This is a genomic window from Blastococcus sp. SYSU DS0552 (assembly GCF_054050815.1).
This window is the reverse complement of record NZ_JBJHAB010000022.1, coordinates 1-56531: the sequence shown is the minus strand read 5'-3', so window position 1 is coordinate 56531 and position 56531 is coordinate 1. Positions and strand designations below refer to the sequence as shown.

General features: G+C 74.6%; 57 protein-coding genes and 2 riboswitches (1 of these 59 running past the window's edge). Of the genes, 28 read left to right on the top strand and 29 right to left on the bottom strand.

Annotated features, from left to right (window positions below; genetic code table 11):
* Nucleotides 1–886, top strand: partial view of a globin domain-containing protein gene (locus tag ACI8AG_RS18205; RefSeq protein ID WP_456598128.1) — the 3' portion only. Its footprint begins 323 nt before the window's first position; only the last 886 of its 1209 coding nucleotides appear in the window; the start codon falls outside the window, past its left edge; the stop codon is at nt 884–886.
* A gap of 38 nt (nt 887–924) precedes the next feature.
* Here the strand turns inward: ACI8AG_RS18205 and ACI8AG_RS18200 are convergent, their stop codons facing one another.
* Nucleotides 925–2007: an alkene reductase gene (locus ACI8AG_RS18200; protein ID WP_456598127.1), complete on the bottom strand. Its 1083-nt coding sequence runs from the start codon at nt 2005–2007 to the stop codon at nt 925–927.
* Nucleotides 2008–2166: 159 nt separating this feature from the next.
* Nucleotides 2167–4017, bottom strand: coding sequence for an ABC transporter ATP-binding protein (locus ACI8AG_RS18195; RefSeq protein WP_456598126.1), 1851 nt, complete (start codon nt 4015–4017; stop codon nt 2167–2169).
* An 87-nt stretch (nt 4018–4104) separates the two neighbouring features.
* On the opposite strand from ACI8AG_RS18195, the gene ACI8AG_RS18190 reads away from it, so the two are divergent.
* On the top strand, nt 4105–4521 hold the full coding sequence (locus ACI8AG_RS18190; RefSeq protein ID WP_456598125.1) for a MarR family winged helix-turn-helix transcriptional regulator: 417 nt from the start codon (nt 4105–4107) through the stop codon (nt 4519–4521).
* A 64-nt stretch (nt 4522–4585) separates the two neighbouring features.
* The gene (locus tag ACI8AG_RS18185; RefSeq protein ID WP_456598124.1) at nt 4586–5137 is read left to right on the top strand and encodes a DUF421 domain-containing protein; all 552 of its coding nucleotides are present in this window, start codon (nt 4586–4588) and stop codon (nt 5135–5137) included.
* 349 nt (nt 5138–5486) lie between these two features.
* Here the strand turns inward: ACI8AG_RS18185 and ACI8AG_RS18180 are convergent, their stop codons facing one another.
* The 13 genes from ACI8AG_RS18180 to ACI8AG_RS18120 all read right to left on the bottom strand — a co-directional run bounded on the left by ACI8AG_RS18180 (nt 5487) and on the right by ACI8AG_RS18120 (nt 19735).
* Nucleotides 5487–6296, bottom strand: coding sequence for a cupin domain-containing protein (locus tag ACI8AG_RS18180; protein WP_456598123.1), 810 nt, complete (start codon nt 6294–6296; stop codon nt 5487–5489).
* Entirely contained in the window at nt 6293–7234 is a 942-nt protein-coding gene (locus ACI8AG_RS18175; protein ID WP_456598122.1) for a DUF6807 domain-containing protein, read from the bottom strand. The genes ACI8AG_RS18180 and ACI8AG_RS18175 overlap by 4 nt, the downstream gene beginning before the upstream one ends.
* A complete protein-coding gene (locus ACI8AG_RS18170; protein ID WP_456598121.1) occupies nt 7231–8337 on the bottom strand; it encodes a Gfo/Idh/MocA family protein in 1107 nt (368 codons plus the stop codon). Before ACI8AG_RS18170 ends, ACI8AG_RS18175 begins: the two co-directional genes overlap by 4 nt.
* Nucleotides 8338–8444: 107 nt before the next feature.
* Entirely contained in the window at nt 8445–9557 is a 1113-nt protein-coding gene (locus tag ACI8AG_RS18165) for an ABC transporter ATP-binding protein (RefSeq protein WP_456598120.1), read from the bottom strand.
* 134 nt (nt 9558–9691) lie between these two features.
* Nucleotides 9692–10783 (bottom strand): mandelate racemase/muconate lactonizing enzyme family protein, encoded by a 1092-nt coding sequence (locus ACI8AG_RS18160; protein WP_456598119.1) that lies wholly within the window; start codon nt 10781–10783, stop codon nt 9692–9694.
* A complete protein-coding gene (locus ACI8AG_RS18155; protein ID WP_456598118.1) occupies nt 10780–11664 on the bottom strand; it encodes an NAD-dependent epimerase/dehydratase family protein in 885 nt (294 codons plus the stop codon). Before ACI8AG_RS18155 ends, ACI8AG_RS18160 begins: the two co-directional genes overlap by 4 nt.
* The gene (locus tag ACI8AG_RS18150) at nt 11661–12542 is read right to left on the bottom strand and encodes a sugar phosphate isomerase/epimerase family protein (protein ID WP_456598117.1); all 882 of its coding nucleotides are present in this window, start codon (nt 12540–12542) and stop codon (nt 11661–11663) included. The genes ACI8AG_RS18155 and ACI8AG_RS18150 overlap by 4 nt, the downstream gene beginning before the upstream one ends.
* Nucleotides 12539–13705, bottom strand: coding sequence for a dihydrodipicolinate synthase family protein (locus ACI8AG_RS18145; protein WP_456598116.1), 1167 nt, complete (start codon nt 13703–13705; stop codon nt 12539–12541). The genes ACI8AG_RS18150 and ACI8AG_RS18145 overlap by 4 nt, the downstream gene beginning before the upstream one ends.
* Entirely contained in the window at nt 13702–14850 is a 1149-nt protein-coding gene (locus ACI8AG_RS18140; protein WP_456589786.1) for a Gfo/Idh/MocA family protein, read from the bottom strand. Before ACI8AG_RS18140 ends, ACI8AG_RS18145 begins: the two co-directional genes overlap by 4 nt.
* A gap of 29 nt (nt 14851–14879) precedes the next feature.
* Nucleotides 14880–16298 (bottom strand): Gfo/Idh/MocA family protein, encoded by a 1419-nt coding sequence (locus ACI8AG_RS18135; protein ID WP_456598115.1) that lies wholly within the window; start codon nt 16296–16298, stop codon nt 14880–14882.
* Nucleotides 16299–16480: 182 nt separating this feature from the next.
* Complete coding sequence (locus ACI8AG_RS18130) at nt 16481–17836, bottom strand: ABC transporter substrate-binding protein (protein ID WP_456598114.1); 1356 nt, start codon at nt 17834–17836, stop codon at nt 16481–16483.
* Nucleotides 17837–17880: 44 nt separating this feature from the next.
* Entirely contained in the window at nt 17881–18741 is an 861-nt protein-coding gene (locus tag ACI8AG_RS18125) for a carbohydrate ABC transporter permease (RefSeq protein ID WP_456589789.1), read from the bottom strand.
* Between the two features lie 19 nt (nt 18742–18760).
* On the bottom strand, nt 18761–19735 hold the full coding sequence (locus ACI8AG_RS18120; RefSeq protein WP_456598113.1) for a carbohydrate ABC transporter permease: 975 nt from the start codon (nt 19733–19735) through the stop codon (nt 18761–18763).
* Nucleotides 19736–20133: 398 nt separating this feature from the next.
* On the opposite strand from ACI8AG_RS18120, the gene ACI8AG_RS18115 reads away from it, so the two are divergent.
* Genes ACI8AG_RS18115 through ACI8AG_RS18100 form a run of 4 tightly spaced genes read left to right on the top strand, consistent with a single transcriptional unit; the run spans nt 20134 to nt 24421 of the window.
* Complete coding sequence (locus tag ACI8AG_RS18115) at nt 20134–21321, top strand: Gfo/Idh/MocA family protein (RefSeq protein ID WP_456598112.1); 1188 nt, start codon at nt 20134–20136, stop codon at nt 21319–21321.
* Between the two features lie 2 nt (nt 21322–21323).
* Nucleotides 21324–22235 carry a DUF6807 domain-containing protein gene (locus tag ACI8AG_RS18110; RefSeq protein ID WP_456598111.1) on the top strand — a complete coding sequence of 304 codons (912 nt, stop codon included), beginning with the start codon at nt 21324–21326 and terminating at the stop codon, nt 22233–22235.
* Nucleotides 22232–23326, top strand: a complete 1095-nt coding sequence (locus ACI8AG_RS18105; protein WP_456598110.1) for a LacI family DNA-binding transcriptional regulator — start codon at nt 22232–22234, stop codon at nt 23324–23326. Before ACI8AG_RS18110 ends, ACI8AG_RS18105 begins: the two co-directional genes overlap by 4 nt.
* Before the next feature lie 6 nt (nt 23327–23332).
* Entirely contained in the window at nt 23333–24421 is a 1089-nt protein-coding gene (locus tag ACI8AG_RS18100) for a M24 family metallopeptidase (protein WP_456589794.1), read from the top strand.
* 74 nt (nt 24422–24495) lie between these two features.
* On the opposite strand, the gene ACI8AG_RS18095 is transcribed toward ACI8AG_RS18100, so the two are convergent.
* Complete coding sequence (locus ACI8AG_RS18095) at nt 24496–25833, bottom strand: pectate lyase family protein (protein ID WP_456598109.1); 1338 nt, start codon at nt 25831–25833, stop codon at nt 24496–24498.
* A 91-nt stretch (nt 25834–25924) separates the two neighbouring features.
* Nucleotides 25925–27079 (bottom strand): glycerate kinase, encoded by a 1155-nt coding sequence (locus ACI8AG_RS18090; protein ID WP_456598108.1) that lies wholly within the window; start codon nt 27077–27079, stop codon nt 25925–25927.
* Nucleotides 27080–27167: 88 nt separating this feature from the next.
* On the opposite strand from ACI8AG_RS18090, the gene ACI8AG_RS18085 reads away from it, so the two are divergent.
* The 3 genes from ACI8AG_RS18085 to ACI8AG_RS18075 all read left to right on the top strand — a co-directional run bounded on the left by ACI8AG_RS18085 (nt 27168) and on the right by ACI8AG_RS18075 (nt 31359).
* Nucleotides 27168–29240: a hydantoinase/oxoprolinase family protein gene (locus tag ACI8AG_RS18085; RefSeq protein ID WP_456598107.1), complete on the top strand. Its 2073-nt coding sequence runs from the start codon at nt 27168–27170 to the stop codon at nt 29238–29240.
* Nucleotides 29237–31126: a hydantoinase B/oxoprolinase family protein gene (locus tag ACI8AG_RS18080; RefSeq protein WP_456589798.1), complete on the top strand. Its 1890-nt coding sequence runs from the start codon at nt 29237–29239 to the stop codon at nt 31124–31126. The genes ACI8AG_RS18085 and ACI8AG_RS18080 overlap by 4 nt, the downstream gene beginning before the upstream one ends.
* A gap of 101 nt (nt 31127–31227) precedes the next feature.
* Entirely contained in the window at nt 31228–31359 is a 132-nt protein-coding gene (locus ACI8AG_RS18075) for a hypothetical protein (RefSeq protein ID WP_456598106.1), read from the top strand.
* Between the two features lie 3 nt (nt 31360–31362).
* Here ACI8AG_RS18075 and ACI8AG_RS18070 read toward each other — a convergent pair whose 3' ends face one another.
* Nucleotides 31363–32142, bottom strand: coding sequence for a helix-turn-helix domain-containing protein (locus tag ACI8AG_RS18070; RefSeq protein WP_456598105.1), 780 nt, complete (start codon nt 32140–32142; stop codon nt 31363–31365).
* A gap of 87 nt (nt 32143–32229) precedes the next feature.
* Here ACI8AG_RS18070 and ACI8AG_RS18065 point away from each other — a divergent pair, with 87 nt between their 5' ends.
* Entirely contained in the window at nt 32230–32640 is a 411-nt protein-coding gene (locus tag ACI8AG_RS18065; RefSeq protein WP_456598104.1) for a hypothetical protein, read from the top strand.
* Between the two features lie 112 nt (nt 32641–32752).
* Here ACI8AG_RS18065 and ACI8AG_RS18060 read toward each other — a convergent pair whose 3' ends face one another.
* Nucleotides 32753–32920 carry a hypothetical protein gene (locus ACI8AG_RS18060; RefSeq protein ID WP_456589802.1) on the bottom strand — a complete coding sequence of 56 codons (168 nt, stop codon included), beginning with the start codon at nt 32918–32920 and terminating at the stop codon, nt 32753–32755.
* 103 nt (nt 32921–33023) lie between these two features.
* The gene (locus ACI8AG_RS18055; protein WP_456589803.1) at nt 33024–33497 is read right to left on the bottom strand and encodes a DnaJ family domain-containing protein; all 474 of its coding nucleotides are present in this window, start codon (nt 33495–33497) and stop codon (nt 33024–33026) included.
* A gap of 38 nt (nt 33498–33535) precedes the next feature.
* On the opposite strand from ACI8AG_RS18055, the gene ACI8AG_RS18050 reads away from it, so the two are divergent.
* From ACI8AG_RS18050 to ACI8AG_RS18040, 3 genes are all read left to right on the top strand, one after another.
* Complete coding sequence (locus tag ACI8AG_RS18050; RefSeq protein ID WP_456598103.1) at nt 33536–34069, top strand: NUDIX domain-containing protein; 534 nt, start codon at nt 33536–33538, stop codon at nt 34067–34069.
* A 127-nt stretch (nt 34070–34196) separates the two neighbouring features.
* Nucleotides 34197–35210, top strand: coding sequence for an ATP-dependent DNA ligase (locus ACI8AG_RS18045; RefSeq protein WP_456598102.1), 1014 nt, complete (start codon nt 34197–34199; stop codon nt 35208–35210).
* 66 nt (nt 35211–35276) lie between these two features.
* Nucleotides 35277–37118, top strand: coding sequence for a diguanylate cyclase domain-containing protein (locus ACI8AG_RS18040; protein WP_456598101.1), 1842 nt, complete (start codon nt 35277–35279; stop codon nt 37116–37118).
* Nucleotides 37119–37132: 14 nt separating this feature from the next.
* On the opposite strand, the gene ACI8AG_RS18035 is transcribed toward ACI8AG_RS18040, so the two are convergent.
* From ACI8AG_RS18035 to msrA, 6 genes are all read right to left on the bottom strand, one after another.
* Nucleotides 37133–37636 (bottom strand): MarR family winged helix-turn-helix transcriptional regulator, encoded by a 504-nt coding sequence (locus ACI8AG_RS18035; RefSeq protein WP_456598100.1) that lies wholly within the window; start codon nt 37634–37636, stop codon nt 37133–37135.
* Between the two features lie 46 nt (nt 37637–37682).
* Nucleotides 37683–38687: an anti-sigma factor RsbA family regulatory protein gene (locus ACI8AG_RS18030; RefSeq protein ID WP_456598099.1), complete on the bottom strand. Its 1005-nt coding sequence runs from the start codon at nt 38685–38687 to the stop codon at nt 37683–37685.
* Nucleotides 38688–38872: 185 nt separating this feature from the next.
* On the bottom strand, nt 38873–40456 hold the full coding sequence (locus tag ACI8AG_RS18025) for a methyl-accepting chemotaxis protein (protein WP_456598098.1): 1584 nt from the start codon (nt 40454–40456) through the stop codon (nt 38873–38875).
* 117 nt (nt 40457–40573) lie between these two features.
* Nucleotides 40574–41704, bottom strand: a complete 1131-nt coding sequence (locus tag ACI8AG_RS18020) for a methyltransferase (RefSeq protein WP_456598097.1) — start codon at nt 41702–41704, stop codon at nt 40574–40576.
* 7 nt (nt 41705–41711) lie between these two features.
* Nucleotides 41712–42629, bottom strand: coding sequence for a haloalkane dehalogenase (locus ACI8AG_RS18015; RefSeq protein ID WP_456598096.1), 918 nt, complete (start codon nt 42627–42629; stop codon nt 41712–41714).
* A 44-nt stretch (nt 42630–42673) separates the two neighbouring features.
* Nucleotides 42674–43339: a peptide-methionine (S)-S-oxide reductase MsrA gene (gene msrA, locus ACI8AG_RS18010; protein WP_456598095.1), complete on the bottom strand. Its 666-nt coding sequence runs from the start codon at nt 43337–43339 to the stop codon at nt 42674–42676.
* Nucleotides 43340–43477: 138 nt separating this feature from the next.
* Here msrA and ACI8AG_RS18005 point away from each other — a divergent pair, with 138 nt between their 5' ends.
* The 4 genes from ACI8AG_RS18005 (at nt 43478) to ACI8AG_RS17990 (ending at nt 45939) form a co-directional block, all read left to right on the top strand.
* Nucleotides 43478–44491, top strand: coding sequence for an NADP-dependent oxidoreductase (locus ACI8AG_RS18005; protein ID WP_456589815.1), 1014 nt, complete (start codon nt 43478–43480; stop codon nt 44489–44491).
* 42 nt (nt 44492–44533) lie between these two features.
* On the top strand, nt 44534–44743 hold the full coding sequence (locus tag ACI8AG_RS18000) for a hypothetical protein (protein WP_456598094.1): 210 nt from the start codon (nt 44534–44536) through the stop codon (nt 44741–44743).
* Nucleotides 44740–45426 carry an alpha/beta hydrolase gene (locus ACI8AG_RS17995; RefSeq protein WP_456598093.1) on the top strand — a complete coding sequence of 229 codons (687 nt, stop codon included), beginning with the start codon at nt 44740–44742 and terminating at the stop codon, nt 45424–45426. Before ACI8AG_RS18000 ends, ACI8AG_RS17995 begins: the two co-directional genes overlap by 4 nt.
* Before the next feature lie 228 nt (nt 45427–45654).
* Entirely contained in the window at nt 45655–45939 is a 285-nt protein-coding gene (locus ACI8AG_RS17990) for a rhodanese-like domain-containing protein (protein ID WP_456598092.1), read from the top strand.
* Between the two features lie 36 nt (nt 45940–45975).
* On the opposite strand, the gene ACI8AG_RS17985 is transcribed toward ACI8AG_RS17990, so the two are convergent.
* The gene (locus tag ACI8AG_RS17985; protein WP_456598091.1) at nt 45976–46743 is read right to left on the bottom strand and encodes an SDR family NAD(P)-dependent oxidoreductase; all 768 of its coding nucleotides are present in this window, start codon (nt 46741–46743) and stop codon (nt 45976–45978) included.
* Between the two features lie 139 nt (nt 46744–46882).
* On the opposite strand from ACI8AG_RS17985, the gene ACI8AG_RS17980 reads away from it, so the two are divergent.
* Together ACI8AG_RS17980 and ACI8AG_RS17975 are read left to right on the top strand one after the other, a co-directional pair.
* Nucleotides 46883–47602, top strand: coding sequence for a Mut7-C RNAse domain-containing protein (locus tag ACI8AG_RS17980; RefSeq protein ID WP_456598090.1), 720 nt, complete (start codon nt 46883–46885; stop codon nt 47600–47602).
* A gap of 98 nt (nt 47603–47700) precedes the next feature.
* Entirely contained in the window at nt 47701–48993 is a 1293-nt protein-coding gene (locus tag ACI8AG_RS17975) for an Nramp family divalent metal transporter (protein WP_456598089.1), read from the top strand.
* A gap of 45 nt (nt 48994–49038) precedes the next feature.
* On the opposite strand, the gene ACI8AG_RS17970 is transcribed toward ACI8AG_RS17975, so the two are convergent.
* The gene (locus ACI8AG_RS17970; RefSeq protein WP_456598088.1) at nt 49039–49656 is read right to left on the bottom strand and encodes a TenA family protein; all 618 of its coding nucleotides are present in this window, start codon (nt 49654–49656) and stop codon (nt 49039–49041) included.
* On the bottom strand, nt 49653–50246 hold the full coding sequence (locus ACI8AG_RS17965) for a thiaminase II/PqqC family protein (RefSeq protein ID WP_456598087.1): 594 nt from the start codon (nt 50244–50246) through the stop codon (nt 49653–49655). The genes ACI8AG_RS17970 and ACI8AG_RS17965 overlap by 4 nt, the downstream gene beginning before the upstream one ends.
* 46 nt (nt 50247–50292) lie before the next feature.
* Nucleotides 50293–50404: riboswitch (TPP riboswitch) on the top strand.
* Here ACI8AG_RS17965 and ACI8AG_RS17960 point away from each other — a divergent pair.
* The 8 genes from ACI8AG_RS17960 to ACI8AG_RS17925 all read left to right on the top strand — a co-directional run.
* Complete coding sequence (locus ACI8AG_RS17960; protein ID WP_456598086.1) at nt 50394–51740, top strand: purine-cytosine permease family protein; 1347 nt, start codon at nt 50394–50396, stop codon at nt 51738–51740. It overlaps the preceding riboswitch by 11 nt.
* On the top strand, nt 51737–52363 hold the full coding sequence (gene thiE, locus ACI8AG_RS17955; RefSeq protein ID WP_456598085.1) for a thiamine phosphate synthase: 627 nt from the start codon (nt 51737–51739) through the stop codon (nt 52361–52363). The genes ACI8AG_RS17960 and thiE overlap by 4 nt, the downstream gene beginning before the upstream one ends.
* Nucleotides 52360–53478 (top strand): glycine oxidase ThiO, encoded by a 1119-nt coding sequence (gene thiO, locus ACI8AG_RS17950; RefSeq protein WP_456598084.1) that lies wholly within the window; start codon nt 52360–52362, stop codon nt 53476–53478. Before thiE ends, thiO begins: the two co-directional genes overlap by 4 nt.
* A 5-nt stretch (nt 53479–53483) precedes the next feature.
* Nucleotides 53484–53684 (top strand): sulfur carrier protein ThiS, encoded by a 201-nt coding sequence (gene thiS, locus ACI8AG_RS17945; protein ID WP_456598083.1) that lies wholly within the window; start codon nt 53484–53486, stop codon nt 53682–53684.
* A gap of 4 nt (nt 53685–53688) precedes the next feature.
* Complete coding sequence (locus ACI8AG_RS17940) at nt 53689–54501, top strand: thiazole synthase (RefSeq protein ID WP_456598082.1); 813 nt, start codon at nt 53689–53691, stop codon at nt 54499–54501.
* Complete coding sequence (locus tag ACI8AG_RS17935; protein WP_456598081.1) at nt 54498–55130, top strand: thiamine phosphate synthase; 633 nt, start codon at nt 54498–54500, stop codon at nt 55128–55130. Before ACI8AG_RS17940 ends, ACI8AG_RS17935 begins: the two co-directional genes overlap by 4 nt.
* A gap of 24 nt (nt 55131–55154) precedes the next feature.
* Nucleotides 55155–55258: riboswitch (TPP riboswitch) on the top strand.
* Entirely contained in the window at nt 55257–55874 is a 618-nt protein-coding gene (locus ACI8AG_RS17930) for an ECF transporter S component (protein ID WP_456589830.1), read from the top strand. It overlaps the preceding riboswitch by 2 nt.
* 80 nt (nt 55875–55954) lie before the next feature.
* On the top strand, nt 55955–56531 hold a 577-nt coding region (locus ACI8AG_RS17925; protein ID WP_456598080.1), incomplete at its 3' end, for an ABC transporter ATP-binding protein.

Sequence of the window (56531 nt, the reverse complement as noted above, 5' to 3'; positions counted from 1 at the left end):
CATCGCCGATGTCCTGGGCGACGCCGTCACGCCCGAGGTGGCCGCCGCCTGGGACGAGGTCTACTGGCTGATGGCCAACGCGCTGATCAACCAGGAGCGCGGCCTCTACAGCGCCCGCGGGGTGCGGCCGGAGACCGTCTGGCGGCAGTGGGAGGTCGCGGAGAAGGCCCGCGAGACCGACGACGTCGTCACCTTCCGGGTGCGGCGGGTCGACGACCGGCTGGTGAAGAGCTCCCTGCCGGGCCAGTACGTGACGGTGCGGCCGGTCATGCCCGACGGCGTCCGCCAGCCCCGGCAGTACAGCCTGACCCGCGCCGACGACGGCGAGCACCGCCAGTTCTCCGTCAAGCGGGTGCACGGCGGCGACAAGCCCGACGGCGAGGTCTCCAACCTGCTGCACGACTCGATCGGCGTGGGCGACCGGCTGGAGCTGTCGGTGCCGTTCGGCGACGTCGTCCTCGACGACTCCGGGCGGCCGGTGGTCTTCGTCAGCGCCGGCATCGGCATCACCCCGATGGCCGGGATGCTCTCGCACCTGGCCCACGCCGGCTCCGGCCTGGACGTCCGGCTGTGGCACGCCGACGTGGACGAGGCCTCCTGGGCGCTGCGGCAGCAGGTGCTCGGCGACGTGGCGACGCTGCCCAACGCCTCGGCCCACGTCTGGTTCGAGCGGGGCGCCGAGTGCTCGCTGCCGGTCGACGGCGTGCACGCCGGGCAGATGGACCTGTCGCAGGTCGACCTGCCGTGGGGCGCCGTCTACTACCTGTGCGGACCGCTGCCGTTCATGCAGGCCGTGCGGAGCACGCTCCTCGACCGCGACATCCCGGCGCAGGACATCCAGTACGAGGTGTTCGGCCCCGACCTGTGGCAGGCCGACCTGGACTGAGGGGCACGGGCCGGGCGGCGCGCCGCCCGGCCCGGTGCTCAGCGCCCCGCGGCGGCCAGCGCCGGGTAGTCGGTGTACCCCTCCGGCCCGGAGGTGTAGAAGGTGCGCGGGTCGGCCTGGTTCTCCGGGTGCTCACCGGCCCAGCGCTCGACCAGGTCGGGGTTGGCGAGCACCGGCCGGCCGACGGCGACGGCCTCGGCGTGCGCCTCCTCGATCAGCCGCACGGCCTCCGCGCGGGTGGTCACCGTGCCGAAGCCGCTGTTGGCGATCAGCGGCCCACCGAAACGGCGGCGCAGCTCCTGCACGAGGTCACCGGCGGGCTCGACGTGCAGCACGCTGAGGTAGGCGAGGCCCAGCGGGCGCAGTCCGTCGACCAGCGCGCCGTAGGTGGCGAGCACGTCGGCGCGGTCGGTCTCCAGGGCGTCCTGGATGTTGTGCTCGGGGGAGATGCGCAGGCCGACCCGCCCCGCGCCGACCTCCTCGGCGACCGCGGCGGCGACCTCGTGCACGAAGCGGGCACGCTTCTCGGGGCTGCCACCGTAGGCGTCCTCGCGCCGGTTGGACGCCGGCGACAGGAACTCGTGCAGCAGGTAGCCGTTGGCCGCGTGCAGCTCCACGCCGTCCAGGCCGGCGTCGACGGCGCGGCGCGAGGCGGCGACGAAGTCGGCGATCGTGGCGCGCACCTCCTCGGTGGTGAGCGCGTGCGGCACCGGGAAGGGCTTCTTGACCCCGCCACCGACGTGCACCTCGCCCTCGATGGCGATCGCGCTGGGGGCGACGACGCGGGTGCCGGTCAGCTCCGGGTGGGAGACCCGGCCGCCGTGCATGACCTGCAGGACGATGCGGCCGCCGCGGGCGTGGACGGCGTCGGCGACGCGCCGCCAGCCGTCGGCCTGCTCGTCGGTGACGATGCCCGGCTGTCCGGCGAACGCGCGCGACTCGTCGTTGGGGAAGGTCCCCTCGGTGATGATCAGGCCCACGCCGGCGCGCTGCTCGTAGTGCTCGACGACGACGTCGCGGGGGATCGCGGCGCGGCCGGAGCGCATCCGGGTGAGCGGTGCCATGACGACGCGGTTGGCCAGCTCGAGGTCGCCGAGCCGCACGGGGGAGAACAGGTCCATGACCGGCGCAACCGCCGGCGGTGACCGACCGATTCCGGGGCGTGCGTCACTCCGCCGCGGTGCTCGGGCTTCGCCGCCCTCGCGGTGTGACCGCCGTCCTCGTGGTGCACCGCGAGGACGGCGGCCGCGCGACGAGGAGGAGCGGGGGACCTGAGCCGGTCACCCGGCGAGGACGGTGTCCCGCTGCGCGATCCCGGCCAGCCGGGCGTACCGGCCGCCGAGGGCGAGGAGCTCCTCGTGGGTGCCCTGCTCGGCGACCCGGCCGGCGTCCAGGACGACGATCCGGTCGGCGTCGCGCACGGTGGAGAGCCGGTGCGCGATGGTGATCGTCGTCCGCCCGCGGCTGGCCTCGTCGAGCGCCGCCTGCACCGCCCGCTCCGTCTCGTTGTCCAGGGCGCTGGTCGCCTCGTCGAGCACCAGCACCCGCGGGTCGCGCAGCAGCGTGCGGGCGATCGCCAGCCGCTGCTTCTCCCCGCCGGAGAACCGGTGCCCGCGCGCGCCGACCACCGTGTCGTAGCCGTCGGGCAGCGCGGCGACGACCTCGTGCACCTGCGCGCGGCGGGCGGCGTCGACGAGCTCGGCGTCGGTGGCCTCGGGCCGGGCGTGCAGCAGGTTCTCCCGCACGGTGCCGTGCAGCAGGTAGGTCTCCTGGCTGACGACGCCGACGATCCGCGCGAGGTCGGCCAGCCGCAGGTCGCGGACGTCGACGCCGTCGATCAGCACCCGCCCGGTCGTGGGGTCGTTCAGCCGGGCCACCAGCGAGGCCAGCGTGCTCTTGCCCGACCCGGTCTCGCCCACCAGCGCCAGGGTCGAGCCGGCGGGAACCGTCACGTCGACGTCGGTGAGCGCGGCGCGGACGCCGTCGGGGTAGCGGAAGCCGACGTGCTCGAACCGCACATCGCCGCGGACGGAGGCGGCGTCGACGGCGACCGGGTCGGCGGGGTCGTCGATGTCGACGGGCAGGTCGAGGTACTCGAACACCCGGCTGAACAGCGCCATGGAGGCGGTCAGCGAGACACCGATGTCCAGCAGCTGCATCAGCGGCCGGAACAGCGCACCCTGCAGCGTGGTGAAGGCGACGAGGGTGCCGATGGTCATCCCGCCCGACGTCGCCGGCAGCCCGGCGGCCAGGTAGATCAGCGCAGGGATGCCGGCGAAGACGATGCTCATGGTGGCCATCCGCCAGCGGCCGGCCAGCTGCGAGCGCACCTCGAGGTCGACCAGGAACTCCGACGTGCCGGCGAACCGCCGCGACTGCGCCGGGCCCGCGCCCAGCGTCTTGCCCAGCAGGACGCCGCTGACGCTCAGCCCCTCCTCGACCTGGGAGTGCAGGTCGGCCAGGTGCCGTTGCCGCTGGGCGGTGATGGTCCGGCGCATGCGGGCGACCCGGCGGGTCAGCCAGACGGCCGGCGGGAGCACGACCAGCGACAGCAGCGACAACCGCCAGCTGAGCACCACCATGGCCGCGACCGTGCCGACGACCGTGGTGGCGTTCGCGGCGAACGAGGTGGCGGTCGAGGTGACCACCGACTGCATGCTGCCGACGTCGTTCATCAGCCGCGACTGCACCTCGCCACCCTTGGTGCGCGTGAAGAAGCCCAGCGACTGGCGCTGCAGGTGGGTGAAGACGGCCGTCCGGAGGCCGTGCATGACCCGCTGGCCGACGGTCGTGGACAGCCAGGTCTGCACCACGCCGAAGATCGCCGTGACCACGGTGACGGCGATCATCCCGGCGACGGCCCACAGCAGCAGGGGGACGTCCTGCCCGGGGATCGCCTCGTCGATGACCAGGCGGATGAGGAACGGGGTGGCCAGCGCGACGGCGGACGACGCCACGATCAGCGCCACCACGACCCCCAGCTGCCAGCGGTAGGGCCGGAACAGCCCGGCGACCCGGTTCCAGCGGACCGGGGACCGCTCGAGCTGGGCGAGGTCGGCCGGATCTGGCTTGCGGCCGACGTTCTCGCCGCCGCCACCACCCCGGCCACCGCCGCGGCCGCCACCCGTCATCGTCTCGCTGATGTCGCCACCCCCGCCCTCGGTTGCTGAGGTTACCTCACTGTCCGGGAACCTCCGGATGCTCGCTACCATTCCCCCGTGACGGAGGACGGGACCGGCGAGCTGGGCGACCTGCTGATGCGGGTGGCGCGCACGCAGCGCCGTCGCTGGCGCGAGGCCCTCGCGCCCTGGGACCTCTCCCCGCACCAGGCTCGGGCCCTGCGGGTGGTCTGCGAGCGGGACGGAGTCCGGCTCTCCGACCTGGCCGAGGCGCTGCACATCGCACCCCGATCGGCGACCGAGGTGGCCGACGGCCTGCAGGAACGCGGCCTCGTCGAGCGCAGCCCCGACCCGGGCGACCGGCGGGCGGTGATCGTCCGCCCCACCGACGAGGGCCGGCGGGTCCGGCGGGAGGTGGGGCGCGCTCGGGCCGCCGACTCCGCCGAGCTGTTCGCCCGCCTCGGCCCCGAGGACCGCGCCACCCTCGCCCGGATCCTGCACGTCCTCACCGACTGACGCCCCGGGCCGGCAGCCCCCGAGAATGGGCGGCACGACCGTCGCCGTCCGGGGAGGCCCGAAGATGGATCAGCTGGGGATCGACTGGGAGCGGGCGGGGCTCGTCGTGCTCTCCACCGTGGCCATGTACCTGCTGCTGATCCTCTGCGTCCGGCTCGTCGGACAGCGCAGCCTCGCCACCATGTCCAGCTTCGACCTCGGCTGCGCGATCGCACTCGGCGCCGTCATCGGCCGCACGGTGCTGCTGCTCGACCCCACCCTGGCCACAGGTGCCCTCGCCATGGTCACCCTCTTCGGAACCCAGACGGCGCTGGCCCGGCTGCGGCGCAGCCGGTGGGCCGACCGGCTGATGAACCGCCCCCCGGTGCTGCTCATGGCCGGCGCGACTCCGCTGCGCGAGAACCTGCGCGCCGCGCACGTCGCCGAGGACGAACTGCGGCAGAAGCTGCGGCTGGCCGGCATCCGGAACCTCGCGGAGGTGCGCTGCGTCGTCCTCGAGCGCACCGGGGCGGTGAGCGTCATCCGGCAGTCCGAGCCGCTGGACCCGTGGCTCTTCTCCGACGTGCCGGACGCCGCCCGGCTGGTCCCCGCCGCCGGCCCCGGCCGTCCCGCCTGAGCCACCGGGCGCCCCCGTCCGCGGAGGACGCGCCGCCCGGGTCAGCGGGAGCGCCGCTGACCGGTGCTGCTGGAGGTCACGGCCTCCCCGCCGGTGCGGATGGCCGACCGGACCTCCTCGCCGGCATGAGCGGTGCTGCCACCGGACGCCCACTGCACGCCGAGCGGGTTCCCGACGACGACGTCCGCGCCTGCGCCCCGGAGAGTGCGCCGGCCCCGGTGGCCGGGTGCGACGCCGTCACGGCCGATGGCGACGGATGGCTACGGTCCGTCGTCGGGTTCCTCGACCGGGGACCGGTCGGCGCGGGCAGCGCCGCGATGCGGGCGGCCGGCGGTGGCGCCCCCCGGCCTCACGCGCCGGGGCGGCGCTGCTCGTCGCCGGGTGCTTCCGGGAACGGGGGGGCCGACGCCTCGCGCTCGGGCAGGTAGGGCGAGAGGAAACCGCACATGCCGAGCACCGGGTCGGACCGCCGGGACAGGTGGTGCACACCAGCGGCGCGCAGGTGGTCGGCCTTGCCCAGCTGGAGGGCGTCCAGCCGGTCGCCGGTGCGCTGCGCCGCCGCCAGCGCACCCGCCCGCCAGCGCTCCCGCCAGTCCGGTACGCGAGACCGGACGAGGGCGGCAGCGGCCGCGTGGAAGGCGGCCAGCGCCCCCCGGTCCCCGGCCTCGGTGCGTCGTCGCAGCTGGAGGAACCCCTCGACGGCCAGATCGCGACGGGCACGGGCCCGCTCGGGGGTGGGGCGCCCGTCAGGACCCGTCAGGGACGTCGCGGCCGCGTACGCGTCCGGGTCGCGCAGGTACTCCCCCGGCACGGTCAGCACGGCGTCGCCGGCCTCCGGCAGGCCGCTGTTCTCCATGACGACGACGACCCGCAGCTCCTCGTCGTTCACGGCCCGATGGATGGTCCCGGGCGTGAACCACACGACGTCGCCGGCGACGAGGGGCACCTCCCCGGCGCCGCCCTCCATCGTGAGCGTCTGCAGCCGCCCCCGGCCGCCGACGACCACGTAGGCCTCCGAGCAGCACAGGTGCAGGTGCGGGGAACCCCCGTGCAGGCCGTCGTGGGTACCCCACGGGTAGACGTCCAGGCCGCTGAGGCCGACCGCCCCCGGCAACGGCGCCGGCGGGGCGCCCGCCGCGGGGTGCCGGGCGGCCGTCACAGCGGGTGCTCGGCCACGTGGGCCGCCACGTCGCTGCGGGTCCAGGGCCGGTCGACGACCACCACCCGGTGCCGCAGGGTGAGGGCGTCCCCCGGCGCGAGCGTCACCTCCTCGGAGAAAGCCGGTGAGGGGTTCACCGCGGGGAACGGCTCACGGCGGACGAACCAGCGCAACGGCACCGCCGCGGAACTGGTCCCGGCCATGAAGAGGAGGGTCGCGCCGCCGTCGACCTCGTCGTGCAGACCCGTGTAGGCCAGCCACGGCGAGGTGGCGCCCATCGGCTCCGGTGCGGCGTCCTCGTCGGCGACGAGCACCTCTCCCCCGGTGAAGCCGCGCGGTCCCCGCCAGAAGAACCCGGTGTAGCCGGCGTCGGGGCGTCCGTGCGTGGTCGGGCTGCCGACGTGCAGGTCCCGGCCGCGGACGTTGCAGAGCTCGGTGCCGAAGTCCAGCGCCCAGGTGCCCCGCTCGACGTCGACCCCGTGCCAGCGCAACTCGCGCCGCTCGGTGACCCAGTCCTCACCGGCGGCGGTCACCCAGGTGAGCTCCTCGACCAGGCGGACCTCGTGGTCGGCCACGGCGAACTCGGCGAAGCGGTCGTGCCGCATGCGGCCGATGTTGTCGACGGGGACGTAGCCTTGCCCGTGGCGGTAGCTGTAACCGCCCCAGAAGTTCTGGTCCGACAGGTGGGACACGGTCATCTGCAGGCCCTTGTGCCAGCGGTGGTCGTTCGGTCGATAGGCCGACACCAGCCCGCCGGAGAGAGTTCGCAGGGGGTGCAGGTAGGGCTTCCGGGACTCGAAGTCCGGCACCTGGGGGTCGTAGTCGTACGACGCGATCTCGACCCGCCCGGCACCCTCGCCGACGCCGACGCCGTCGCCCTCGACGGCGACGACCACGCGGCGGCCGTGCTCGTGGACGACCCGGAGCACGGCGCTCACCGCTGACCCCCGGTGGTCGCCAGGTCGCCACCGAGCCGGTCGTAGTGCGGACTGCCGGGTACGAGATCGGCCCGGGCGACGCTGCCCCCGGACGCCGAGGAGCGGTAGAGACCGGTGACCAGTTCCATCGTCTCGCGGCCCTGCCGGCCGCTGACCAGCGGGCGCTCCCGCCGGTCGAAGGAGTCGAGCAGGCTCCGCAGCTGCGCCACGTGCCCGCTCGCCACCCCGCCCGTGGGGGCCCAGCCGGCGATCCGCTCCCGGTCGGTGACGTGCGGAGCCGGCGTCCACGTCCAGTCGTCGTCCCCGTAGCCGTACAGGTGCTCCAGCTCGACGGTCGCGTCGGTGAAGTCGAACCGCAGGTAGCTGGTCTGCCGCGGGGAGAGCACGCTGTTGACGATCGAGGCCATGGCGCCGGACTCGAAGGTCACCACCGCCATCGCGACGTCCTCGGTCTCGACCCGCCGGTCGAGGGTTCCGGTGACCGCGCTGACCTCGCGCCAGTTCCCGAGCACGGACAGCAGCAGGTCCATCTGATGGATGCCGTGGCTCATCGTCGGTCCGCCGCCCTCGGTCTCCCAGCGGCCCCGCCACGGCACCTCGTAGTAGTCGTGGCCGCGATACCAGAGGGTGTGGCAGACGGCGACGAGCGGGCGCCCGAGCGCACCGGTGCGCACCTGCTCGCGCAGCTGCTGGGCGCCCGAGCCGAAGCGGTGCTGGAAGACGTAGGCGACGTACGGCCCACCCTCCTGCTCGCGCTCGGCGACGGCGTCCAGGTCGAGGAGGGAGAGCATCGGCGGCTTCTCGCACCACACCCAGGCCCCGGCGTCGAGGCACGCCGTGACGCCCTCGAGGTGGGCCGACGGCGGGGTGCACAGCGTGACCAGGTCCGGTGACTCGGCGGCGAGCATCGCCCGGATGTCGCCGTAGACACCGGGGACGCCCCAGCGCCCGGCGAGCTCGCGGGCACGGATGAGGTCGACGTCGGCGAGCGCGACGACCTGGACCCGCTCCCCCACGTCTGCCAGCGCGGGAAGATGGCGGTCATCGGCGATCGCGCCGGCTCCGACGACGGCGACCCGGACCGGCGTGGTTGCGTGGTCCACAGGACTCCTCACTGCGCGGTCGGCCGCCGGGGGCAGCCGCGGACGACGGTCTGGTCGCACCATCCCGGCGAGGCGTCCGCCCGACGGTGGGACCGGGGGGACGCCGATCAGCGGGACAGCCGCGCCCCGGTGCTGCTGGAGAACACGTGCTCCTCACCACCGCGGATGACGAACCGGACCTCGTCACCGGCCCGCGGCGGCCGCCGGGCATCGACCCGCGCGACGATCTGCGCGGTGTCCCCGCCGTGCAGGTGCTCGGCGAGTTCCCGATCCAGCAGCGATGCGTAGACGTAGGCGTCCGAGCCGAGTTCCTCGACCAGGTCGACGCAGGCCCGGAACCCCGCCTCGCCGGGCGGGGCCACCTCGATCGCCTCGGGACGGAAGCCCAGGGTGACCGACCGGTCGGAGCCGGCCGCCGCGACGGTCTCGCGGGACAGCGGAACGGTCAGCTCGCCGAGCCGGGCACCGCCCTCGACCAGCGGCACCTCCGCGAGGTTCATCGCCGGGGAGCCGATGAAGCCGGCCACGAAGACGTTGGCCGGCCGGTCGTACATCTCCCGCGGGCTGTCGACCTGCTGCAGGATCCCGTCCTTGAGCACCGCCACCCGGTCGCCCATCGTCATGGCCTCGACCTGGTCGTGGGTGACGTAGACCGTGGTGATGCCCAGGCGGCGCTGCAGCGAGGCGATCTGGGTGCGGGTCTGCACCCGCAGCTTGGCGTCCAGGTTGCTCAGCGGCTCGTCCATGAGGAACACCTGGGGCTGGCGCACGATCGCCCGCCCCATCGCCACCCGCTGCCGCTGCCCGCCCGACAGCGCCTTGGGCTTGCGGTCCAGGTAGTCCTCGAGGTCCAGCAGCTTGGCCGCCTCCCGCACCCGGGTGGCCCGCTCATCCTTGCCCATCCCGGCGATCTTCAGGGCGAAGCCCATGTTGTCGGCCACGCTCATGTGCGGGTACAGCGCGTAGTTCTGGAACACCATCGCGATGTCACGGTCCTTGGGCGGCACGTCGGTGACGTCGCGGTCGCCGATCCGGATCGCGCCGCCGTCGACCTCCTCCAGCCCGGCCAGCATCCGCAGCGACGTCGACTTCCCGCAGCCCGACGGGCCGACCAGCACGAGGAACTCGCCGTCCTCGACCGCCAGGTCCAGCTGGTCGACCGCCGGCGTCGAACCGCCGGGGTAGAGCCGGGTCGCCTTGTCGTAGGTGACCGATGCCATCGGGGAGCTCCCTCGCTCTGACGGGGTGGGACGGGCGGCGCGGAACGGTCCCGACGCGAACGCGTGGGGCCGCGCTCCCGCACGGTGTGAGTCCGCTCACCCTATGGGCAAGCGCTTTCCGGCGTCAAGGATCCTCATCCGGTCAGCTCCGCCATCCGGTCGGTGGCGAAGACCAGGCCGTGCCCGGGGGCGGTGTCGGCACGCAGGACGCCGTCGGCGATGGCCACCCCGCTGGGCCGGGCGAGCGCCCCCAGCGCCGCGAACGAGGCGTCCTCGACGTCCTCGACCATGGTGGTCAGCGGCAGGCACATCGCCAACTGGCCGGAGAGGTCCGGCAGCAGATGGGGCGCCACTGGCACGCTCGCCGCAGCCGCCAGCTGGGCGATCCGCAGGAACGGCGTGATGCCCCCCACCCGCACGACGTTGGGCTGGACGACGTCGGCCGCCCCGGACGCCAGCAGCGCGCGGTACTGGAACGCGGTGTAGACGTTCTCCCCCACCGCGATCGGCACGCCCAGCCCGGCGTCGTGCAACCGGCCCAGCGCGGGCAGGTCGTCGGCGACCAGCGGCTCCTCGACCCAGTACAGGTCGAAGGCCGACATGGCCCGGACCGCACGCATCGCCGTCGGCAGGTCCCAGCGCTGGTTTGCGTCGACCATCAGCCGGCGGTGCGGTCCGAGCACCGCGCGGACGGCGGCCACCCGCTCGACGTCCTCGGCCAGGTCCGGCCGACCCACCTTGATCTTCACCGCGGTGCACCCGTCGGCGACCCAGCGCTCGGTCTGGGCGACCAGCTCCTCGAGGGAGTAGTGGAAGTTGACCCCGCTGCCGTAGACGGCGACCGAGTCCCGCCGGCGGCCCAGGTGGTCGACCAGGCTCCGCCCGGCGGCCTTCGCCGCGAGGTCCCACAGCGCGGTGTCGACGGCGGCGATCGCCATCGTGGTCAGGCCGCCACCGCCGGCCTCGTGCAGGTGCCACCAGAGCCGGTCCCAGACCACGCCGGGCTCCACCGGCCCGCCGACGACCACCGGGGCGACGTCGGAGTCGACGAGCGCCTGCAGCGCGCGGGCCCCGATCGACGGCGTCCAGCTGAACCCGGTGCCGGTGCGCCCGTCGCTGGTCTCCAGCTCGGTGACCAGCAGGTGCAGCGCGGGCACGTCGGCGCCCCACGGCCGGGACAGCGGCAGCCGGAACAGCCGGCTGGACAGCCGGGTGACCGTGCTCATCGCAGCTCCGTGCGCCAGCTGCGCGACGCCGTCCAGCCCAGCAGCCGCTCGGCCTTCGCGGTGCTGAACGCCGGGCTGGTGCCGGTCAGCCCGGCCGCCAGCTCGGGCGCGACCCCGGAGTACTCGGGCAGCAGCTCGGCCAGCGGCGCCTCGGCCAGCGCGTCCCGCGCGCCGACGAAGTACACCTCGCCGTTGGGCACCTCACCGGCCTTGCCCAGCAACGTGTCCAGGAAGTCCGCGCAGTCCCGGGCGTCGACGTAGTTGAACAGCGAGACCGCGCCGTGCCGCGGGTCGGCGATCCGCTCGCGCACCGTGTGCCCCTGCTGGGTCGGCGCGCCCGCCCACTCCTCCGGGGCGATCACGAAGCACGGCCGGAACGCCGCCAGCCGCACCCGGTCGCCGTACTGGGCGGCGAACATCCGCATGGTCTGCTCGGCGGCCAGCTTGGACAGCCCGTAGGCGTTCCACGGCCGCGCCGGGTGGTCCTCGTCCAGCGGCAGGTACCGCGGCGCCCAGCCGGCCGGGCTGCCGTACCCCATGACCGTGGGGCTGCTGGCGGTCACCACGGTGCCGACGCCGGAGTCGACCGCGGCCTGCAGCACGTTGTAGGCCAGCGCGGTGTTGGTCGCGTGGATGACCGACTCGGGACGGCTGAACGGGACGGCGATGGCCGCCAGGTGCACCACGGCGTCGGGCCGGTAGCGGGCCATGACGCCGTAGGCCTGGCCGAGGTCGGCCAGGTCGGCGGGGAACGTCGCGGCGGCCTTCTCCGACGGCGCCGCGGTGACGTCGACCGAGACGACCTCGTGGCCGGCCTCGGCCAGCCCGTCGACGACGCTGCGGCCCAGCCGGCCGGCACCCCCGGTGACCAGCACCCTCACGCCGACTCCACCCTGCCCGCGCCCACGCCACCCGCCCCGACGCCGAGCACCACGACGTCCAGGTAGCGCTGCTTCACCGTCTCCACGACCTCGGCCTTGGGCTGGGCCCAGACGTCGGCGTTGAAGATCTCCACCTCGACGTCCCCGGTCCAGCCCGTGGCCTCGACCGCTGCCACGAACGGCGGGAAGTCGATCACCCCGTCGCCCATGTAGCCGCGGGCCATCAGCGCGTCGGCCGGGATGGGCATGAGGAAGTCGCAGACCTGGAAGGAGGCGATCCGGTCGCCGGCCCGCTCGATCGACCGCCAGACGTCCGGGTCCCACCACAGGTGGAAGGTGTCGACCACGACGCCCACCTGCGCCGACGGGAAGGGCGCCGCCAGGTCGAGAGCCTGACCGAGGGTGGAGAGCACGGCCCGGTCGGCGCAGTACATCGGGTGCAGCGCCTCCAGCGAGAGCCGGACCCCACGCTCCCCCGCGTACGGCGCGAGCTCGGCCAGCGCATCGGCCACCCGCTCCCGGGCTCCCACCAGGTCCCGCGATCCGGCCGGCAGCCCGCCGACCACCATGACCAGCGACCCCGCGTCCAGGGCGGCGGCCTCGTCGATCGCCCGCCGGTTGTCCTCGAGGGCCGCGGCCCGGGCGGCCGGGTCGGTCGCGGTCAGGAAACCGCCGCGGCAGTGCGAGGACACCCGCAGCCCGGCGTCGCGGATCAGCTTCGCCGTCCGCTCCAGCCCGAACTCGGCGACCGGCTCGCGCCAGGTGCCGAGCGCGGACAGCCCCGCCGCGGCCACGCCGTCGACGAAGTCGGGCATCGGCCAGCCCTCGACCGTCTTGTGGTTGATCGACAGCTTCGCCAACCGCGGGTCGGCGCTCACTGGCCCACCCCCACGGTCTGCAGGTAGGTGCGCATCCGGGCAGCGGCGAGCTCCGGGTCGGGCAGCAGTCCGGCGGCGTCGGCCAGCCGGAACACCTCGGCCAGGTGCTGCGGGCTGCGGGCGCTCTCCAGCCCGCCGACCATCCGGAAGCCCGGCTGGTGACCGGCCAGCCAGGCGAGGAAGACGATCCCGGTCTTGTAGTAGTAGGTGGGCGCGCCGAACAGGTGCCGGGACAGCGCCACGGTCGGCTCCAGCAGCCGGTCGTAGGTGGCCAGGTCGCCGCGGTCCAGCGCCTGCAGCGCGGTGGAGGCGGCCGGGGCGATCGCGTCGAAGATGCCCAGCAGGGCGTGCGAGTACGACTCGCCGTCCCCGCGCACTAGCGTCGGGTAGTTGAAGTCGTCGCCGGTGTAGAGCCGGACGCCGTCGGGCAGCCGGCGGCGCATGTCCACCTCGTGCGCCTCGTCGAGCATCGAGACCTTGATGCCGTCGACCTTGGCGCTGTGGTCGGCGATCACCTGCAGCACGGTGTCGGTGGCCTCGGCCAGCTGCGCCGAGCCCCAGTAGCCGGCCAGCGCCGGGTCGAACATGGGGCCGAGCCAGTGCAGGATCACCGGCCGGGACACCTGCTCGAGCAGCCGGCCGTAGACCTTGGCGTAGTCCTCGGCGCTGCCGGCCACCCGGGCCAGCTGCCGGCTGGCCATGATGATCACGTTGGCCCCGGCGCCCTCGATCACCTCGATCTGCTCGAGGTAGGCGGCCAGCACCTCGTCGGTGCCGGCCAGCTCGGCCGGCGCCTGGTCGGTGCCCGCCCCGCAGGCCAGGAGCCCGCCGCAGGCCTGCGCCTCGGCGGCCGAGCGGCGGATCAGCTCGGCGGTGGTGCTCCAAGGCATGCCCATCCCGCGCTGGGCGGTGTCCATCGCGTCGGCGACGCCCAGGCCGTAGGACCACAGGTGCCGGCGGAAGGCCAGGGTCGCGTCCCAGTCGACGTCCACCGGCGCACCCGGGGTGTTGTCGCCGAGCGGGTCGGCGACGACGTGCGCGGCGGCGTAGGCGGTGCGGCTGGTCAGCGGGCCGTCGGGGCGGGTGAAGGCGCCGGGCTCGCCGAGCCGGTGCTCGCCGACGGTGCCGTCGGCGCGGGGCAGGAGGACGGTCGGGCCGCTCACACCGTCACCTCGGGGATCTCGATGCGGCGCCCCTCGGCGGAGGACTGCAGCCCCAGTTCGGCGACCTGGACGCCGCGCGCACCGGCGAGGAAGTCGTAGGGGTGCGGGGCGTCCTCCAGCACGTGGCGGAGGAACTGCTCCCACTGCGCCCGGAAGCCGTTGTCCAGGTCGGCGTTGTCCGGCACGACCTGCCACTGGTCGCGGAACCGCTCGGTGACCGGCAGGTCGGGGTTCCACACCGGCTTGGGCGTGGTGGCGCGGTGCTGGATCTTGCACTCGCGCAGCCCGGCGACGGCGCTGCCCTCGGTGCCGTCGACCTGGAACTCGACCAGCTCGTCCCGGTAGACCCGCACCGCCCACGAGGAGTTGATCTGCGCGATCACGCCGCCGGGCAGCTCGAAGATCCCGTACGCGGCGTCGTCGGCGGTGGCCGGGTAGGCCTGCCCGTGCTCGTCGATGCGGGTCGGGATGTGCGTGACCGCCTTGGCGGTGACCGCCTCCGGCCGGCCGAAGAGGTTCTCCAGCACGTAGGACCAGTGGCAGAACATGTCGACGACGATCCCGCCGCCGTCCTCCTTGCGGTAGTTCCAGCTGGGCCGCTGGGCCTCCTGCCAGTCACCCTCGAAGACCCAGTAGCCGAACTCGCCGCGCACCGACAGGATGCGGCCGAAGAAGCCGCCGTCGATCAGCCGCTTCAGCTTCACCAGGCCCGGCAGGTAGAGCTTGTCGTGGACCACCCCGTTCTTCACCCCGGCCTCCGCGGCCAGCCGGGCCAGCTCCAGAGCGCCGTCGAGGGACTCCGCGGTCGGCTTCTCGGTGTAGACGTGCTTGCCGGCGGCGATCGCGGCCTTGATCGACTTCTCCCGCGCCTGGGTGACCTGCGCGTCGAAGTAGATCGGCGCGGAGTCGTCGCGCAGCGCCTCGTCCAGGTCCGTCGTCCACCGCTCGATGCCGTGCTGGGCGGCCAGGTCGGCCAGCTTGCGCTCGTTGCGCCCGACCAGGATCGGCTCGGGCACGACCCGGCGGCCGTCGGCGAGCTCCAGGCCGCCGGCGTCCCGGATCGCGAGGATGGACCGGACCAGGTGCTGGCGGTAGCCCATCCGGCCGGTGACGCCGTTCATGATGATGCCGATCGAGCTGGACACGGTGCTTGCCTCCGGGGCGGGTGAAGGGGTCATCGGGTGCTCCCGGCGGGAGCGGCTGCGACCTCGGGCCGCAGCGGGATGCCGAAGTCGGCCAGGTGCACGACCTGGCCGGTGGTCAGGGACCGGTTGGCGGCCGCGCCGACGAGGACGCTGCGGACGCCGTCGAGCCAGCCGGCCGCCTGGCCGAGCGGGTCGGGTCGGGTGCCGGGGCGGAACAGGTCGTCGAGGAGGAGGGCGTCGCCGCCACCGTGCGCGCCGGGCCCCTCCGGCACCTGGATCCGCTGGGCGGTCTCCCAGCGGCGCTGCAGCAGCAGCTCGGTGCCCTCGGTGCGGGCACCGGAGGACGCCGGGGCCGCCTCGAGGGTGGCGCTGGGATCGACGGCCACGCCGAACCCGCCGATGACGTCGTCGGCGGCGACCACCGCCGCCCGCTCGACCACCGACAGCTCGATCCGGCCCTCGGTGCCGTTGATGCTCACCCGGTAGCCCTCCCACGGGCCGTGGGCGTTGAGCGAGTAGCTGAGCATCGGGCCGCCGCCGTAGCCGAGCAGCAGCGCCATGTTGTCCTCGATGGTGATGCCGGGCGCGAAGACGTCCTGGTCCCGGATGTAACCGTCCTCGGCCTCGGCGTCGAGGTAGAGCGCGCGCAGCCGGTCGTTCCCGGCCAGGTCGAGGGCGAACGGGTCGCGGCCGGCGTCCGGGGCGCCGTGGCTGCGCGCCGGACGTTCGCCCAGGCCCCGCTCCTTCGCGTTGGCGTCGCCGTAGAAGCGCAGGTCGCCGAGGGCGAAGACGGTCTCGGGAACCGCGTCGACCCACCAGTTGACCAGGTCGAAGTGGTGCGTGGCCTTGTGCACGAACAGGCCGCCGGACAGCGACTTGTCCCGGTGCCAGCGGCGGAAGTAGTCGGCGCCGTGGACGGAGTCCAGCACCCACTCGAAGTGCACCGAGGTGACCGCGCCGATCGCGCCCTCGGCGACGAGCCGGCGGACGGCGGCGTTCCGCGGCGAGTAGCGGTAGTTGAAGGTGACGACCAGGTCGCGCCCGCTGTCGGCGACCGCGTCCACGATCGTGGCGCAGCCCGCGGCGTCGGTGGTGAGCGGCTTCTCGCAGATGACGTCGTGCCCGGCGCGCAGCGCGCGGGAGACGTACTCCGCGTGCGTGTGGTCGACGCTGGCGACGATGACGGTGTCCGGGCGCTCGGCCTCGAGCATCGAGTCGAAGTCCTGCGGCGCGTACGCCGGCAGGGGCGCCGCGCCGGGGTGGGCCGCGGCGTACTGGCGCTGGTAGTAGGCCATGCGGACGCGGTTGGGGTCGCAGAGGGCGACCAGCCGGCCCACGTCGGCGTGGCTGCCCAGCAGCGCCGCGACGTACATCTCCGCGCGGTGGCCGGTGCCGACGATCGCGTACCTGCGCGGCGCCGGGGGCGCGGACGAGTCGGTGGAGGTCACGTCTCCCTCTCGGTGGTCGGACGGGTGGCGCGGGGCGGTGGGGGGGGGGGGGGGGGGGGGGGGGGGGGGGGGGGGGGGGGGGGGGGGGGTGGGGGGGGGGGGGGGGGGGGGGGGCGGGGCGCCCCCGCGGGCCCCCCCCCCCCCCCCCCCCCCCCCCCCCCCCCCCCCCCCCCGGCCGGTGATCAGGCGATCGCCGCCTCGACCTCGGACATGAACCGCTCGGCGGCGTCCTCCACCGAGATCTGGTCGAACAGGATCTGCTCGGTGTAGCGCTGCAGGATCGCCTGCACCTCACCTGCGCCCTGCGGGGGCAGCGCCGGCGGCTCCTGCAGGTCGGGGGTGATCTCCTCGACGAACGCGATGGCGGCCTGGCCCGGCGCGTCCAGGGACGGAGCGATCTGCTCGCGCAGCTCGGTGTTCACCGGCAGCCCGCGGTCGGCCTTGATGATCTCGACCGCCTCCTCGGAGTTGATCAGCCAGTCGAGGAACATCGCGGCCTCCTGCGGGCTCTCGCAGTCGCTGCTGATCGCCCAGAACATGGCCGGCTTGAGGTACATCCCCGTCTCGCCGTCCCCCGCCTCGGTGGGGAACCGCATCAGCTGGAGCTCGTGGCCGGCTCCGGCGGTCAGCGCCGGCAGCTCGTTGGTCCACCAGAACCCGGAGGCCCCGCGGCCGGTGGCGACCAGCGCCTGGTCGACCCCGCCGTTGAACACCTCGACCGTGGTGGAGGGCGGTGGCTCGGCGCCGGACTCCGACGCCTGCTTCTCGATGTTCCACCACTCGGCCAGCGTCTCGGCGGTGAAGCCGATCTCGCCGTTCTCGTCGAACAGCGCCTCGCCCTGCTCACGCGCGTAGATCTCGAAGTTGGTGTCGCCGCCGTTGAGGCCCATGGCCTGCATGCCGTACACCTGACCGCCGGTCGCCTCCGTGACCTGGGCGGCGGTCTCGACCATCTCCTCCCACGTCCAGGACTCGCCGTCGGGGATCTCCACCCCGGCGGTGGCGTAGGCCTGCGGGTCCACGACCACGGAGAAGGCGTTCACACCGGTGGGGATCGCGTAGGTGGCGTCGTCCACCATGCCGGTCTCGGCGACGTTCTCGTCGAGGTTGCCGGTGTCGATCGTGCCGTCCTCGATGTACGGCGTCAGGTCCAGCAGTGCGTTGCGGTCGGCGTACTCACGCACGTACCGGGTGTCCTGCTGCATGACGCAGGGCGCCTGGCCGCCGGCGGTGTTGGTGGCCAGCCTGTCCCAGTAGTCGGCGAACCCGGTGAAGTCGCCCTCGATGGTGACGCCTTCGTTCTGCGACTCGTAGAGGTCGATCAGCTCCTGCGTGGCGGCGTGCCGGGTGTCGCTCCCCCACCACGACATCCGCATCGTGACCGGCCCGTCCTCGCGGGTGGTGCCGCCGTCAGCGGCCGCGCCGCCGCCGTCGCCACCGCACGCAGCGGTGGTCAGCAGCAGCCCGAGGACGCCGCCGGTCACGCCGAGGCGGGTGGGCCAGGACGCCCGCATCCCGAATCTCTGGATCGTGTGCACGTTCCTTACCTCCTTGTAAGTGCTGTCACGTGTGCTGGGGGGTGTCACTTGAGCCCCGTGGTGGCGATGCCTCGGACGAGATAGCGCTGGCCCGCGAGGAAGAAGCCGAAGACCGGCGCCAGGGCGACGATCGACATGGCGAAGACAGGACCCCACGGCGTCTGGCTGGTCGCGTCGACGAACGTCCGCAGGGCAACCGGGACGGTGTACATCTCGGGGTCGGTCAGGAAGATCAGCTGGCTGAAGAAGTCGTTCCAGGTCCAGATGAAGGTGAAGATCGCCGTGGTCGCCAGGGCCGGCACCGACAGCGGGATCACGATCCGCCAGAAGATCGCCCAGTGGCCGCAGCCGTCGATCCGCGCGGCCTCGTCCAGCTCGGTCGGGATGCCCCGGATGAACTGCACCATCAGGAAGATGAAGAAGCCGTCGGTGGCCAGCAGCTTCGGCACGATCAACGGCCAGAACGTGTTGATCCAGTCCAGCTCGGAGAAGAGGATGTACTGCGGGACGATCACCACGTGGATCGGCAGCATCATCGTGCCGAGCATGATCGCGAACCAGACCTTCTTGAACCGGAAGTCGAGCCGGGCGAACGCGTAGGCCGCCAGGGAGCAGGCCAGCAGGTTCCCGATGATCGAACCGGCGACGATGATCAGCGAGTTCCAGATGTAGTGGCCGAAGTCCCGGGGCAGCGCCGTCCAGCCCTCGGGGTAGTTCTGCGCGGTGACGCGCTCGGGGATCAGCCCGGTCTGGCTGAAGATGTCCTCGGTGAACTTGAACGAGCTCGAGAGCATCCACAGCAGCGGGTAGAGCATGAGCAGCGCGCCCAGGATGAGAACGGTGTGCGCCAGCCAGCGCGGCCGCTGCTTCTTCCGACGGTCGGGCAGCTTCTCCGTGGCAGCCACAGGGGGGGCCACGGTCAGGTCAGTCGCCATAGAACACCCAGTACTTCGATGCGAGGAAGTTGATCGCGGTCAGCCCACCGACGATGAGCAGGAGGAACCAGGCGAGCGCGGACGCGTAGCCCATGTCGAAGTTCCCGAAGCCGCGCTGGTAGAGGTAGAGCGTGTAGAACAGCGTCGAGTCGGCCGGGCCACCGGTGCCGCCGCTGACGATGAACGCCTGCGTGAAGGTCTGGAACGCGTTGATCGTCTGCAGCACGAGGTTGAAGAAGATGATCGGCGAGAGCAGCGGCAGGGTGACCTGGAAGAACTGCCGGACCTTCCCCGCGCCGTCCAGGGACGCCGCCTCGTAGTACATCGTCGGGATCTGCCGCAGGCCGGCCAGGAAGATGACCATCGGGGCACCGAAGGTCCAGACGTTCAGGACGATCAGCGTGCCGAGGGCGTAGTCGGGGTCGGAGACCCAGCCGGGCGGGTTGTCGAACCCGACGAACCGGAGCACCTGGTTGAGCAGGCCGTCGGAGCCGAAGATCTGCCGCCACAGGATGGCGATCGCGACGCTCCCGCCGATCAGCGACGGCAGGTAGTAGATGGACCGGTACAGCGCCAGGCCGCGCAGGCCGCGGTCGAGGATCATCGCCAGGAACAGCGCGAACGCCAGCTGCAGCGGCACCGAGACGACGACGTAGGTGAACGTGACCCTGAGCGACTGGTAGAAGCGCGGGTCGTCGAACATCCGCTCGAAGTTGGCCAGCCCGACCCACTCCGGCGAGCCGATGAGGCTGTAGTCGGTGAAGGACAGGTAGGCCGACGCCAGGATGGGGCCGGCGGTGATGAACAGCAGGCCGGCGAACCACGGTGCGAGGAACAGGTAGGGCACCAGCCGGCCGGACTGCCTGCTGCGCCGCCGCTTTCCGGGCGACGACGCGTTGCGCCCCCCGGGGGGAGCCTCGTCGTGCGGGCGTGCACGCGACGAGACGTCGAGCGTGGACGACACGGGCTCTCACCTCTCTGCAGAGCTCGGCGGACGGGTTCGCCGGGTGGACGGAGTGCAGTGCATCACACTTGGTAAGCGCTTTCTAGAGCCTCCCGCGACGACCTGCTCCCGCCACGAGCCGGCGGCTGCACCCCCCGCGAGGAGCTGTGCGGTGAGTCACAGTGCGGCAAGCGCTTTCTAACCAACCGCCGAAACCATGTCAATGGGTCGATCCGGCGCAGATCACCGCACGCGCTTCCCGCACCGCGCTGACCTGCGTATTCGTCTCCACAAGGAGCCGGGGAACCGCAGCCGTGGAGGCGCGTCGTCGGCAACCCCTTTCCAGGGCAGGTGACCGTCGCTACGCTCGGCAGCGCTGCGGCCCACCGGGCGACCGCACTGGGTGGAACGGGGGAACGGTGTCGGAGACGTCCGGGCCGGCCGGCCGCGTGGTCCTCGTCGGAGCCCACGGCCACGGGCGCTGGCACCTGCAGAACCTCCGTCGCCTGAGCGCCTCCAGCGGGATCCGGCTGGTCGGGATCTGCGACCCCCGGCCGCTCGACGACGAGCTGGCCGAGCTGGCCGGTGACGTGCCGGTGTCCCCGGCCCTGGATGACCTGCTCACCCGCGTGGCCCCCGACGTCACGATCATCTGCACCCCGATCCACACCCACACGGACCTGTCGCTGACCGCGGCCAGGGCCGGCAGCCACGTGCTGCTGGAGAAGCCGCCGGCGCCGACCATGGCGGATTTCGAGCGCCTGGTCGCCGGCATCGAGGCGACCGGCATGGCCTGCCAGGTCGGTTTCCAGAGCCTGGGCTCGGCGGCCATCGGGCGGGTGCGCTCGCTCGTGGCCGAGGGGGCGATCGGCTCGCTCCGGGGCGTGGGCGGCGCCTGCGCCTGGGTCCGGGACGCCTCCTACTACGACCGGGCCCCCTGGGCCGGCCGGCGCACCGTCGACGGGGTCCCGGTGGTGGACGGCGCCCTGACCAACCCGTTCGCCCACGCCGTCGCCACCGCGCTGGCGCTCACCGGGGCGACCGGCCCCGGCTCGCTGGCCGCCATCGAGGTGGAGCTCTACCGGGCGAACCCGATCGAGGCCGACGACACCTCCTGCCTGCGGGTGCGGACCGCCGACGGCGTGACGATCGTCATCGCGGCCACGCTGGCCGCCGAGCGCCCCCGCGACCCCCAACTGGTGGTCCACGGCTCGGCCGGCCGGATCACGCTGTCCTACAAGACCGGCACGGTGCGGCTGCAGGCCGGCGAGGTGGACGAGACGACGACGCACCCGAGCACCGACCTGCTGGAGAACCTGCTGGCGCACATCGCCGACCGCAGCGTTCCGCTCCTCGTGCCGCCGGCGCAGACCCACTCCTTCATGCGCATCGTCGAGGCGGTCCGCTGCGCGCCGGACCCGATCGAGATCCCGGCCCACAACCGGCGGAGCGAGGGCGCGGGCCCGGCCCGCCACCAGGTCGTGCCCGGGATCGACCAACTGGTCGACGACGCCGCCGAGCAGCTGCGGCTGTTCTCCGAGCTCGACGCGCCGTGGGCCCGGCCCGGCACGCGCACCGATCTGCCGACCGGCGCGGCGGGAGCCTGACGATGGCGCTCAAGGGGGTCCACCAGGGCCACGTCCCGGAGCACCCGGTGCCGGCGGGCAGGACGCTCGCCACGCTGCGGGTCGGCGACGTCGTCGTCGCCACCTACTGCGACGGCGCCGACCTGCCGGCGGTCCTGGCCCCCCGGCCGTTCCTGCACCCGGTGACCACGTTGTCCGGCCGCCCGGTGACCGACGCCCAGCCCGAGGACCACCGGTGGCACCTGGGCGTCTCGGTGACCCTGCAGGACGTCGGGGGGGCCAACATCTGGGGCGGTCGGACGTACCTGGCCGGGGAGGGGTACACGTGGCGGGCCGACCACGGCCGGCAGGTGCACACCGGCTGGCGCTCCCGGGACGCCACGGGGTTCACCGAGACCCTCGAGTGGCGCGGGCCCCGCGGCGAGGTCCTGCTCACCGAGGAGCGCACCCTCCGGGCACGCGCGGCCGACCTGCCGGGCGGGTGGACCCTCGACCTCTCCACCCGCCTGCGCAACGCGACGGGTGCGCAGCTGCAGCTGGGCAGCCCGGCCACCCACGGGCGGTCCGGGGCCGGGTACGGCGGGCTGTTCTGGCGGCTGCCCACCGCGCCGGACGCGCGGGTCACCACCGCGGACGCCGAAGGGGAGGATGCCGTGCACGGCGCGGTGGCGCCCTGGGTGGCGTACTCCGCCGGCGGTCCGGATCCTGTGACGGTGGCGCTGGCCGGGCTCGATGACCAGGCACGGGCAGACCCGTGGTTCGTCCGGGTCGCCGACTACCCGGGCCTGGGCTCGCAGCTGGCCGCCGAACGGCCGGTGCTGCTGGCCCCCGGCGAGGAGACCACGCGGAGCTTCCGCGCCCTGATCGCCGACGGGACGCCCGGTCCCGACGGCATCACCCGCGCGTTGACCGCCGCCGCCGAGGACGGGCCGTGACCACCCCCGCGCAGGAGCCCCCCCGCCGCAGGCCGGGTCCGGGCGCCGCCGGGCCCGACGGTGCCCGGCGGGCCGGCCCGGTCCTGCTCGCCGAGGTCGCCGCCCAGGCCGGCGTCTCCCTGGCCACCGCCTCGCGCGTGCTCAGCGGCAGCCGCTCGGTGGGCGAGCCGCACCGCGGACGGGTGCTGGCCGCCGCCCGCGAGCTGCAGTACACGCCGAACGCACAGGCGCAGGCCGTGGCCCGCGGGGCGAGCAACGTCGTTGGGCTGATCATCCATGACGTCCTCGACCCGTACTTCTCCAGCATCGCCCGGGGTGTCATGCGGCACGTCGAGGAGCGGGAGCTGGTCGTCCTGCTGGCCAGCACGCACAGCGACCTCCAGCGCGAGCTGGAGTTCGTGGCCACCATGCGTTCGCACCGCTCGCGCGCGCTGATCATCTGCGGCAGCCGCACCACGGACCGGGCCCACAACGAACGGCTGGCCAAGGAGCTCGACGGCTACACGGCCGCCGGTGGCCGCGCCGCGGTCATCAGCCAGAACCGGCTGGGAACGCACGCGGTCGTGCCGCAGAACCGCGCCGGCGCGCGGAAGCTGGCCCGGGAGCTGTGCCGCCTCGGGCACCGGGAGTTCGCCGTGCTCGCCGGGCCGACGGGCCTGCTGGCGTCCCGCGACCGGGTCGCCGGGTTCCGCGACGGGCTGGCCGACGAGGGGGTTCCCCTCGGGAACATGCAGGTGCTGCACGGGGCCTTCACGCACGAGGGCGGCGAGGAGATGGTCACCCGGCTGGTAGAGGACGGGCTCCGGGCCAGCTGCATCTTCGCCGTCAACGACGTGATGGCGCTCGGTGCGCTCTCGGGTCTGCGGAAAGCAGGTGTCGACGTGCCCGGTGACGTCTCGCTGGCCGGCTTCGACGACATCCCCACCCTGCGCGACGTCGTCCCGGCGCTCACCTCGGTGCGGCTCCCGCTGGAGGAGATGGGGGTCCAGGCCGCCCAGCTCGCTCTCGACGCCGAACCGGATGCCGAGCCGCGCAGCGTGAAGGTCCACGCCGAGGTGGTGCTGCGCGACAGCACCCGCCGGCTGCGCTGAGGCGACGTGTCCCCGGACCCGGCCGCACCGTCGGCCGCCGATCGCGGCGTCAAGCGCGAGCGGGTCCTGCGCCTGCTCCGCGACGCCGGGCGCGAGCGCCTCGTGCTGACCAGCGTCGGTGCGCTGGCCTGGTACCTCGACGGCGCCCGGCCGGCCGTCCGCCTCTCCGCGGAACGCGGCGTCCTCGCGGTCGTCGTGGACGCCGACGGGGACGCCGTGATCGTGCCCGGGAACGAGGTGGACCGGCTCCGCGCCGAGGAGCTGCCCGCGGCGGTCGACGTCCGGGTGACCGACTGGTGGGCCCCGCTGCTGGGGCCCGAGCTCGCGCCGGGCGCACCGGGAGTCCTGCACGAGGACGAGCCGGCGGCCGCCGAGGGGCTCCGGGCGGCCCGGGCGGCGCTGCTGCCGGCCGAGCGGGAGCGGTACCGGGCGCTGGGCCGGGACGCCGCGGAGGCGCTCACCACGGCCGCGTTGCGGCTGCACCCGCGGATGCCCGAGCGGGAGGCGGCCGCGCTGCTCGCCGGCGAGCTCGTCGCCCGGGGCGCCGATCCGGTGGTCGTGCTGGTCGCCGGGGAGGATCGGCTGCCCTTCCGCCACGCGCTGCCCACCGCCGGGCCGCTGGGCCACCGGGTGATGCTCGTCGTCTGCGCCCGGCGCCACGGGCTGATCGCCAACGCCACCCGGTGGGTCCGCCTGGGCGGGCCGGGCCGGGAGGACGCCGGCGCGGCCGCCCGCATCCGGGAGGTCGAGACGGCCTTCCTCGCCGCGACGGTCCCCGGCCGCACGGTGGGCGACGCCCTGGCCGCCGGCATCGCCGCGTACGCCGCCGCCGGGTTCCGCGCCGACGAGTGGACCCGGCACCACCAGGGCGGGCCGACGGGCTACTGGGGGCGCGACCCGGTCGCCACGCCCGGCAGCCGCGTCCCGGTGGTCCTCCACCAGGCGTTCGCCTGGAACCCGTCGGCCCCCGGGGTCAAGGCCGAGGACACGGTGCTGCTGGGCCCCGACGGCCTCGAGGTGCTGACCACCGACGGGGTGTGGCCGCAGACGCCCGATGCGCTCGGGCTGCCGCGCCCCGACGTCCTCGTGCGCTGACCGCCCGGGAGCCCGCGAGGGCGCCGTCCCCCCGGCATGGCCGGGGGGACGGCGCCCTCACCTCGGGACGGCGCTCAGCGGAGCTCGCCGCTGCCGGCCCCGGCCCGCACCAGCCCGGGCACGGCGGACGTCGGGTCGAGACGCTCGACGAAGGCCGGCGTCCAGCTCACCGTGGTCGGGATGTCCGGTTCGTGGGCGGCGTTGTAGGCCTCGACCAGGCTCACCCGGCCGTTCCCGCCCCCGCGGACGAGGGTGCCGGACTCCGCGAGCCCAGCGTCGGTGAGCCGGTCACCGCGCCAGTCCTCGACGACGTCGGCGCGGTCGATCGCCGGGTGCAGGAGGAAGGCGTTGTTCTCCGCGATGATCTCGGCCTCGACCCCGACCCCCCACGTGTAGCTGTAGTACTCGGGGTTGGTGACGACGTACAGGTTGTTGTAGACGTGCACGTCGCCGTACCGCACCCGCGGTGCCCGCTGGCCGATGTCCTGCCAGAGGTTGTGGTGGAAGGTGACCCGGAGCGTGCCGCGGTCGCTGGTCCGGCTGTTCGAGGAGCCGATCAGGTTGGTCTTGTCGTGGTCGAGGAACTCGTTCCACGAGACGGTGACCAGGTCGGCGCCGTTGGTGATGTCCAGCAGCCCGTCGTGCACCTCGAAGCGTGCGCCGTGGACGGTGGGCAGCGACTCCGGGGGGTTGCGCCCGTCGTCGAAGGTGTTGTGGTCGACCCAGACGTGGGTGGACTCGGCGATCCACAGGTTGTCGTAGTCGGCGTTCCAGGCCCCGGCGTCGCCGTCGGTCGGGTCCCAGGCGGTGAAGCAGTCGTAGGCGTCGGACAGCCGCAGGTTGCGGATGATCACGTTGTCGGAGCCCCGGACCGTGAGCGCCGCCCCGACGATCCCGGCGTCCCGGCCGACGCCCACGATGGTGACGTTCGAGCCGACGTACTGGCGGATCTGGGCGTTCTGCACGGCTGCCGACGCCGCCCGGGCGTCCTCGAGCGGGCCGGCGGGCTCGGTCTCGGTCCCCCACACCTCCGGCGCGTAGGCGTCGATGTAGTCCTGCATGTCGAAGCCCTCGACCTCGTAGGCGGCGCAGTCGACAGCGCCGTCGGGTGTGCGCAGGTTCGCGTCGAGCACCCCGTGCACGTAGACGATGCGCGGGGTCGTGTCGCCGCGTGCGGCGTCGCCCCCGAGCGCCGCGCGGAACTCCTCCCAGGTGTCGACGTGGAAGACGTGGTCGGCGCTCGCGGCCCGGCCCCCCGTCGTGCCGCCCTCGGCCGCGGCCCAGCCGTCCTGCGGGCCGAGCGCCTCCCGGCCCAGATCGCCGCCGCGCGCGGAGGCCGCGCCGGTCGGGAGGAGTGTGACGAGCAGTGCTCCGGCGGCTCCGGCGACCACCGCGCGATGGAACGGACGCATGCGGGACTCCCTCGGGAAATCGCTTTCTGTGGCGTGCGCCACATTAGGTAAAGCGCTTTCCGGGTGTCAACGGTCGTCCGCGCGGCGTGCGTCAGCCCTGCGCGGTACCGGATCGGGACGCCGCCCACTCCGCCACCGCGGCGGCGGTGGTGGCGCGCAGCAGCTCTGCCGCCCGGCGGAGCGCGTCGTCCACGCCCTCCGCCCGGGCCGCCAGGGCGTGCGCCGCCCGGATTCCGGCGGCCCGCAGCAGGTCGGGCGGGGCGCTCACCTGACCCGCGACCGCCACCACGTCCGCCCCGTGCTGCCGGGCCAGGCGGGCGACCCCCAGCGGCGCCTTGCCGGCCAGGCTCTGGTCGTCCAGGTGCCCTTCGCCGATGAGCACCAGGTCTGCCCCGCGGACGACGGCCGGGAGGTCGAGCAGCTCCAGCAGCAGGTCGATGCCCGACGCCGCCCGGGCCCCGAGGAACGCCATCCCGCCGACGCCCAGCCCCCCGGCGGCGCCGGCGCCGGGCCGGGCGGCGAGATCGCCGCCGCGCATCGCCGCCAGCCGGTCCCCGTAGACGGCCAGGGCGGCATCGAGCTCGGCCACGGTCGCCGGGTCGGCCCCCTTCTGCGGTGCGAACACCGCGGCAGCGCCTGCCGGACCGGTGAGCGGGTTGTCCACGTCGCAGGCGAGCACGGCGTCCACCTCGCGCAGGCGGTGGTCGAGCCCGGCGGTGTCCACGGTTCCCAGCTCCGCCAGCGCCGCCCCTCCCGGAGGGAGCTCCCGCCCGGACGCGTCGAGCATCCGGGCGCCGAGGGCGACGGCCATGCCGGCCCCGCCGTCGGTGGTCGCGCTGCCGCCGAGCCCCAGCACGAACCTGCGGTAGCCCAGGTCCAGGCCCGCGGTGATCAGCTGCCCCACGCCGTACGTCGTCGCCGTGCGGGCGGTGGCCGGTCCAGGCTGCGGCACGTGCCGCAGCCCGCACGCCTGCGCCGTCTCGACGTAGACCGTGTCGCCGATGATCGCCAGGTCCGCGTCGACCTCTCCGCCCACCGGGCCGGTGACCCTGCGGCGGACCAGCCGCGCCCCGGCCCGGCGCAGGACGTCGACGGTCCCGTCGCCACCGTCGGCCACCGGGACGGCGACGACCCGGCAGTCCGGTAGCGCGTCCCGGCAGCCGGCAGCCATGGCGTCCGCCGCCGCGGCGGCGGTCATACTGCCCTTGAACTTGTCGGGGGCGACGACGATCGAGACCTGGGTCACGCACCGAAGGCTAAGGCAACCGCTTTCCCTGCGGTGGGATCCTCGAACCGCTTCCCCCATGGATATCTCAGCGCTAAGGTTTCATCCCATGAGTACGCGCCGGGTCCGCATCGGCATCGACACCGGCGGGACGTTCACCGACGTCGTCGCCGTGGACGAGGAGACCGGTCGGACGACCACCACCAAGACCCCTTCCACCCCCGCCGACCCGGCCGAGGGCTTCCTCACGGGTGTCCGCAAGGTCCTCGACCTCATGGGGCTGACCGGCGAGGCGGTCACCGCCGTCAGCCACGGGACGACGGTCGCGACCAACCAGCTGCTCGAGGGCAAGCTCGACCGGCTGGGCTTCATCACCACCGAGGGCTACGAGTCGGTGCTGGAGATCGCCCGTCAGTCGGTGCCCGACGGCTACGGCAACAGCTACTTCTGGGTCAAGCCGCCCCGCATCGTCCCGGCCGATCTGGTGCGCACCGTCCGCGGGCGGCTGGACCACACCGGCGCCGAGGTGCGCCCCTTCGACGAGGACGACGCCCGCGCCGCGGCCCGGTTCTTCCGCGAGGCCGGCATCTCGACGATCGGGGTCTGCTTCCTGCACGCCTACGCGGACGACGCGCACGAGCGCCGCATGCTCGAGGTGCTCCGCGAGGAGCACCCGGACGCCGTGGTGAGCATCAGCTCCCAGGTGCTGCGCGAGTACCGCGAGTACGAGCGGTCGGTGACCACACTGGTCGACGCCGCCGTCAAGCCCAAGGTGGGCGCCTACGTCACCAACATCCGCACCCGGCTCGACGAGATCGCGCCCGGCGTGCCGTTCTACGTGATGAAGAGCAACGGCGGCGTGCTGTCGGCCGCGGAGGTCGTGCACCAGCCGATCACCACGATGCTCTCCGGCCCCGCCGCCGGTGCGCTCGGCGCCGCGCTGATCGCGGGCACGGCCGGGTTCGACCGGGTGCTCACCTGCGACGGCGGCGGCACCTCCACCGACGTCACCGTGGTCATCGACGGCGAGCCCGCGCTCACCACCGAGGGCTCGGTCGGCGACTACCCCAGCAAGATCCCGATGATCGACGTCGTCACCGTCGGCGCCGGCGGCGGCTCGATCGCCTGGCTCTCGCCCGAGGGCACGCTCAAGGTGGGCCCGAAGTCGGCCGGCGCCGACCCCGGCCCGATCTGCTACCCGAACGGCGGCGACCAGCCGACCGTCACCGACGCGCACGTCGTCCTGGGCCGGATCCCCCCGCACCTGCTGGGCGGGGAGATCCCGCTGTCGGTCGACGCGGCGCGGGCCGGGCTGGAGCAGCTCGGCGCGAAACTGGACCTCTCCCTGGAGCGCACCGCGACCGGGATCCTGGAGATCTCCGCGTGGAACCAGGCCAACGCGCTGCGCCAGGTGACGGTCGCCAAGGGCCTCGACGTCCGCGACTTCACGCTGACCACCTTCGGCGGCTCCGGCTCCCTGCTGGCGTGCCGGCTCATGGACATCCTCAACCTGCCGCGCACGCTGGTACCGCCGAACCCGGGCAACGTCAGCGCGTTCGGCCTGCTCACCGTCGACGTCCGCAACGACTACGTGCAGACCGTGATCAGCAAGCACGTCGACCTCGACCTGGCCCGGGTGCGCGCGGTCTACGCCGACCTCGAGGCCCAGGCGCAAGAGGCGCTGGACGGCGAGGGCTTCGCCCGCGACGCCCAGCGCATGCAGCGGACGGCGGACCTGCGCTACGTCGGCCAGGCGTTCGAGGTGCGGGTGCCGGTCGCCGAGGGCGAGCTGGACGCGGCGGCCACCGAGCAGGTCGCCGAGGCGTTCCACGCCGCGCACCGCCAGCTCTACGGCTACGACTTCGCCGACGACCCGCGTCAGGCCGTGGAGTGGGTCAACCTTCGCGTGAGCGGCATCGGCCCGATCCGCCGGCCCGACCTGGTCGAGCTGGCGCCCGGGAACGGCGGGACGGACCGGGCCGTCACGGGTTCGCGTCCCGTCTTCTTCGACGACTGGGTGGAGACGCCCACGTACAACCGCCCCGACCTCGCCGCCGGTGACGTGGTCAGCGGCCCGGCGATCGTCGAGGAGTTCGGCTCCACCGTCCCGGTGCACCCGGGCTTCACCGCCACCGTGGACAGCTACGGCAACCTGATCCTCACGAAGGAGTCGGACCAGTGACGACGTTCCCCACCGGTCCCCTGAACGCCACGAAGGTCGACGCCGACCCCGTCCTCGTCGAGATCGTCGCCGGCACGCTGGCCGCGATCGAGAAGGAGGTCGAGACCTCCATCGGCCGGACCTCTCGCTCGCCGATGATCCGGGATGCGCACGACTTCCGCGCCGGCATCCATGACCGGAACCTGCGCAAGCTCACCGGCCGCTCGTACTCGGCGCTCGTGCACCCCGTGGTGCGCGACTACCCGATCGAGACGATGAACCCCGGGGACGTCTACTTCCACAACGACGTCTACGCCTCCGAGGGCGGAATCGGCCACCTGCCCGACCTCTGCGTGACGGTGCCCGTGTTCGCGCACGTGGACGGCGCCGAGCGCGTCGTCGCCTTCATCCAGGCGTTCGGCCACCACGACGACATCGGCGGCGCGGTGCCCGGGTCCATGCCGAGCGCGGCGACCAGCGTGTACGAGGAAGGCCTGATGGTCCCCCCGATCAAGCTGTGGGACCGCGGCGTGCCCAACGAGAGCGCGCTGAAGATCATGACCCGCAACTCGCGGATGCCCGACTCGCTCGCCGCCGACCTCGACGCCGAGTGCTCGGCCTGCCTGGCCGGTGCCCGGCGGCTGGGCGAGCTGTTCGACCGGTACGGGGTGCCGGCGGTGGAGGCCTCGTTCGACGCGATCCTCGACAGCTCCACGGAGGTCTACCGGCGGGAGATCCTCAGCCAGATCCCCGACGGCACCTACGTGTGGGAGGACTACGCCGAGCACGACGGCGTCGAGGAGCCGCAGCTGCACCGCCAGCGGATCACGCTGACCATGGACTCCACCAAGGAGACCCCGCTGGTCATCGACTTCACCGGCACCGGCCCGCAAGCCAAGGGACCGATCAACCACTGCGGTGACTACGCCGACGGCAACTTCCTCAAGAAGTGGCTGGCGCCGATCCTGCGCAATCTGGCCGAGAGCCCCGAGCGCATGGCCCAGCTGGACGTCAACGAGGGCGTCGTCCCGCTGATCGAGATGCGGTTCCCGGAGAAGGGCACGCTGCTCACCCCGATCTTCCCCGCACCCACCAACGCGCGGACGTTCGTGATCCTGCGGCTGCTCGGCGTCCTGGCCGGGGTGCTGGCCAAGGCCACCGGCGGCCGGATGCCGGCCGACCAGGAGACGATCCGCTACACCGGCGTCTACGGCACGGACTTCGACGGGCAGCCGTACCTGATGCGGGAGGTGCTGGGCGGCGGCTCGGGCGGGCGGTACTACGCCGACGGCGAGGACACGATCCACGTCGTCCCGGACTCCCGGAACCTGCCCACCGAGTTCACCGAGGGCCGCTTCCCGCTGCGGGTGGAGCGGCTGGGCCTGGCGATGGACTCGGGTGGCCCGGGCCGCTACCGCGGCGGCTGCGGCTACGAGAAGCACATCCGCGTGCTGCGCGATGCGCACTTCATGTCGATCGCCGACCGCTCGATCCTCGCCTGCTGGGGGGTCAAGGGCGGCAAGGCCGGGCGGCCGTTCCAGATCACCGTCGACCCGGGCGGCCCCGACGAGCACGAGGTCGATGCGCTGGCCGACGCCGAGCCGCTCAAGGCCGGCACGGTGGTGCGCATCCGGACCACCGGCGGCGGCGGCTGGGGCGACCCGCTGGACCGCCCGGTCGACGAGGTGCTGCGGGACATCGCCTGGCGCAAGGTGTCGGTCGAGGGCGCGCGGGCGGACTACGGCGTGGTCGTCCTCGAGGACGGCACGGCGGACCCGGCCGCCACCGAGGAGCTGCGCGCGTCGATGCGGGCCGCCCGCACGGGCGAGGAGCCGTTCTTCGACCGCGGCCCGGGCTACGCCACCCTCTCCGGCGGCGCGGCGTTCAACGAGTTCGACCTCCTCTAGAGGCCCAGGCGAAGGAAGCTATGCATGTGGTTCGGCGACCGATTCCGCATGCATAGCTTCCTTTGCCTGCGCGCTCCTCGCCGGTGGGGCAGGCTCCGGGCATGACCGAACCGCGCGAGGACGACGACCAGCCGAACAACCTGCGGCCCGGCCAGTACGACGAGGGCGGCCACGGCGGCATGGCCACCCGCGAGCTCGACGCCGAGAAGGCGGACGAGAACCGGGACGACTGAGCCCTACCCCGCACCCAGCGCGCCGGCGGTGCGGCTGTCGGCGGGCAGGAAGGCCTCGATGCTGAGCTCGGCGGCGGTGAGGTCGACGGCGGTGCCGAACGTCGTGACGGTGCTCAGGAAGCTGAGCACCTCCGGACCCACCCGGAGGCGCAGCGGGACGGCGATGCCGTCGGGGACGCTGCGGTCGCTGCCTCCGGGCAGCGCGAGAAGCTCCCGGTGCAGCGCGGCCAGCCCCGGGTCACCGCTCAGGTGCGCCTCGCGGCCCAGCCGGTGCAGGACGTGCCGCCGCCACTGCGGCAGGTTCAGGATCCGCGGAGCCAGGCCGTCGGGGTGCAGGCTCAGTCGCAGCACGTTGACCGGCGGCTCCAGCAGGTGCGGGGCAGCGCCCTCGGTGAGCGCGGCGACGGCCCGGTTGGCCGCCACGAGGCACCAGGACCGGTCGACGACGACCGCGGGGAACGGCTCGTACGCGGCGAGCACGAGGTCGATCGCGGCGCGGACCGTGCCCATGTCGGGATCCGCGAGATCCCGACGGCGGTAGGCGGGGGCGAAGCCGGCCGCCGCCAGGAGCTCGTTACGAGCACCGAGCGGGATCTCGAGCTGCTCGGCCAGGTGCAGCACCATGTCGCGGCTGGGCCGGGCGCGGCCGGTCTCGACGAAGCTCAGGTGCCGGGAGGAGACCCCCGCCGCGCCGGCGAGGTCGAGCTGGCTGAGCCGGCGGCGCTGCCGCCACGTGCGCAGCAGCTCACCGACGTGGCGGTCCTGCACGACTCCACCGGTCACGCCGCCGACGCTAGCGACGACGGTGCCCCGTGTCGCTTACCTCCCAGGTAATCGACCCGCGGCCTGCGCGCCGCCACCGTTGCCGGCATGACCACCATGCACCCCGCCCCCTCGCCCCTGGGGGCCGGCGACCTGCTCCGCCCGGCCCTCCGCATCGACGCCGTCGTCACCGCCGCGAACGGCGCGGCGTACCTGCTGGCCGCACCGCTGCTGGACGGCCCCCTGGGCCTGCCCGCCGGCCTCCTCCGCGGCGCCGGCGTGTTCCTGCTCGGCTACGCCGCCGCCGCCGTCTGGCTCGTCGCGGCACGCCGCCGCCCGAGCACCGCGGCCGTGGAGGCCATCGTCGGCGGCAACCTGCTGTGGGCCGCCCTCAGCGTCGTCGCCGTCGTCGCCGGGTGGTGGTCCCCGACCACCCTCGGCGCCGTCTGGCTCGTCCTGCAGGCCGCGGTCGTCGCCGGGTTCGCGGCGCTGCAACTGCTCGGCCTGCGCCGACGCTGACCCCGTGGTGGCCGGGCCCCGAGGGCCAGGAGGCGCCGATCTGCACCGGCCAGGAGCGAAACCCGCGCAGCGCCCCCGCCAGCCTGCTGACGGGGGCACTGCGCGGAGCCGGTCAGGTCAGCGGCTCGGTGCTCCCGGACTCCGGCTTGGCCTGGTCGCCGGTCTGCCCCTCGTCGCCCTCCGTGGAGGTGTCCTGCTCGACGCCCTCCGGCGTGACCGGGGTCTCCTCGAGCACGTTCTCCCGGGCGTCGTCCCGGTCGGTCCCTGGTACTTCGGTCATCTCGACCTCCTCTCGGCGTACCCGGCCCCTACCCGGGCCCGGCGCCTCCGACGCGGGATACGCCAGCGGCGAACGCCGGCGTGCCCGGCCGCACCGGCGCGGGTCAGGGGCGGCGCCACCAGCGGCGACGGGGCGGTGGCGCGGGCTCCACCGGGGCGGGCGCGGGCGGCGGCCGGTCGCGCTCCCAGGACGCCACGAGCGCGTCGACGTCGGCCAGGCCCGGCACCGGCGACCAGCGGCTCTCCTGCGGCCGGCGCCAGAATGCCTCCACCCGGGCGTTGTAGTCCTCCGCGAGCGCCCGCACCTCCGCCGCCGTCGTCAGCCGCGCGGCCCGGGCGGGCAGCTGGTCGCGCTCCCGCCGCAACGCCAGCCCGGGCGGCAGCATGGCCGCCGTCTCGACGCCTTCGCGCCGGGCCTTGGCCACCGCCCAGTCGTAGGCCGTCTGCTCCCGGTCGAGGCCGGCGATCGGCTTGCCGGCACCGCTCAGGCGGTCGAAGTCCCCGCGCTCGCGCGCCTGGGCGATCTGGGTCTCCACCCAGGTCTCGAACGAGACCCCCGGGGGCTTCCGCTCGGTCATCACCGTCCATGGTCCACGCATCTGCCAGGCTCGCCACCATGCGGACGACGAGCAGCCGAGAGGTGTACCGCAACCCGTGGATCCGGGTGCGGGAGGACAGCGTGGAGCGGGCCGACGGCTCCACCGGCGTCTACGGCGTGGTGGAGAAGCCCGATTTCGCGCTGGTGCTGCCCGCCGAGCGGGACGGCTTCTGGCTCGTGGAGCAGTTCCGCCACCCCGTCGGCCGCCGCGCCTGGGAGTTCCCGCAGGGCACCTGGTCCCACGGCGCGCAGGGCACGGCCGAGGCGCTGGCCCGGGCCGAGCTCGCCGAGGAGACCGGCCTGCGGGCCGGGTCCCTGACCCACCTGGGCCGCCTCGACCTGGCGCCGGGCCTGTCCACCCAGCGGTTCGACGTCTGGCTGGCCACCGACCTCACGGTCGGCGCCACCGCCCGGGAGGTGACCGAGGCGGACATGATCTGCGCGTTCGTGCCCGAGGACGAGTTGCGCGCCATGATCCTGGACGGCCGGTTCACCGACGGCCCCTCGCTGGCGGCCTACGCCCTCCTGGGGCTGGGACGGGCGGCCCGCTGACCTGACGACGATCGGGGGATGGGCCGGCGCAGCCCACCGACCCCGCAGCGTGGCGACCGGCCCTCGAACGGGTGTGACCTGCCGCTGCCGGCGTGCGCGGCGCCCGGCCGGCCAGCAGGCTGTCCGGGTGCCCCTGTCCGCCCCGGGTCTGCCCGCGCTGCCGCCCGAGCTCGCCGGGCCGGTCGCCGTGGAGCTGGCCAAGCCGGTGCGCGACATCCCGCCCCCCACGGCGCTGACCGGCGGCTGCCGGTACGAGCCCAAGTGGGACGGCTACCGGCTGGTGATCGTGCGCGACCACGGCTCGACCCGGCTGTGGTCCAAGCAGGGGCGCGAGCTCACCGACCGGTTCCCCGACGTGGCGGCCGCCGCCCTCGCCCAGGTGCCCGCCGGCACGGTGGTCGACGGCGAGGTCGTCATCTGGCACGGCGACCGGCTGGACTTCGGGTTGCTGCAGCGGCGCCTGGTGACCTCGGCCGGCCGCATCGCCGCGGAGGTGGCGACCGCACCGGCCTCCTACGTCGCGTTCGACCTGCTCGCCGCCGGCGGGGAGGACCTCCGCGGCCGGACGTTCACCAAGCGCCGGGCCGCCCTCGAGCAGCTGGCCGGCGGCTGGGCCCCGCCGCTGCAGCTCTCGCCGGTGACCGCCGACCCCGTCGAGGCGCGGCAGTGGTCCGACGACTTCCGCCCGGCCGGCGTCGAGGGGCTGGTGGTGAAGGGAGCGGCGACCCGTTACGCGCCGGGACGCCGGGAGTGGCTGAAGGTCAAGAGCTGGGAGACCACCGAGGTGCTCGCCGGCGGCGTCATCGGCTCCCTCGAGCGCCCCGGTCAGCTGGTGGCCGGCCGCTACCGCGACGGTGAACTGGTCGTCGTCGGCCGCAGCAGCCCGCTCACACCGGCGCAGTCGGCCGAGCTGGCCGGCGTCCTGCGCCCGGCCGGCACCGACCACCCGTGGCCCGAGCGCATCGGCACCGGGCGGTTCGGCGGCGGCCGTCTCGCCGTGCCGCTGACCCGCGTGCAACCGACCACCGTCGTCGAGGTGAGCGCCGACGCGGCCCTCCAGGCCGGGGTGTTCCGCCACCCGCTGCGCTTCGTCCGGGTGCGACCCGACCTACGCCCCGAGGACCTCCCCCTACTGCCCTGACGCCGGCACCTCCCCCGGTGGGATGAGGTGATCAAAGGAGGGCGTCGTCGCTGCCGATGGGTTCGCGTGACCGGTTCCGACGCCCCGACCGCCCGTGCCGCATGGCTGCACACGGCGGTGCTCGTGCTGGGCATCGGCCTCGTCGTGGCGCTCGTCCCGGTCGGCCCGTGGCGGCCGGCCGCCGAGATCGCGCTCTACGCCCTCGGGACCGCCGGGGTGCTGACCGCGCTGCGACGGCACCGGACCCCGCTCGTCGTCGCCTGGTCCGGCCTGGCGGCCGGACTCGTCTTCTTCGCGCTGAGCTGCGTGGCGGACGTCGCCGCGCAGGCCGGCCTCGCACCGGGGGTCAGCGCACCGCTGGAATCCGCGCTCGACGTCGCCGCGTACGCGGCACTCGTCGTCGGGGCGGTGGGGGTGGTCCGCGGCGGCCGGCGGCGACGGGACTGGGCCTCCTGGACCGACACCCTCACCCTCCTGCTGGCGGCCGGTCTCATCCTCCTCGCGGTGCAGGGCGACCCGCACAGGCAGGGGGAGAACCTGGTCGAGGTCAGCGTCGGGACCCCCGTGCTCACCGCCGTCCTGCTCGTCGTCTGCGTGCCGCTGGCCCTCACCCGGGGCCGGACGGTCACCACGACGGCGCTGTTCGCCGCCGCCGCGCTGGCCGTGGCGGCATACGGCGGCGCCATCCTCACCGGCTCCACGCTGCGGGGGTCGGGGGTGCTGGACCCGCTGTCGCTGCTCCCCGTCGCCGCGCTCTGCCTGGCCGGCCGGCACCCCTCGGTCACCGCGCTGGGGCCCGGCCCCGCCACCGACGGGGACACCACCTTCGGCCGGGTCGTCACCGTGGGCGCCGCCCTGCTGGTCAGCCCCGCCGTCCTGATCCTGTGGACCGCGGACCACGGTGAGGTCGGCTACGTCCTGGGCGGCGGGAGCGCGCTGCTGACCGGGCTCGCCCTCTGGCGGCTGCTCGCGCTCAGCCGGGAGCGGGAACGCACCCGGCTCGCGCTGACCGCGAGCGAGGCCCGGCTGCAGCTCCTGCTGGAGAGCGCGGCCGACGTCATCGCCATCGTCGACGCCGCGGGGACGGTCACCTACATGAGCCCGGCCGTCCAGTCGCTGCTCGGTCGTCCCCCGGCGTACTACGTCGGGCGCGACGCCGTCTCGCTGGCCGACCCCCGCGACCAGCCGCGCCTCCGGGCCGCCGTCGCCGCGGCCGGCCACTCGTCAGGCGGGGACTCCGGCGTCGTGGACACCGACATCCGGGTGCAGCACAGCTCGGGTGGCACCCGGTGGGTCGAGATGCGGATCAGCGGTCGCGTGGACGCCGCCGGCATCGAGGGCTGGGTCGTGAACTTCCGGGAGGTCACGGACCGGAAGCTCTTCGAGGACGAGCTGCGCCGTCAGGCCCGCACCGATCCGCTGACCGGGCTGCTCAACCGCACCGCCTTCAACGAACGGCTGGCCCAGGCCACCACCGCCACCGCCCCGGGCGCCGCCCCGGCGGTGCTCTTCGTCGACGTCGACGACTTCAAGAGCGTGAACGACACCCTGGGGCACGCGGCCGGGGACGACCTCCTGCTGGCCGTCGCCGCCCGGCTGTCCGCCGACGTGCGGGGGGACGACGTGGTGGCGCGGCTGGGCGGCGACGAGTTCGCCCTCCTGCTCGACGACGCCGACGGCGACCGCCTGCGCGAGGTCGCCGACCGCCTGCTCGCGGCGCTCCGGGCCCCCGTGGAGGTCGGCGACCGCACGATCACCGTGACCGCCAGCATCGGCGGCGCGCTGGGCGTGGCCGGCTGCACGGCCGAGGAGCTGCTGCACCGGGCGGACACCGCGATGTACGCCGCGAAGCGGTCGGGCAAGGACTCGCGCGCCCTGCTGGCGGCGACGGACACCGTGCTCGGCTGAACCCGCTCCACGGGTCAGGGCTGCTGCGGCACCCGGCCCAGGCCCACGAGCAGGCGGCGCAGCAGCGCCGCGAGCTGCTCCCGGTCCCCCGACGGCAGGGCCTCCAGCAGGCGCCGCTCGGTCTCCAGGTGGTCGGGCAGCGCTGCGTCCAGGGCCGCCCGGCCGGCGTCGGTGAGCGTGACCACGACGGCCCGCCCGTCGGCCTCGCTGCGCTCACGGGTGATCAGGCCCCGCTCCTCCAGCCGGTCCAGCCGCTGGGTGATCGCCCCGGAGGTGACCAGCGCCGTGCGCATCAGGGCGGTAGGAGTGAGCTGGTAGGGCGCTCCCGCCCGCCGGAGCGCCGCCAGGACGTCGAAGGACGGCGCGTCGAGACCGTGCCGGGCGAAGGTGTCCCGCTGCGCGAGGTGGACCTCCCGCTGCAGCTGCGTGATGCGCCCGATGATCCCCATCGGAGAGCAGTCCAGATCCGGGCGTTCCCGAGCCCACTGCTCGAGGATCAGGTCGACGGCGTCCTCCACGTCGCTCACCGTAACGGCCCCGACCGCGCAGCCAGGCCGCCGCGCATCAGCGCAGCCGGCTGCTGAGCCGGACCGAGAAGCCGGACGGACCGGGGAGCAGGTCCACGTGGTCCCACAGCTTGCGCGCCAGCCACAGCCCCATCCCGCCGTTGGCGAGGTCGACCCCGTGCGCGGGGCGGAAACCTGCCCAAGGCAGGTCGAAGCCGGCGCCCTGGTCGGTGATCGTGCACACCAGCCCCTCGCCGTCGGCCCACACGTACGCGGAGACCGGTCGGGACCCGTGCCGGAAGGCGTTGGAGGCGATCTCGCTGGCGGCCAGGTGCAGGTCCGCGGCCTGGTCCCGGTCGGGAACCCGGGCCGTGATCACCGTGCGGAGCTCCTGGCGGAGGTAGGCCAGCGACGGCGCGTCCTCGACCGCGAGCGCCGGCGCACCGGCCTCCATCGGCTCCCGGGGGAGCGGCAGCCGGCGCACGTAGTCGGCGGGTTCCTCGAACGCCCCGCTCCGCTCCACCCGGCCGCCGGTGAGCAGCTCGGGGTGCGTGGCGGCCGCGCCGGCCAGCACCTCGGCCGGGAGCTCGCGGCGGTCGAACAGGCACAGCGCCGAGACCGGCCGTGCGGCCAGCAGGATGTTGACGGCGGCCTCGTAGCGCAGGCCTTCCCGCCAGTTCCGCGGCGCGGAGCCGAACTGCACCTGACCGACGACGCGCAGCCGGCCCGAGCCGGTCTCCCTCGCCCGTCGCATCAGTTCCCAGGTGGCGGCGACGGCATCGGGCACGGAGGTGTCGAGCAGGGACACCCGGGGGTCCGCTGCCAGGGCGCCGGCGCGCTCCCCCAGCCCCCCGCCGATCAGCGCCGCCGTCTGCGGCGGGCAGCAGAGAACGACCAGGTCGTCGTCGCGCAGGCCCTCGTCCAGGTAGGGCAGGACGGCCGCGAGCAGCTCCGCGTCCGAGCCGACCAGCGCGGCGGTGTGGGTGCGCACCTGCTGCGCGGGCGCAGGGTGGCAGGCGACCGGGCCGGCCACCGCGGCGTCCCCGTCCCTCACCTGAGCCATGCAGCCCCCTGCGCCCTTGGGCCGGAGCCTTCCGGCCGGCTGGTTGAGCATTCTGCGACATCCTGGGCCACGCGGCACCGGCAGCGCGCGGCGGGGTGGGTCCCGTTCACCCCTTGGGGCTGCCCGGGGGCGGACGCACCGGTGGCGGCGGGGTGTCCACCCCACCGCCACCGGCCGGCGTCAGGTCACTGCTGGAAGGCTCCGGCCACCTTCCGCAGCTCGCCGGACATGCGCACGAGGTCGTCGGCCGCCGCCTGCATGGCGACCACCCCGGCGGAGGTCTCCTGCGCACCCTGGGCGACCTCGGCGACGGTCCCGGCGATCGACCGGCCGCTCTCCGCGGCGTCCCCGATCGCCCGGCTCATCTCGTTCGTGGTGGCGGTCTGCTCCTCGACGGCCGAGGCGATCGTCGTCTGGTAGTCGTTGATCTCCGCGATGATCGTGGTGACGTCGCCGATCGCCCGGACGGCGCTGCCGGTGTCGGTCTGGATGGCCTCGACCCGCTTGGCGATGTCCTCGGTCGCCTTCGCCGTCTCCTGCGCCAGCTCCTTCACCTCGTTCGCCACCACCGCGAAGCCCTTGCCGGCCTCACCCGCGCGGGCCGCCTCGATCGTGGCGTTCAGCGCCAGCAGGTTGGTCTGCTCGGCGATGCTCGTGATCACCTTCACCACGTTGCCGATCTCCGCCGAGGACTCCCCCAGCTTGCCGATCGTCGCCGAGGTCGACTCCGCCGCGGAGACGGCGCTGCCGGCGATCCGGGCGGCCTCGGCGGCGTTGTGCGCGATCTCCCGGATCGAGGCACCCATCTCCTCCGCTCCCGCGGCGACCGCCTCGATCCCGCTGCTCACCTCGCGGGTCGCGCTGGTGACGCTCTGGGCCTGGCCCTGCGAGCGGTCGGCCGTACCCGCGATCGACTCGCTGGTGGACGACAGCGTGCGGGCGGCCTCCTCGAGCAGCTGCGAGGCCTGGCCGACCTCGGTCACGACGCCGGAGACCCGTCCCAGCGTGGTGTTCACCGCGCCGGCGAGCTGGTCCAGCTCGGTCCGGCCGGCACCCTCGTCGAGCCGGCGCTTGAGGTCACCGGTGCAGAGCACCTCGGTCATGGTGCGCAGCGGCCGGCTGATGCTGCGGGAGATGACCAGCGACAGCCCCACGATGAGCAGGATGAGCGGCGCCGCCCAGAGCGCGACCGTGACCAGCTCCTCCCGGAAGGCGCCGTCGAGGTCGGCGACGTAGATGCCCGAGCCGACCACCCAGCCCCACGGCTCGTACCCGGTCACGAAGGAGATCTTGGGCTGCGGCTCCTCCTCGCCGGGCTTGGGCCACAGGTAGTCGACGAAGCCGCTGCCCTCGGCCTCGACCACCTCCACGAACTCGACGAAGAGCTTCTTGCCGTCGGGGTCCTCGTTGGCCGAGAGGTCCTGCCCGTCGAGCTCGGGCTTGATCGGGTGCATGACCATGCGCGGGGTCATGTCGTTGATCCAGAAGTACTCCTCGCCGGAGTACCGGAGCCCGCGGATCGCGGCCGTCGCCGCCGCCTGCGCCTCCGCCCGGGTCAGCTCGCCGGCCACCTCCTGCTCGCCGTAGTGGGCGATGACGCCCAGTGCGGCCTCGACGGCCACGCGGGCCTGGGTGCGCTGCTCCTCCTCGATCGTCGAGCGCACCTGCAGCGCCCCGATCACGGCGATGGTCGCCATCCCGATGACCGCCACGAGCACCAACGTCATCAGACGGGTGCTCACCTTCACACCGCGCAGTCGCCCGGTCATGGATGCTCCTTCGGTCGGATCCCTCGCTCCCGTACTCGGGATCCGCGGCCCGGGGTCAACCCGAGCGGGTGGATCGACACCAATCGGTGACCTGGCTCACCATCCGCCCCTGCCGCCTCAGCGGCGGGTGGAGACGGTGACCGTGAACCTGGGGTCCTGACCGGCCACCCGCGTCGGCCCCACCACCCGGTTCAGCGCCGGCCGGTACCGCAGCGCCGAGTTGTAGACGGTCCAGAGCTCACCGCCGGGGCGCAGCACCCGGGCCGCCGCCACGAACAGCCGGTCGGCGGCCGTCGTGACGACCGCCGCGCCGACGTGGAACGGCGGGTTGCAGACCACGAGGTCGACGCTGCGGTCGGGCACGGTCGCGGCGGCGTCGTCCCGGAGCACCTCCACGCGGTCGGCCACCCCGTTGGCGGCGGCGGTCGCCGCGGCCGAGGCGACGGCCGCGGCGGACTGGTCCACGGCCAGCACCCGCAGCCCCGGTCGGCTCCGGGCGAGCAGCGTGGCGAGGACGCCGGTACCGCAGCCGAGGTCCACGGCCGTCCGGGCGTCGGGGGTCATCTCCGGCAGCGACCGGAGCAGCGCCCGGGTCCCGACGTCGATCCTCGTGCCGGCGAACGCGGCGCCGTGGGCGCAGACCGTCAGGTCGAGGTCGGGGTGCTCCTGGCGGCGGGGGAAGGACGACCGTCCCGGCCGCGGTCCGCGGGCCACCAGCACCCTGGACTTCTGCCGGGCCAGCGTCGCCGAGACCTCGCCGAACGACGCACCGAGGACGTCGTTCATCGCGTGCGTCATGTGCTTCACCCGGCCGCCCACCAGGACCGTGACGTCCGGCGCCGCGGAGGCGGCGACCACCTCGGCGATCTCGCGCAGCGCGTCCAGCGCCTTGGGCGCCTTGACGAGCACCAGCCGGGCCCCGGCGGCCAGCTCCGGGCCCAGCGGCAGCACGCGGTACCGCCCGGCCAGGCCCACCCGCTCGGCATTGGCGGCCAGCGCCCGCTCCCCCACCAGCAGGTCCTGCCCGACCCGCACCCCGGCGAGGCCGTGGCGGGCGGCCAGCCCCAGGGCGAGCGCGCCGTAGGAGTCGTCGACGACCGCGACCTCGCCGGCCGCGCAGCCGGGGACCAGCTCGGCCGCCAGGTCCAGCAGCAGCCGGTCGGTCGCGTCGACGGCGACCAGGTCGGGGGCCTCGACGTCCGGTTCGCGCCGCAGCGCGGCGAGCACCTCGTCGGCGGTGGGTTCCACGGCGGGCTCAGGAACGGGGCGTGGCGGCGACGAGGTCCACCACCACCCGGGCGAGCTCCGGGCCGACGTCCTCCTGCAGGAAGTGCCCGCCGCCGGCCAGCCTGGTGTGCGGCATGCCGTGGGCACCGGGCACCAGCTTCTGGAACACCCGCTCGCCCCCGCCGGTGATCGGGTCGCCGTCGGAGAACGCCGTGAGGAACGGCTTCTCCCAGCGCGAGAGCACCTCCCAGGCCGCCCGGTTCGCCGCGGCCGCCGGGTCGTCCGGCGAGGTCGGCACCAGGGCGGGGAACTGCCGGGCCCCGGCGGTGTACCGGTCGTCCGGGAACGGGGCGTCGTAGGCGGCGACCACCTCGGGTGCGAGCCCGCCGACGGTGCCGTTGCCGACGATCCGGCCGATCTGGAACTCCGGGCTCTCCTGGGAGAACCGCTGCCAGGCCAGGAACGCCTCGCTCATCTTCTGGTCGCCGGTGGGCAGGCCGGTGTTGGCCACCACGACCCGGGGGAACCGGTCGGGGTTCTCGGCGACCAGCCGCAGCCCGATCAGCCCGCCCCAGTCCTGGCCGACGAGGGTCACGTCGCGCAGCCCCAGCTCGTCGAGCAGCGCCTGCCGCATCCACTCCACGTGCCGGGCGTAGGTGTACGCCGCGCGGTCGACCGGTTTGTCCGAGCGGCCGAAACCGACCAGGTCGGGCGCCACGACGCGCAGGCCGGCGTCGACGAGGACCGGGATCAACCGGCGGTAGAGGAAGGACCAGGACGGCTCGCCGTGGAGGAGCAGCACCGTCTCGCCGTCGGCCGGGCCCTCGTCGACGTAGGCCACCCGCAGCCGGCCGCCCTCGCCGTCGTCCACCTCGACGTAGCGGGGCTCGTACGGGAAGTCGGGCAGGCCGGTGAACCGCTCGTCGGGCGTCCGCAGGATCTCCATGCCTCAGTCTTACCGGCTCGGGACGCAGCCGGCGCCGGCGCGGATCAGCTGTCGGAGCTGTCGACGCCCAGGCCCACCGGGCAGGAGACGCCGGTCGAGTGCACCGGGCAGTAGCCGTTGGGCACCTTGTACAGGTACTGCTGGTGGTAGTCCTCGGCGTAGTAGAACTCCCCCAGCGGCGCGATCTCCGTGGTGATCTCGCCGTACCCGGCCGCCTTCAGCCGCTCCTGGTAGGCGTCGCGGGTGGCCAGCGCGGCGGCCTCCTGCTCCGGGGTGGAGTAGTAGATCGCCGAGCGGTACTGGGTGCCGATGTCGTTGCCCTGCCGCATGCCCTGCGTCGGGTCGTGGTCCTCCCAGAACGCCTTCAGCAGCTGCTCGTAGGAGGTCACGGAGGGGTCGAAGACGACGAGGACCACCTCGGTGTGCCCCGTGCGGGCCGAGCAGACCTCGTCGTAGGTCGGGTTCGGCGTGTGCCCGCCCGCGTAGCCGGCCGCGGTCGAGTAGACACCGGGCAGCTCCCAGAAGACCTTCTCCACGCCCCAGAAGCAGCCCGCGCCGAAGACGGCGGTCTGCATGCCCTCGGGGAACGGCGGCTGGATGCGGTTGCCGTTGACGGCGTGCACCTCGGGCACGTGCGGCAGCGGGTCGGGGCGGCCCGGCAGGGCGTCCTCGACCGAGACGGGCTGCGTCTTGTACCGGGAGAACAACATGCCCCCACTCTAGGTCGGTCGTGCAACACCGATCCGGGCCGACGGCCGCGAGTGCGACGAACTCGTGGCCATCACGCGCTGATCACCACGAGTTCGTCGCACCCGGCGCACGCGCGCTCCGCCCGGCAGGATGGCCGCATGCCCATCCGGACCCGCGAATGGCAGCTGGCGGCCCGGCCGCACGGCGAGCCGACCCCCGACGACTTCCGCCTGGTCGAGCTGGAGCGACCCGACCCGGCCGACGGCCAGATCGTCGTCCGGATGCTGGTGATGAGCGTCGACCCGTACATGCGTGGCCGGATGAACCCCGGGAAGTCGTACGCGGCCCGCTGGGAGATCGGCGAGACGATGCGCGGGGGTGCGGTCGGCCGGGTGGTGGAGTCCCGCTCCCCCGACGTCGCCGAGGGCGCCCTGGTGCTCGCCGACGCCGCCTGGCGGGACGTCGCGGTGCTCGACGCCGCGCACGTCCGCGTGCTGCCCGAGCTGCCGGGCATCCCGCCCAGCTACCACCTGGGCGTGCTCGGCATGCCGGGCCTCACCGCCTGGGCGGGGCTGTTCCGGCTGGCGGAGTTCCGGGAGGGCGACGCCGTGTTCGTCTCCGGCGCCGCGGGCGCGGTCGGCAGCCTCGTCGGCCAGTTCGCCCGTCTCCACGGCGCCTCGGCGGTCGTCGGCAGCGCGGGGACGCCGGAGAAGGTGCGCTGGCTGACCGGGGAGCTGGGGTTCACCGCCGCGTTCGACTACCACGACGGCCCGGTCGCGGAGCTGCTCGCGGCCGCCGCGCCCGACGGCATCGACGTCTTCTTCGACAACGTCGGCGGCGAGCACCTGGAGGCGGCCATCGGCGCGTTCAACGAGCACGGCCGGGCCGCGCTGTGCGGGGCGATCTCCGGCTACAACGCCACCGAGCCGGCCCCGGGTCCGCGCAACATGTTCATGATGGTCACCAAGAAGCTGAGCCTGCGCGGGTTCATCGTCGGCGACCACGCCGATCTCGCCCCGGAGTTCAGCGAGAAGGTGGGCGACCTGCTCACGTCCGGGAAGCTCGTCGTCCGCGAGACCGTCCGCGAGGGGCTGGACGACGCGGTGGACACCTTCCTCGACCTGCTCCGCGGGGGGAACACCGGGAAGATGATCGTCAAGCTGGCCGACTGACCCGGCGGTTCCCCGGGACCACGGCGGGGCAGAGTGCACCGCATGTGGCTCTTCTTCACCCGCCGGCTGCGCATGTGGCTGATCCTGACCATCCTGGTCCCGCTGGCCACCGGCGTGCTGCGCCGGCTCGGGCACGCCCTCGAGCAGCGCCGCGGGCCCTCGTCCCTCAGCAACGGCCTGCTCAAGGCCGGTGACCTGGGCGACCGGGCCCGGGCGAGCCTCCGCGGCGGCCGCCGGTCCCGCCGGGCGTGACCGGACCGGTCCTGGAGACCCGCCCGGCGACCGGCCGACCCCGCGCCGTCGCGCTGTTCTGCCACGGCGGGACGGTGGCCAGCGTGGAGCCCCCCAAGGAGCGGGCGCTCTCGCTGGTGCGCATGCGGGCGATCGAACAGTTCGTCTCCTCCGCCGGCGCGGAGCGGGGGCTCACCACCTGCCTGCTGCGCTACCGGGTGGCCGGCTGGAACGGCGCCGCCGCGGACGCCTACGCCGACGTGCGCTGGACGCTGGACCGGATCCGTGCCGAGCACGGAGAGCTGCCGGTCGTGCTGGTCGGGCACTCGATGGGCGGGCGGGCCGTGCTGCGCGCCGGGGGGCACGGCGGCGTCGCGGCGGTCTGCGCCCTCGCGCCCTGGACGCCTCCCGGCGAGCCCGTCGGCCACCTGCGCGACCGCACCGTCGCGATCCTGCACGGCCGGGGCGACCGGTGGGTGCCCGCGCAGCTCTCCGCCGATTTCGCGGTCCGGGCCCACCGCGCGGGCGCGCGGGTGGCCCGGTTCACCATCACCGGCGGCCACAGCATGCTGCGCTCGGCGCACCGCTGGCACGCGTTCGCGCGTGACGTCGTCCTGGCCGGGGCGGGGCTGGCGCCGATGCGGCCGGACGTCGCGGCCGCGCTGGCACGGCCGGCGCCGGACGGGCTCGCCGTGCCGCTCTGAGGACGGCAGATCCGCTGCGATGGTCGGCAGGAGCGGGCCTCGTCGGCGGCGGGCGGCACCCCTGGCGTCGGCCCGGTGATGGACTGGAGCACCGAACCGGCCGTGGCCGCCGCTCACTTCGCCCGGCGGCTGGCCGTGGAGACCGACGTCAGCGACGTGTAACAGGACCCTCCTGCCCCCCACCGCTCGCACGCTCGCGGCGGGCCCCTGCAGGAGGGCCGGGGGCACGTGCCCGGCGCCGTGCACCTGCCGGGCGCCGAGATCCCCGACCGGGCGGCCGCGGAGCTGGACCCCGCGGTCCCGGTCGTCACCTACTGCTGGGGTCCGGGTTGCAACGGCGCCACCCGTGCGGCGCTCCGGCTCGCCCTGCTCGGCTACCGGGTGCGCGAGATGATCGGCGGGTTCGAGTACTGGGCGCGGGAGGGCCTACCGATGGTCACCGACGAGGGCGTGCACCGGCCGGCGGTCGATCCGCTGACCGCCCCGGCGCCGGGGGGCAGCTGCGGGTGCTGATCGCCGGCACCGCGCCGGAGGCCCCCGCCCCCCGGGCTACTCGGCGGACCCTGGCCGGGTCATCGGCTTGTGGGACCTGCCGGCGAGCGCGTCCGGCATGAGCGCCGAGAGCCGCCCCATCAGCTTGCTGCTCACCGAGCCGGCGAACACCGACGCCTCGCCCTTCATCAGACCCTCGAAGCCCTGCCGGGCGACCTGGGCGGGGTCGTCCTTGCTGTCGCTGGCACCCAGCCTGGTGTCGGTGGCGTCGGCCCGGTCGAAGAACTCCGTGTCGGTCGGCCCGGGCAGCAGGGCGGTGACGGTGACGCCGGTGTCGGTCAGCTCCTCGCGGATGCCCAGCGCGAGGAACTGCACGAACGCCTTCGTCGCGGAGTAGACGGTCTGGAACGGCTCGGGCGCCTGCGAGGCGACCGAGGAGGTGAAGAGGATCCGCCCCTCCCCCTGGACCACCATGTCCTGCACCACCCGCTTGGCGAGGTGCAGCGTCGACACGCAGTTCAGCTCCACCATCCCGATCTCGGCTTCCAGATCGGTCTCGGCGAAGCGACCCCCGACCCCGACGCCGGCGTTCAGCGCGGCGGCGGCCAGCGGCCGGCCTGCCGCGCGCACGGCCGCGACGACCTTCTCGACCTCCGCGCGCACCGTGAGGTCGGCCCGGACGGGCGAGACGGCGGCGCCGCGCTGGCGCAGCTGCTGGGCCGCGGCGTCGAGCTCGGCGTCCTCGGCGACGACCACCAGATCGAAGCCGTGCTCGGCGAACTGCTTGGCCAGCTCCAGCCCGATGCCGCTGGACGCACCGGTCACGAGGGCGAGGGGACGGGCGGTTGCTTCGGACACAGGACCTCCACGGGTGGATCGGCGGACGGCCACCTCCGTGCCCAGGAAGAGGCCCGCGCACGCCTGGCGCGTGTCGGCGGCCGTCCGGCCGGGGTAGCCCGTCGCCGTGGACGTGCGCGTGCGGCCTGCCCCGGACCTGCGGTGGCTGCTCGCCCCGCGGTACCGGGGAGCGGGCGAACGCCGGCTGCCCTTCGACCCCGACGCGACGGCCGGGCACCTGGTGCAGGCCGCCGGGATCCCGCTGACCGAAGTGGGGACGATCCGGGCGGACGGCGCACCGGCGACGCCCGCCGACCGGACCGCCCCCGGCACCGTGCTGGAGGTGGACCCGGCGCCGCGGCCGGTCGCCGTCCCGCCCGGTGGGTTCCTCCTCGACGTCGGGCTGGGCGCCCTCGCGCGGCAGCTGCGGCTGCTCGGGGCCGACGCCGCCTGGTCGAACGACGCCGACGACGCCGCGCTGGTCGCCCGGGCGGCGGCCGAGGGCCGGGTGCTGCTCACGCAGGACCGGGGGCTGCTCATGCGGCGCGCCCTGCCGCAGGGCGCGCTCGTCCGCGGGAGCCGGCCCGGCGAGCAGCTCGACGACGTGCTCGACCGCTTCTCCCTGCCGCTGGCGCCGCTCACCCGCTGCACCGCTTGCGGGGCCGCCGTCCACCCGGTGCCGAAGGACGAGGTGGCGGCGGAGCTGGAGCCCGGCACCCGCCGCACCTACGACGCCTTCGCCCGGTGCCCGGCGTGCGGGCGGGTGTACTGGCGCGGCGCGCACGCCGCGCGCATCGACGCGCTGGTCGAGCGGGCCCGCCGGACCGGGCGGGGCAGGCAAGCCTGACCTTGGCCCCGGGGGGCCACGGGTCGGCCCCGGCGTGACACGCGGCGCGGGCAGGGAGCGAGCGACCACCCACCCGGAGACCGCCTGCGAGGACCGCCGTGTACCTGTCGAAGACCGAGGCCGCCGTCCTGCCGACGACGCTGCGCGCCCCCGCGCAGCGCCCCCCGCTGGCCGAGCCGGGCCGCCGCCGGTTGTGGTCGATGCTCGGTCCGGCCTTCGTCGCCGCCGTCGCCTACGTCGACCCGGGCAACTTCGCCACGAACTTCGCCGGCGGCGCCGCGTTCGGGTACACGCTGCTGTGGGTCATCGTCGCGGCCAACCTCATGGCGATGCTGATCCAGTCGCTGACCGCGAAGCTCGGGCTGGCCACCGGCCGCGACCTGGCCACGCTCTGCCGCGAGACGCTGCCCAAGCCGGTCACCCGGGGGCTGTGGCTGCAGGCGGAGGCCGTGGCGATCGCCACCGACCTGGCCGAGATCGTCGGCGGCGCCGTGGCGCTGTACCTGCTCTTCGGGGTCCCGCTGCCGATCGGCGGCGTCATCACCGCCGTCGTCGCCTTCGTCCTGCTGGCGGCGCAGTCCCGCGGGTACCGCCCGTTCGAGCGGGTCATCGCAGGGCTGCTGCTGGTCATCGGCATCGGGTTCGGCTACACCCTCCTCGGCTCCGGCGTCGACCCGGGCGGGCTCGCCGGGGGCATGGTGCCCTCCTTCGACGGCGCCGAGAGCGTGGTGCTGGCCACCGGGATCCTGGGCGCCACGGTGATGCCGCACGTGATCTACGTGCACTCCGCGCTCACCCCCGGCCGCTACGGCGACGCCGTCACCGCCGGCCGGAGCCGGGAGGGACGGCGCCGGCTGCTGCGGGCGCAGCGGATCGACATCGTCGTCGCCATGGGCCTGGCCGGGCTGGTCAACGCCGCGATGCTGGTCATCGCCGCGCAGCTGTTCACCAGCGACAGCGGCGTCGACAGCCTCGAGGGCGTGCACGCCGGGCTCGGTGACCAGCTCGGCACCGGCGCCGCGCTCGCCTTCGCCCTCGCGCTGCTGGCCTCGGGGTTCGCCTCCTCCTCGGTGGGCACGCACGCCGGCCAGGTGGTCATGGCCGGGTTCCTCAAGCGGCACATCCCGGTGCTCACCCGCCGGCTGATCACCCTGGCCCCGGCGCTGGCCGTACTGGTGCTGGGCGGGGACCCCACCACCGCGCTGGTGTGGTCGCAGGTGGTGCTGTCCTTCGGCATCCCGTTCGCCCTGGTGCCGCTGCTGTGGCTCACCAGCCGCCGCGACCTGATGGGCGGCTGGGTGAACCGCCGGACCACCACCGTGGCCGGCAGCGTCATCGCGGTCCTGATCATCGGGCTCAACGCCCACCTGCTGGTCGGCCTGCTCGGCTGAACCAGCAGGCACCTCCCGATCGGGCGGCGCACCCGGCCGCACCGGTCAGACGCCGCGCCAGGCGGCGTCGAAGAAGCCGATCTCCAGCTGCATCGCCCGGGAGTAGGCCGCCCGCAGTGCCGGGGTGTCGACGGCGACGGCGTCGAGCAGCCGCTCGAGCGTGGCGGCGAGCTCCTCGAAGCCCGGGTCGGCGTAGGTGCGCACCCACTCCTCGTACGGGCCCGACGCGCGGTCGGCCAGCGACTGCCCGAGATGGGCGTAGAGGCGCATGCACGGGGTCATCGCCGCGCAGGTGAGCGCCACGCCGCCCAGCGAGGCCGTGGCCAGCAGGAAGTCGGTGTAGGCCGACGTCGCCGGCCCCGGCCGGACGGCGGTCAGGTCGATGCCCCAGCGCTGCGCGTAGGACGCGTGCAGCCCCAGCTCCTCACGGACCCCGGCCAGCAGGTCGGCGAAGACGTCGAGGGTGGCGCGGTCGGGGCTGTGCGCGACGCCCAGCGCGTAGCCCCGGGCGAACGCCTCCAGGAAGAACGCGTCCTGGGCCACGTAGCCGGCGAACCGGTCCCGCGGCAGCGTGCCGTCGGCGATCCCCTGCACGAACGGGTGCGACAGCGCCGCGGCGGCGAGGCCGGCCTCGGCGGTCCAGAGCTCACGGGCCAGGCTCATCCCGTCGCCACCGCCATGTCCCAGAACGCGACCTCTGCGGTGACCACCTCGAGGAAGACGCGCTCGTCGCCTCCGCCGACCGCGTCCACCGCCGCGGCGAGGTCCGCCACGTACCCGCCGAACTCCGGCGCCGTCCAGTGCTCCACGAACTCCCGGTAGGCCGGTGCACCCGGGAGCGCGGCCGACCAGGCGTCGAGGTAGGTGCGCTCGATGGTCCACAGCGCGGTCAGCGCGGCCGGGACATCGGCGCCGTCCAGCCGCTCGAGCAGCTCCGCATAGGCGGTCGTCGCCGGCAGCGCGGGCGCGGAGAGGTCCAGTCCCCGGGCCGCCGCCCGCTCCTCGAACCAGTCCAGCTCCTGGACCAGGGCCAGGGCTCCGCGGGCGAGCACCTCCTGGGCCGGCCGGGGCGCCCGGGCCAGCAGCCGCGCCTGGAAGCGGAGGAGGTCGGCGACGAACCGCACGTCCTGCACCAGCCAGGTGTCGAAGGCCGACGGCTCGATCGTGCCGTCCCGCACGGCGGTGAGGAAGGGATGGCGGGTGGCGTCCGCGAAGGCGTCGGCATGGCGGACTGGCAGCTCGTCGACCGGCACGAGCGCCGACTGTACGAGACCCCCTAGGGTGGCGGTGTCACGGCCGAGGCCGTGGTGCGGGAGCTCGGATCGACCGGGCTGAGAGGGCGGCTGCCGCGCCGCCGACCGCTGGAACCTGACCGGGTAATGCCGGCGTAGGGAGCGATCATGGGCAGTTCTGGAACCGTCGGCGCAGCCACCCGCGGGGAGGATGCGCCCCTCACCCTGTCCGAGCCGCCGCCCCGGACCCTCGGCCTGCGGGAGACCGCCGGGCTCTGGGCCAGCCTGGGCATCAGCCTGCTGCTGCCCGTGGCGGCCACCTTCGTGGTCCTCGCCGACCGGCCGCTGTGGCACACGCTCGGGGCCGTCGTCGTCGGCGCGGTCATCGGCTCGGTGCTGCTGGGGCTGGGCGCCGCCGCCGGCGCCCGCGAGGGCGTGCCGGCGATGGTGCTGCTCCGAGGCCTGCTGGGCCGGCGGACCTCGTTCCTGCCCACCGGCTTCAACCTGGTGCAGTGCATCGGCTGGGCCGCCTTCGAGATCCTGATCATCTCCGAGGCCGCCGCACGTGCCCTCGACGCGCCGCGCTGGCCGTTCGCGATCGCCGCGGGCGCCTTCGCCACCCTGATGGCGCTGCGCCCGCTCGGCGTGGTGCGGGTGCTCGCGCGCTACGCCGTCTGGGCGGCGATCGCCGCGATCGTCTACCTCTTCGTCCAGGTCCTGTCCGAGCCGCTGCCGCCGGTGACCGAGGGCGGGGCGACGTCCTTCTGGACGGCGGCCGACATCGTCATCGCCCTGCCGATCTCGTGGTTCCCGCTGGCGGCCGACTACACGCGGCACGTCCGCAGCGGGCGGACCGCCTTCGTCGGGACGGCGTCCGGCTACGGCCTGGCCACCGTGGCCATGTTCAGCCTCGGGGTCATCGCGCTGGCCGCCTACGGCCGCGGCGGGCTCGACGTCATCGACGCGATGCTCGCCGTCCCGCTGGGTCTGGTCGCCGTGCTGGTGCTGCTCGTGGTGGAGGTCGACGAGGCGTTCGCCAACGTGTACTCGACGGCGGTGTCGGCCCAGAACGTGGTGGCGCGGCTCGACCGCCGCGTGCTCGCCGTGGCGGTCGGCGTGGTGGCCACCACCCTCGCCCTAGCCTTCGACCTCGCCGCCTACGAGCCGTTCCTCTTCCTGATCGGCGCGGTGTTCGTCCCGCTCATCGGGGTCTTCGTCGTCGCCTACTTCCTGCTGCCCCGGGGGGCGTGGGACACGTCCGACACCGCGCGCGCCCGCCCGCTGCTGCTCCTCCCCTGGGTGGCCGGCTTCGTGGCCTACCAGCTCACGCTGCCGACCTTCTTCGCCGGTCCGGGTGCGGCCTGGACGGCGTGGTGGACCGAACGCCAGACCGACCTCGGCATCGACCCGGCCAACGGCTGGTCGGCCTCGCTGGTGAGCCTCGCCGTGGCCGCGTTGCTGACCGTGGCCGTGGCCCTGCCGGGCGCGCTGCGGCACCGCCGGGCGGCGGCGTGACCGCGTCCCTCGGGGGCCTGCACGTCCTGACCGACGCCCGGGTCGGCCGGGCGGCGCTCGACGCGGTGACCGCCGCGGTCGCCGCCGGCGCCCCGGTGGTCCAGGTGCGGTCCAAGGACGCCTCCGACCGGGAGCGCTACGACTTCGCCCGCCGGGTGGTGGAGGTCTGCGCGGGCGCGGGGGCGACCTGCCTGGTCAACGACCGGGTCGACCTGGCGCTGGCCGTCGGCGCCCACGGCACGCACCTGGGCGCCGACGACCTGCCGCTCGACGTCGTCCGCCGGCTGGCCGGCCCGGGGCACCTGCTGGGCGGCACGGCCCGGGACCCGGAACGCGCCCGCCTCCTGGTGGCCCAGGGCGCCGACTACCTCGGCGTCGGGCCCGCCCACGCGACGGCGACGAAGGCCGGGCTGCCCGCTCCGCTCGGCCCGGCAGGAGTGCGTGCGGTGGCCGAGGCGGTCGAGATCCCGGTGATCGCCATCGGCGGGGTGACCGTCGAGCGGATCCCGGACCTGCTCGCCGCCGGCGCCGCCGGGGTGGCCGTCGTCGGAGCCGTCTCGGCCGCGGCCGACCCCGGTGCCGCCACCCGTGAGCTGCTCCGGGCCCTGGGCGGCAGACCGTGACCGTCGTCGTCGTCGGCGGTGGGCTGATCGGGCTGTCGGTGGCGTGGCGGGCGGCCCAGCGGGGCCTGCCGGTCACCGTGGTGGACGACGCGCCCGGAGGCGGTGCGTCGCAGGCCGCCGCCGGCATGCTCGCGCCGGTCACCGAGGCCGCCTACGGCGAGGAGGCGCTGCTCCGGCTGTGCCTCGCGTCGCTGGAGCGCTATCCCGCCTTCGTCGCGGAGGTGGAGCGGGCCGGTGGCGTGCCGGTGGGCCTGCGCACGCAGGGCACCGTCGTCGTCGGTTTCGACGAGGACGACATGCGCGCGCTGGATGCCCTGCTGGACTTCCAGCGCGAGCTCGGGCTGGCCGTCGAGCGACTGACCGCGCGGGCCGCCCGGCGCCGCGAGCCGTCGCTGTCGCCGCGGGTACGGGGCGCCCTGCACGTTCCGGGTGACCACTCGGTGGACGGCCGGGCCCTGCACGCCGGCCTGCTGGCCGCCGCCGGGGCAGCCGGCGTCCGGCTGGTGCCCTCCCGGGTCGCGGAGGTGCGGGTCGTGGACGGCCGGGCCGCCGGGGTGCGGCTGGCCGACGGCACGGAGCTGGCCGCCGACGCCGTCGTGGTGGCCGTCGGCGCGCGCAGCGGCGCGCTCCCCGGGGTCCCAGCGCTGCCCGTCCGGCCGGTCAAGGGGCAGATCCTCCGCATGCGAGGGGCCGCCGGCCTGCTGGAGGGGACCGTGCGGGCGCTGGTGCGCGGGCGGCAGGTGTACCTGGTGCCGTACGACGACGGCGTGCCCGGGGACGGGCTGATCGTCGGCGCCACCGTCGAGGACCGGGGCTTCGACGCCGCGGTCACCGCCGGCGGCGTGCACGACCTGCTGCACGACGCGCTCGAGGTGGTCCCCGGCGTCTCCGAGCTGGAGCTGGTCGAGACCATCGCCCGGTGGCGGCCCGCGACGGCGGACAACGGGCCGCTGCTGGGACCATCGGAGGTACCGGGCGTGGTCCTGGCGACCGGGCACTACCGCAACGGCGTCCTCCTGGCGCCGGTGACCGGCGAGGTGGTCGCCGAGCACCTCGCGACCGGCGAGCTGCCCGGTCTCGCCGCCCCTTTCACCGCAGACAGGTTCGGAAGGTGATCCGCATGCAGGTGACCGTCAACGGCGTGCCCACCGACGTGGACGACGACTGCACCGTCGCCGCGCTCGTCGAAGCCCGCACCAACGGCCACGGCAAGGTCGCGGTCGCGCGCAACGGCGACGTCGTCCCCCGGAGCGGCTGGGAGTCGACCCGGCTCTCCGCCGAGGACAGCCTGGAAGTCCTCGCCCCCACCGCAGGAGGTTGACCCGATGACCGTGCACCAGGTGGTCCCCGCGCTGGAGCAGGAGGAGAAGGCCGATCCCTTCCTCCTCGGCGGGGAGACGTTCACGTCCCGGCTGCTGCTGGGCACCGGCGGGGCGCCCAGTCTCGAGTCGCTGGAGCGGGCCGTCGTGGCCTCCGGCACCGAGCTGGTGACGGTGGCGCTGCGCCGGGTGGAGGCCTCCAGCAGTGCGGCGATGCTCGAGGTGCTGGACCGGTGTGGGGTGCGGCTGCTGCCCAACACGGCCGGGTGCCGGACCGCGCGGGAAGCGGTCCTGACCGCCCGGCTGGCCCGCGAGGCGTTCGACACCTCCTGGGTGAAGCTGGAGGTCATCGGCGACGAGCACACGCTTCTCCCCGACCCGATCGAGCTGTTCGAGGCGGCCGAGGAGCTCGTCGCCGACGGGTTCACCGTGCTGGCGTACACCACGGACGACCCGATCCTCGGGCGCCGGCTGGCCGACATCGGGTGCGCGGCCGTCATGCCGCTGGGCTCGCCGATCGGCAGCGGCCTGGGCATCCGCAACCCGCACAACATCGCGCTCCTCCGCGAGGCGGTCGACGTCCCGGTGGTGCTGGACGCGGGCATCGGGACGGCGTCGGACGCGACGCTCGCGATGGAGCTGGGCTGCGACGCCGTCCTGCTCGCCTCCGCCGTCACCCGGGCGCGGGAACCGGAGCGGATGGCCCTGGCGATGCGCCACGGGGTGGAGGCCGGCAGGCTCGCCCGGGGGGCCGGGCGCATCCCGCGGCGCTGGCACGCCGAGGCCTCCACGCCGATGCAGGGGCTGCCCGAGCTGTGACGCCGCCCCGCCTCCTGGTGCTCACCGACCGCACCCAGTGCGACCGGCCGCTCGTGGACGTGGTCGCGGCAGCGGTCGAGGCCGGAGCGCGCGCGGTGGTGCTCCGGGAGAAGGACCTGCCCGCTGCCGAGCGGGACCTGCTGGCCGCGGAGCTGGCGCCCGTGCTCGCGTCAGTGGGCGGCGTGCTGCTGCGCGCCGGTGCGCCCGGCGCCACCGGGGCGGTCCACCTCTCGGCGAGCGAGCCGTTCCCCGCACCCCGCCCGCCGGTCGTCGGCCGGTCGTGCCACTCCGCGGCCGAGGTGGCGGCCGCCCACGCCGAGGGATGTGACTACGTCACCGTCTCGCCGGTCTTCCCCACCCCGTCCAAGCCCGGCTACGGCCCCGCGCTGGGGCCCGAGGGCCTGCGCGCGATCCTCGTGCCAGGGGCACCGCCGGCGCTCGCGCTCGGTGGGGTCCTTCCCGAGCACGTGCCCTCGCTCCTGGCCGCAGGGGCGCACGGGGTCGCCGTGATGGGCCCGCTGATGCGCGACCCGGGGCGCGCGGCCGCGTACCTCGAGGCGATGCCCCCGGTCAGCCGCCCGGGACCCGGCGCCCGGCCGCAGGCTCCGTCCCCACCGTGGCCGGGCTAGTCTGGCGGCACAACCGAACACACACATTCGCAGCAGGGGAGCGCTTCGGCGCTGAGAGTGCGGGACACCGCAGACCCTCGAACCTGATCCGGGTCATGCCGGCGCAGGGAGCCTGGAGGAAGAGACATGGCCGATCCGGCCGTCCGTTCGTCGAACGCTGCGCCCGCCCGGGAGCGCAGCAACCGCTGGCGCACCGTCGACATCGTCGTCACCGCCGTCCTCGGCGCCGCCTTCGGCGTCGTCTTCTGGGCGTGGGGCCTGCTCTGGGCCGGCACGGGGACGGCGTTCGCCGCCTTCCCGCCCGCCCAGGCGTTCATGTACGGCGTCTGGCTGATCCCCGCGGTGCTCGCCCCGCTGATCGTCCGCAAGCCCGGCGCCGGCCTGTTCGCCGAGCTGGTCGCCGCGATCGTCTCCGCGCTGCTCGGCTCCGCCTGGGGGACGACGACGATCGTCTACGGCCTGCTGCAGGGCCTGGCCGGCGACGCCGGCTTCGCCGCCTTCCGCTACCGCCGCTTCGGCTGGGCGCCCGCGCTGCTGGCCGCCGTCCTCACGGGTGCGACCGCCGCCGTCCTCGACCTCGTCTACTACTACCCGGACTGGTCGGCGGGCTGGAAGACGACCTACGTCGCGCTCGTCGTGGGCAGCACGGCGGTCGTCGCCGGGATCGGCAGCGTGCTGCTGGCCCGCGCACTGGCCGCGAGCGGCGCGCTGTCGTCGTTCGCCTCCGGTCGCACGCGGGTCTGACGACGTCCGGGGCCACGGGCCCGGCCGCCGTCCGGCTGGACGGGTGGGGCTTCCGGCACGCCACCCGGCGGGCCTGGGCGGTGCGGGACGTCGACCTGCGCATCGCCCCCGGCGAGCGGGTGCTGCTCACCGGCCGTTCGGGCGCCGGCAAGTCCACGCTGCTGCGCGCGCTCGGCGGGCTGCTGGAACCGGAGAGCGGTGACGTCGAGGGGGAGATCACCGTCGACGGCGGGCCGCCCGACCGCCGCCGTCAGCGGGTCGGCACGGTCTTCCAGGACCCGGATTCCCAACTGGTCATGACCCGGGCCGGCGACGACGTCGCCTTCGGGCTGGAGAACGTCGGGACGCCGCGGGACCGCATCTGGCCGGCGGTCGACGCCGCCCTCGACGCCGTCGGCTTCGGGCTCGGCCGCGACCGGGCGACCGCCGCACTCTCCGGCGGTCAGAAGCAACGGCTGGTGCTGGCCGGCGCCCTCGCCCCCCGCCCGGGTCTGCTGCTCCTGGACGAGCCCACCGCCCAGCTCGACCCGGACGGCGCCGCGCTCGTGCGCACGGCGGTGGACCGCGCGGTGGGGGGGGGGGGGGGGGGGGGGGGGGGGGGGGGGGGGGGGGGGGGGGGGGGGGGGCGGGGGGTGGGGGGGGGGGGGGGGGGGGGGG

Coding starts and splice junctions, on each gene's coding strand:
- ACI8AG_RS18200 (WP_456598127.1), bottom strand. CDS start 2,007: ATGGACCTGTTCTCCCCCGTGCGGCTCGGCGACCTCGAGCTGGCCAAC.
- ACI8AG_RS18195 (WP_456598126.1), bottom strand. CDS start 4,017: ATGACGGGTGGCGGCCGCGGCGGTGGCCGGGGTGGTGGCGGCGGCGAG.
- ACI8AG_RS18185 (WP_456598124.1), top strand. CDS start 4,586: ATGGATCAGCTGGGGATCGACTGGGAGCGGGCGGGGCTCGTCGTGCTC.
- ACI8AG_RS18165 (WP_456598120.1), bottom strand. CDS start 9,557: ATGGCATCGGTCACCTACGACAAGGCGACCCGGCTCTACCCCGGCGGT.
- ACI8AG_RS18160 (WP_456598119.1), bottom strand. CDS start 10,783: ATGAGCACGGTCACCCGGCTGTCCAGCCGGCTGTTCCGGCTGCCGCTG.
- ACI8AG_RS18110 (WP_456598111.1), top strand. CDS start 21,324: ATGGCGCTCAAGGGGGTCCACCAGGGCCACGTCCCGGAGCACCCGGTG.
- ACI8AG_RS18095 (WP_456598109.1), bottom strand. CDS start 25,833: ATGCGTCCGTTCCATCGCGCGGTGGTCGCCGGAGCCGCCGGAGCACTG.
- ACI8AG_RS18085 (WP_456598107.1), top strand. CDS start 27,168: ATGAGTACGCGCCGGGTCCGCATCGGCATCGACACCGGCGGGACGTTC.
- ACI8AG_RS18075 (WP_456598106.1), top strand. CDS start 31,228: ATGACCGAACCGCGCGAGGACGACGACCAGCCGAACAACCTGCGGCCC.
- ACI8AG_RS18065 (WP_456598104.1), top strand. CDS start 32,230: ATGACCACCATGCACCCCGCCCCCTCGCCCCTGGGGGCCGGCGACCTG.
- ACI8AG_RS18060 (WP_456589802.1), bottom strand. CDS start 32,920: ATGACCGAAGTACCAGGGACCGACCGGGACGACGCCCGGGAGAACGTG.
- ACI8AG_RS18055 (WP_456589803.1), bottom strand. CDS start 33,497: ATGACCGAGCGGAAGCCCCCGGGGGTCTCGTTCGAGACCTGGGTGGAG.
- ACI8AG_RS18050 (WP_456598103.1), top strand. CDS start 33,536: ATGCGGACGACGAGCAGCCGAGAGGTGTACCGCAACCCGTGGATCCGG.
- ACI8AG_RS18030 (WP_456598099.1), bottom strand. CDS start 38,687: ATGGCTCAGGTGAGGGACGGGGACGCCGCGGTGGCCGGCCCGGTCGCC.
- ACI8AG_RS18025 (WP_456598098.1), bottom strand. CDS start 40,456: ATGACCGGGCGACTGCGCGGTGTGAAGGTGAGCACCCGTCTGATGACG.
- ACI8AG_RS18015 (WP_456598096.1), bottom strand. CDS start 42,629: ATGGAGATCCTGCGGACGCCCGACGAGCGGTTCACCGGCCTGCCCGAC.
- msrA (WP_456598095.1), bottom strand. CDS start 43,339: ATGTTGTTCTCCCGGTACAAGACGCAGCCCGTCTCGGTCGAGGACGCC.
- ACI8AG_RS18005 (WP_456589815.1), top strand. CDS start 43,478: ATGCCCATCCGGACCCGCGAATGGCAGCTGGCGGCCCGGCCGCACGGC.
- ACI8AG_RS18000 (WP_456598094.1), top strand. CDS start 44,534: ATGTGGCTCTTCTTCACCCGCCGGCTGCGCATGTGGCTGATCCTGACC.
- ACI8AG_RS17970 (WP_456598088.1), bottom strand. CDS start 49,656: ATGAGCCTGGCCCGTGAGCTCTGGACCGCCGAGGCCGGCCTCGCCGCC.
- ACI8AG_RS17960 (WP_456598086.1), top strand. CDS start 50,394: ATGGGCAGTTCTGGAACCGTCGGCGCAGCCACCCGCGGGGAGGATGCG.
- thiS (WP_456598083.1), top strand. CDS start 53,484: ATGCAGGTGACCGTCAACGGCGTGCCCACCGACGTGGACGACGACTGC.
- ACI8AG_RS17940 (WP_456598082.1), top strand. CDS start 53,689: ATGACCGTGCACCAGGTGGTCCCCGCGCTGGAGCAGGAGGAGAAGGCC.
- ACI8AG_RS17930 (WP_456589830.1), top strand. CDS start 55,257: ATGGCCGATCCGGCCGTCCGTTCGTCGAACGCTGCGCCCGCCCGGGAG.